The following is a 56,497-nucleotide window of genomic DNA, read 5'->3' as shown; positions in this document are numbered from 1 at the left end:
CGCAGTTGCCACCACGCCAAAGCACTCCTCGCGGCGTGCCCTCATCGTCGCCGTCGCTTCGCTGCTGGGAGCGACTCTGTTCTGGGCCGGCAACTACGTTGTCGGGGCCGGCGCGGTCGCGAGCATCGATCCCCTCAGCCTGGTCCTGCTGCGCTGGTCGCTGGCCCTGGTTCCGCTGCTGGCCATCGCGCAGCTGGTGGAGCGCCCGCAGTGGCGCCAGGTGCTGGCCGCGTGGCCGTGGCTGATCGCACTGAGTGTGTCCGGGCTGCTGGGCTACAACCTGCTTCTGTACACGGCCCTCGAGCACACAGATGCGTTCAACGCGTCCCTCATCAATGCGTTCAACCCTGCACTGATCACCCTGGCCGCTGCCGCCTTCCTGCGCGAACGCCTGACCCGCCGGGCAGCGGGCGGCGTCCTGATCGCGCTCGTCGGGGTGCTGCTTGTCCTCAGCAACGGCGACCTGGGCAAGCTGCTGCAGGCCGGGTTCGGGACCGGTGAGCTCTTCATGCTCGGAGCCATTGCAGCATGGTCCGCGTATACGATCACCGGGCGCCTGGCTCCGCCGCTGCCCCCGATAACCACCACGGCCGTCCAGGCCGCGATCACCGTTGCCGTCCTCACGCCACTCAGCCTCGCTGCCGGCGGTCCCGTGCTGCCGTCCACGCAGGGTGCCATCGTTTCCCTGGCCTTCATCGCGCTCTTCCCGTCAGTGCTGTCCTACCTGCTCTGGAACCGCGCACTGACAGTCATCCCCGCCGGCAACGCCGGAGTGTTCCTTAACCTCATCACCGTCTTCACAGCCCTGTTCACAATCCTCTCCGGCCGTCCCTACACCTTCGCGCAAATAGCCGGCGGTGTGATTGTGGTCGCCGGCATCCTCCTCACCAGCACCCGCAGCCGGCGAGGCAGATCCACAGCGTTTTTCTGGCGCCACCGGCGGACGGGTAACCTTGAACCATGAATGAAACCCTTGCAGAAACAGCCCGGCCCGCCGCCACCACACTGAGCGGACTGCGGTTCTCCAAGGGCCACGGAACAGGCAACGACTTTGTCCTGGTCGCTGATCCCGAGGGCGTGCACGCGATCTCCGCGGAGCAGGTCGCCCAGCTGTGCGACCGCCACCGCGGCATCGGCGGCGATGGACTCATCCGCGCCGTCCCGTCCCGTCTCCTTGACGAGGGCCGCCAGATTCTTGCTGAGAACCCCGACGCCGAGTGGTTCATGGATTACCACAACGGTGACGGTTCCCTGTCAGAGATGTGCGGCAACGGCGTGCGCGTGTTTGTCCACTTCCTCCTGGCCGAAGGCCTGGCTCAGCTGCCGGCCGGCGGCTCACTGACCATCGGCACCCGCGGCGGCGTCAAGACCATCGTCCGCACAGGTGACGGCTACGCCGTCGACATGGGCCCCTGGGAGTTCATCTTCCCGGACGAGGCAGCGGCCCGTGCCATGGATTCACTGGTCAGCGCCGAGGGACTCGAGGTGCCGCGGCCGGCGCTGTCCGTCAGCATGGGTAACCCCCACACGGTCGTTGCCCTGGCCGAGCTGTCCGAACTCCGGGAGACCCGGCTCTTTGCCGCCCCGCACGTCGACCCGGCGCCCGCCAATGGCACGAACGTTGAGTTCGTTGTCCCGGCCGAGCCGCTGGTGCACGAGGGTGTGGGCACCGTGACCATGCGGGTCCACGAGCGTGGCGTCGGCGAAACGCAGTCCTGCGGCACCGGTGCGTGCGCCGCGGCGGTGGCCATCCGGCACTGGGCCGGGCAGGGCGCCCCGGACGCCTGGCAGGTGAAGGTGCCGGGCGGCGTCGTGGGCGTGAAGTTCTTCACCGTCGCCGGCGGCCGCGAGCACGTTGAGCTCAGCGGCCCGGCCACGATCGTTGCTACTGGGACGCTTTCCTGACCCGCAGGATCCTGAAGGATTTGGACGTGCTTTCCCGCGTCACCGTGAAGGAGCTATCCAAAACCTCCGCCAGCCAGCGCTGAAGCGTATCCGAGCCCAGGTTCTTCTGCACCACCAGCCACGCCGAACCGCCCGGTGCCAGCCTCGGCAGCCAGAGCAGCAGGAGTGAGTGCAGCTCATCCTTGCCGATCCGGATCGGCGGATTGGACCAGATGGTGTCGAAGCGGATTTCGGGATCCACGTTCTCGGGCGTGCTGGCCGTGACATTGTTCAGCCCCAGCAGTCCGGCGTTCCCGTTGGTGAGCGCGATGCATCGTTCATTGACGTCCACGGCGTAGACCTGAGCGTGCGGTGCCCGGAGCGCCATGGTGAGGGCGATGGGTCCCCACCCGCAGCCGATGTCGAGCAGGTTTCCCTGCGGCGAAGGCGCCGGAACCTCGGCCAGCAGGATGGCTGTGCCCTTGTCGATCCCGTCCGGACTGAAGATGCCGGACGAGGTCTGCAGCTTCCGCGTTTCACCGGCCAGTTCCACTGTGAGGGGCTTGCGGGTAAACGGCCCCGCCGGTGATGCGCTGAAATAGTGGGCAGACTCCATAACTGGCCAGATTAGTGGGCTGCCCGCCCGATGGGAAACCGGCTGACGGGAAGGCCGCCTGCCCGTTCTGGTAACATTGAAGGCATGTTCCTGATTTTTGAGTAGCCGGTACTTCTTTTTGCCCGCGGCCTTTAGCCGCCGGCACCGGCCAATGGCTCCCCTCCAATGCGACGCAGGTATTGCCCTTTGCAGGCACAGACCTTCCGCAGGATCGCAGCCCGAACAGCACTCAATCAGACCGCTTCCCGCCGGCCATGCCCGACGTCTGCCGGCATTTCAGGAGACCCTCCATGACCCCTCGTAGTCAGCCCAGCGCGAATACCGCTGCCAAGGGCGGCAATCAGCACTATTCTGAAGATGCAGAACCTTCAAAGGAGACCATGACCAATCAGCAAAATCCCGGATCCGAGCCGGCAGCCCAGGACATGAGTCCTGAGGAGATCCAGGCTGTTATCGACCGGATCCTCGCCAAGGACGTCCCAGCCAAGAACGCCGCACCTGCCAACGGCAGCCGCGCTGACAGCCAGGGTGTTTTGGGCAAGGCGCAGGCCATCTCGCAGCTTGCGGAAGAGCACAGCACATACGACGGCGACCAGCAGGACCTCGAGGAACGCCGGGCACTGCGACGCACGGCCGGGCTGTCCACCGAACTCGAAGACGTCACCGAAGTCGAATACCGGCAGTTGCGTCTGGAACGCGTCGTACTCACCGGCCTCTGGACCGAAGGCACGCTAGCCGACGCCGAGAATTCCCTGCGTGAACTCGCCGCCCTGGCGGAAACTGCGGGCTCGGAAGTCCTCGACGGACTGGTCCAGCGGCGGGCCAAGCCGGACCCCGGCACTTTCCTCGGTTCCGGCAAGGCCCTGGAACTCAAGGACGTGGTGATGTCCACCGGCGCCGATACCGTCGTTGTGGACGCCGAACTCGCGCCCTCCCAGAGGCGCGGCCTTGAAGACATCGTCAAGGTGAAGGTCATCGACCGCACGGCCCTCATCCTTGACATCTTCGCCCAGCACGCCAAGAGCCGCGAAGGTAAGGCCCAGGTGGAGCTGGCGCAGCTCGAGTACCTCCTTCCGCGCCTCCGCGGCTGGGGTGAATCCATGTCCCGCCAGGCCGGTGGCCAGGTGGGCGGCGCCGGCGCCGGCATGGGCTCCCGTGGGCCCGGTGAAACCAAGATCGAACTGGACCGGCGAAGGATCCGCACCCGGATGGCCAAGCTGCGTCGGGAGATCGCCGCGATGAAGCCTGCACGGGAGACCAAACGGGCCAACCGCCGTCGTAATGCAGTCCCGTCCGTGGCCATCGCCGGATACACCAACGCCGGCAAGTCCTCGCTGCTGAACCGCCTCACCGATGCCGGAGTCCTGGTCGAGAACGCCCTGTTCGCCACCCTGGATCCCACCGTCCGCAAGGCAGAGACCGCCGACGGAATGGGGTACACGCTGGCCGACACCGTGGGGTTCGTCCGGTCCCTTCCCACCCAGTTGGTGGAGGCCTTCCGTTCCACCCTCGAGGAAGTGGCGGATGCAGACCTGATCCTGCACGTCGTGGACGTGTCGCACCCGGACCCAGAGGGCCAGATCGCCGCCGTCCGGTCGGTGTTCGCCGAGGTGGACGCCCGCAAGGTGCCCGAGATCATCGTTCTGAACAAGGCCGACGCCGCCGACCCGTTTGTGGTGGAGCGGCTGAAGCAGCGCGAACCGCGGCACGTGGTGGTTTCGGCACGTACGGGGGAGGGCATTGCCGAGCTGCTCGAGGCGATCAGCGAGGCCATCCCGCGGCCCAGCGTCAAGATGCAGCTCCTCGTGCCTTACCACCGCGGGGATCTCATCAGCAAGCTGCACGACTCCGATGCGGAGATCCTGAGCCTGGAGCACGAAGAGGCCGGCACCCGCGCCGTTGTCATGGTCCGGGAAGGCCTCGCGGCTGAACTGGAATCCTTCAGCACCGATGACTGACGGGGCGGCAGCCGCCGGCGCCGCGGCCACGGCCCGAGAGCAGCTCGTACTTGACCTGCTCGACCGCGCCGTGGCCGGCATGGGCGGCCAAAGCCGCAGCGGCCAGCACGAGATGGCCCGGCAGGTGGCGCGGGCAATCGAAACCGGCGACCACCTGCTGGTGCAGGCCGGCACGGGAACCGGCAAGTCGCTGGCCTACCTGGTCCCGCTCATCGCGCACTCGCTGGAGAGCAATAAGCCGACCCTCGTCTCCACCGCCACCCTCGCGCTGCAGACCCAGATCGTGGGCCGTGACCTCCCGCGGCTGCTGGAGAGCCTCAAACCGGCACTCGACCGGCCCGTGAAGGTGGCACTGGTCAAGGGCCGCGCGAACTACGTCTGCAGGCACAAGCTGGAGGGCGGCTTTCCCTCCGAGGAACCCTCGGAGGGCCAGCTCTTCTCGCTGGGCGAGGACACCAGCGTTCCGCACTTCGCCGCGGCGATGGGCGGTCCCTCGTCGCAGCTCGGCAAGGAGGTGGTCAGACTCCGGGAATGGGCGGAGCAGACCACCACGGGCGACCGTGACGAGCTCCTTCCCGGCGTCACGGACCGGGCCTGGCGGCAGGTGTCCGTCACGTCCATGGAATGCCTCGGCGCGCAGAAATGCCCCCTCGCCGAAGAATGCTTCAGCGAGCTTGCCCGGCACAACGCCACGGAAGCCGACGTCGTGGTGACCAACCACGCCATGCTGGCCGTCAGCGCCTTCGAGGGCCTGGCGGTGCTGCCTGAGTACGACGTCGTGGTGGTGGATGAGGCCCACGAGCTCCAGGACCGGGTGACCGGCGCGGTTTCGGGGCAGCTGTCGGTGGCCATGGTCCATGCCGCGGCCTCCGGCGCCCGCAAGCACACCGGGATCACTGTTGACGCGCTCAACACAGCGGCAGCAAACCTGGAGGTCGCCCTCGCCGGCGTTCCCAGCGGCTTGCTGCCGAACGGCCTGAACGACGAGCAGCTGGATTGTGTGGACCAGCTTCGTGAGGCCTGCCGGGCGGCGCTGTCGGACTCCAAGGGGGACAGCAACACAACGGCCGACGGCGGGCGGCAGCTTGCGCGCTCCCGTCTGCTGGTGATTTTGGAGCTTTGCGAACGTTTGATTGCGGCGCGCGAAAACCGTGAGGTGGTCTGGTTCTCCCGGAACAGCACGTTTGATCCCCAACAGGGATACTCGGCGCCGGACGAGACTGCCCCGGCTCTGGTCAACATCGCCCCACTGAGCGTCGCAGGCAGGCTGCGTGAAGGCCTGTTCGCCGGCCATACAGTGGTGCTGACGTCGGCCACGCTGGCCATCGGCTCTGCCTTCGAACCCGCCGCAGGCGGACTGGGGCTGGTCGGCGACGGTGCGCCGAGCTGGACCGGCGTCGACGTGGGTTCGCCCTTCGACTACCCCCGGCAGGGCATCCTCTATGTGGCACGGCACCTGCCGAAACCGGGCCGCGGCACTTCGCCGGAGGCGCTGGACGAACTCGAGTCCCTCATCCGCGCCTCCGGCGGGGGAGCGCTCTGCCTGTTCTCCTCACGACGGGCGGCCGAGGAAGCGGCGGACGCCCTGCGCACGCGGCTGGATGTCAGCATTCTCTGCCAGGGCGAATCCACTATGACGGCACTGGTGAAGCAGTTCGCCGACGAGCCTGATACGTGCCTGTTCGGCACGATGTCCCTGTGGCAGGGCGTCGACGTGCCGGGCGGATCGTGCCGCCTGGTGGTCATTGACAGGATCCCCTTCCCGCGCCCGGACGACCCCCTGATGACCGCGCGGTCCCGGGCCGTTGCCCAGGCCGGCGGCAACGGGTTCATGTCCGTGTCCGCCACGCACGCGGCCATCAGGCTGGCCCAGGGGGCAGGACGGCTCATTCGGTCCGCGAACGACAAGGGAGTGGTGGCAGTGCTGGATTCCCGGCTGTCCACGGAACGCTATGGCGGGTTCCTGCGGGCTGCCCTGCCGCCGTTCTGGCCGACGACCGACAAGAAGACCGCCGTCGCAGCGCTCGAACGGCTCGCCGGCGCACAGGCGTGAAAAGCCCCGGGCTATAACAGCCCGGGGCTAACGTTGCAGCGGCTACAGCGAGCGGAGTACGGACACCACCTTGCCCATGACGACGGCGTGGTCGCCCAGGATGGGTTCGTACTGCGTGTTCTGCGGAAGCAGCCACGTGTGCCCGTCCCGCTGCCGGAAGGTCTTGACCGTCGCCTCGTCGTCGAGCAGCGCAGCGACGATGTCGCCGTTGACCGCGTCGCTTTGCCGCCGGACCACCACCCAGTCGCCGTCGCAGATGGCGGCGTCCACCATGGAGTCCCCTGCGACCTTGAGCATGAACAGTTCGCCGTGGCCCACCAACTGGCGTGGCAGCGGCATCAGGTCCTCCACCATCTGGTCCGCAAGGACGGGGCCGCCGGCGGCGATGCGGCCGACCAGCGGCACCATTGCGGTGTCCATCGCGCTGGGCAGTTCGGATACGGACGCGCCTGCGGCGCTCAGGGCCGGGGCCTTGTCAGCGCCGCCGGTTTTTGCCGTCCCTGCATCCAGGGTGAGCGGCATCAGGACCTCCATGGCGCGCGGCCGCTTCGGGTCGCGCCGGAGGTAGCCAAGCTTTTCCAGCTGCGAGAGCTGGTGGGTCACGCTGGATAGGCTGGCCAGGCCGACGGTGTCGCCGATTTCCCTCATCGACGGCGGGTAGCCGTTGTCGTTGACCGAGCGCTGGATGGTTTCCAGGATCTTTTTCTGCCGGACGGTGAGTCCCTTGGGGGTCCGCTGAGACCGCGGGCTGCGCTGGGGAGCCTTGCCGTCAGAGGCCTGTGCTGCCATGTTCGCCAACGCCTTTCCGTTCCTCCCGGCCGCGGTAGCTGCAGTGGCCGGGAACTTCCGGCCTGAAAATGTCAGACCCTGCTGATCAACTGCAGATGTGGTTGTTCTGTGATTTCCAACGTAGGCCAGCCATAGTGCTTTTTCAAACATTTGTTCTAGCGAGTCTCGACTTAATTCGTCGATAGGTGCTAAAACTAGGAAAAGCAAAGTTCGAACATGTGTTCTAGTGAGGGCCGCTTGGCAGCCCGGTGTTCGAACTGTTTGTTCGAACACGAGGCAGCACAACTTGGTCCAGGAGGGCTCACGCCATGTCAGCTTCAACAGCAGCATCAACTTCAACGGCAATGTCCCGTTCGGCCGCAATGCCTTCAAAGGCAATGTCCAGTTCAATGGCGGCGTCCCGGACGGGGAAGCCGCCGCGGCTTCGTCTGACCCGCCGTGGCCGCATTGTCCTGATCGGTCTGCCGCTTGTTCTGCTGGCTGCCGCTATCCTGTCCCTGACCGGGCTCCTGAACTCCCCGGCCAAGGCTGCAGACAATGCCGGTGGCCTGACGGTTACGCCCACGGTTTCGGTCACGGTGCAGCCCGGTGAATCACTCTGGGCCATCGCCGGGCAGGTCGACCCGGACCGCGATCCCCGGGACGTGATCGCGGACATCGTCCAGCTCAATAACCTCCAGGCCGGCAAAGTCATGCCCGGTCAGCAGCTGTTTGTGCCCAACAAGTAGGGGTGATTGGGCGCGGTTTCGGCTGGCCGGAACCGTCACAGTTTCCGGCCAGCCCTCCGGGTTACTTAAACTGTCCTAGTGACTGACCAGCTTGAGCGACTGAACCGACTGCCCCTGCGGACCAACCTGAGGGGGTTGTCCCCCTATGGCGCCCCCCAGCTTGATGTTCCGATCCTGCTCAACGTCAACGAGAACACGCATGGCGTGCCCGCCGACGTGCGGGCGGCCATCACGTCGGCCGTATCCGAGGCCGCCGCCGGGCTCAACCGGTACCCCGATCGCGAATTTACTGAACTCCGGGAAGCCCTGGCTGAATACCTCGGCCACGGGCTGGGCGCGGACAACCTCTGGGCGGCCAACGGCTCCAACGAGGTCCTGCAGCAGATCCTCCAGGCGTTTGGCGGCCCGGGCCGGTCACTCCTGAGCTTCCCGCCGACGTACTCCATGTACCCGCTGCTCGCCAGCGGCACGGACACCGCCTACATCGCCGGCAGGCGTGCCGACGACTACGGCCTCAGCGCAGAGTCCGCGGCGAACCAGGTGCGGGAACTCCAGCCAAACATCGTCTTCCTGTGCTCACCCAACAACCCCACCGGCACCGGCCTGGGCCTGGACGTGGTGGAAGCCGTCTATGAGGCTGGCGAGGCCAGTCAGGCGGTCGTCGTCGTGGACGAGGCCTACCACGAGTTTGCACACGACGGCACGCCCAGCGCCCTCACCCTGCTGCCCGGCCGGGAGCGGCTCATCGTCTCCCGGACCATGAGCAAGGCGTTCGCTCTTGCCGGCGCCCGCCTCGGCTACATGGCTGCCGCCCCGGAGGTGACCGACGCCCTCCGGTTGGTGCGCCTTCCCTACCACCTGTCGGCCGTCACGCAGGCAACCGCCCTCGCGGCGCTGCAGCACCGCGAGGCGCTCATGGCCGATGTCCAAGACATCAAACGGCAGCGTGACCGGATTGTCGCGGAACTGACGCGGATGGGGCTGCGGCCCGCGGCGTCCGATTCCAACTACGTCTTCTTCGGTGGGCTGGAGAACCCCCATGAGGTCTGGCAGGGACTGCTGGATGCAGGGGTGCTCGTCCGCGACGTCGGCATCGCCGGCCACCTGAGGGTCACGGCCGGTACTGAGACGGAAACCACAGCCTTCCTGGAAGCGCTGGAAAGCATCCTGGCCCGGCAGGCCGTACTTCCGGCCTAAACTTGAATATGGACCAGGTCAGGTCTGCCCCCATCCTTCGTCAAAGGACATCTATCACCATGAGCGACACCGGTATCAAGGCTGCCGAGGCCCGGACTGCACGCATGGAGCGTGCCACCAGCGAATCTTCCGTGCTGGTGGAGATCAACCTCGACGGCACCGGAGTGTCGGATATCAGCACGTCGGTCCCGTTCTACGACCACATGCTGACGGCCCTGTGCAAGCACTCACTCATCGACATGACCGTCAAGGCCACCGGCGACACCCACATTGACGTCCACCACACCGTCGAGGATGTTGCCATTACGTTCGGCGAGGTCCTGCGCACCGCGCTGGGCAACAAGGCGGGCATCCGCCGCTTCGGTGAGGCCACCGTGCCCCTGGACGAGGCCCTCGCGCACGCCGTCGTCGACGTGTCCGGCCGGCCCTACCTGGTGCACGGCGGCGAGCCTGCCGGGCAGGAGTACCACCTGATCGGCGGCCACTTCACGGGCTCGCTGACCCGGCACGTGTTCGAGGCCATCACGCTGCACGCCGGCATCTGCCTGCACATGAACGTCATCGCGGGCCGCGACCCGCACCACATCGTGGAAGCCCAGTTCAAGGCCTTCGCCAGGGCCCTCCGCGCAGCCGTCGAGCCGGATCCCCGCGTCGAGGGCATTCCGTCCACCAAAGGAGCACTGTGACCGGCAAAGTACTGCACGAGGGCGCGATCCTCGACCCGTCCGCCACAATGAAGCCGGCATCCCCGGAGGGCAAACCCACCGTCACCGTCCTGGACTACGGCTCCGGCAACGTCCGTTCGGCCGTTCGCGCCCTTGAGCGTGCCGGTGCGGAGGTTATCCTGAGCTCCAAGCCCGAGGACGTGCTGAACGCCGACGGGCTGGTCGTTCCCGGCGTCGGCGCCTTCGAAACGGTCATGCGCGAGCTCAAAGCTGTTGACGGCATCCGGATGATCGGCCGCCGCGTTGCCGGCGGACGCCCGGTCCTCGGGATCTGCGTCGGCCTGCAGGTGCTCTTCGAAGCCGGCGTCGAACACGGAACCGAAGCCGAAGGCATGGGGGAGTGGCCCGGCAAGGTGGAGCTCCTCCCGGCGGAAGTGGTGCCGCACATGGGGTGGAACACCGTCAAGGTCCCGGAAGGCTCCAGGCTTTTCGCCGGCGTCGAGGGCGAGCGGTTCTACTTTGTGCACTCCTACGGCGTCCAGAACTGGGACTTCGACGTGATCCAGCCGCGGATGGCGCCGCCCCTGGTCACGTGGTCCGAGCACGGTGGCCCCTTCGTCGCCGCCGTGGAAAACGGCCCCCTCTGCGCCACCCAGTTCCACCCGGAAAAGTCCGGTGACGCCGGCGCGCGTCTCCTGAAAAACTGGGTCGACGGGCTCCGCGCGCCGCACTCCCGGCAGGCGGCGGACGCCTAGATGTGGTCAATCCTCCTGATGGGACTCGCCGGTCTCCTGGTGGGCGGCGGCCTGTCCTTCAGGCAGCAGCGCAAACCGCTCTGGATCCAGATCGGTTTCTACGTGTTGGCCGCCATGTCTCTGCTGGCCGCCTACCTGCTGACCCTTCCCGGCACATAACCCACTAACCCGCCGTGCGCGCCGCAGAAGTGGCCGCCCACGGGAACCCGCGTCTACAAGAACTGAGGACCCCTGATGACCAGCCAAAACGAGCTGCCGGTACTTGAACTGCTTCCCGCCGTCGACGTCGTGAACGGCCAGGCCGTCCGCCTGGTCCAGGGCGAGGCGGGCAGCGAAACAAGCTACGGCACGCCCCTGGAGGCGGCGCTCAACTGGCAGCAGCAGGGCGCGGAATGGGTTCACCTGGTGGACCTCGACGCTGCCTTCGGACGCGGCTCGAACGCGGACCTGCTGCGCGAAGTGGTGGGCCGGCTGGACATCAAGGTCGAGCTCTCCGGCGGCCTTCGGGACGACGAATCGCTGGAGAAGGCACTGGACCTGGGCGTCGCCCGGGTGAACCTCGGCACCGCCGCTCTGGAGAATCCGGAATGGACCGCGCGGGCCATCGACCGCTTCGGTGACCGGATCGCCGTCGGCCTGGACGTCCGGGGAACCACCCTCGCCGGACGCGGCTGGACCAAGGAAGGCGGGGACCTGTGGGACGTTTTGGGCCGCCTCGAGGAGGCTGGCTGCGCCCGCTACGTCGTCACCGACGTAACCAAGGACGGGACGCTGCAGGGACCGAACGTTGAACTTCTGCGGCAGATGGTGGAAAAGACCGGCAAGCCCGTGGTGGCCTCCGGCGGCATTTCCAGCCTCGACGATTTGAAGGTCCTGCGCTCCCTGGTGCCGCTCGGCGTCGAAGGTGCCATCGTGGGCAAGGCCCTGTACGCCGGCGCCTTCACCCTCCCCGAGGCCCTCGACGTCGCCGGCCGCCGCTAGGACATCGCCGTGACCGAGCACCAGCGCAACTCCGCGGACGGCGGCGGACCGGCGGCGGACCTGCCCCCGGTTCGCAGGCTGCCCGGTCACATCGAGGCTGCCCTGGCCGGGGCGGGTGGCGCCGCCGATTCGGCCGGTCAGCCCTGGGCCGGGCGCAGCCTCGCCGGTGATGACGCCAAGATCCACAACTTCGAGGACGACGACGGCGCGGCCGACGCCGGCTACCTCACCGCAGTCTCCGCTCTTGTTGCCGGGGACGGCGGCGAGGCCGCGGTGGTTGCCTCACTGGCCAGTGCCCGGGTTTTCGTCCCCGTGGTGGCACAACTGGCGGAAGAAGCCGAGGGCGCGCACGGCGTGCACGCAGACAAGCAGGCGGACATGGCGCTGGTGACGCTCAAGGCGCCCGACGGCCGCCTCGCCATGCCGGTGTTCAGCACGGCAGCAGCCCTGGCGGCGTGGCACCCGGAGGCCCGTCCGGTGGCCGTGTACGCCGCGCGGGCCGCCTTGTCCGCCGTCGCCGAGGGGGCCGAGCTGCTGGTGGTGGACCCCGGGGCGGAAGTGACCTTCGTGGTCCGGCGCCCCGGCGTCTGGGCCCTCGCGCAGCAGCGGCAGTGGGTGCCGGCCTACCTGGACGCCGAGCTGGCCGCCGTGCTGCGTGCCGGAGCGGAAGGTAAGCCCGCAGTCCGCGGACTCGATGTCCTTCCCGGCGGGGGAGTAGCCACAACCACGGCTTCGGGGAGCAGCGTCGATGGCGGCGGCGCCGGACCGGAACTGCGGGTGGTGCTCTACCTGGAGGACGGACTCGATGCGGCCGCAGTCCAGGCCCTCGTTGCCGGCCTCCAGAGCGAGTGGAGCCGGAATGTATTGTTTGGTGAGCGCGTTGATTCGATCGAAGTAAAGCTAAGGCGCGCCGCGCAGTAGCCGCTGGCCCGGTGGGGTCCGTTCCGGCGCTGTCCGGCGGCGGAATGAGGACCCACCTGTGAATTTCAGCCTGTACCGGGAGCTGCTGGCCGTCCGGCCCATCCGGCGGCTCCTGGCGGTCGGCATGATCGCCCGCATTCCCCACTCGGCGGCGGGCGTCCTGCTGACCCTGCACATCGTCCTTACCCTCGGTGAGGGCTACGCGGCCGCGGGAACGGCAGCGGCCGTGATGACCATCGGCATCGCGCTCGGCGCCCCTTGGCGCGGCCGCCGGGTGGATACGGCGGGCCTGCGGAGAGCGCTGATACCCTCCGTGATTTCGGAAACAGTCATCTGGTCCATCGTGCCGCACGTCTCCTATCAGTGGCTGCTGCCGCTCGTGTTCGTGGGCGGCCTTCTGACGCTGCCCATTTTCAGTGTGGTGCGGCAGTCCCTGGGGGTCCTTGCGGACGGCGACCAGCGCAGGACCGCCTTCGCGCTGGACGCTGTCAGCACGGAGATGGTGTTCATGATCGGCCCGGCCGCAGGTGCCGTGGTGGCCACAAGCGGCCATTCCGTGCTGGGGCTGACCGCCGTCGGCGTCTCGACATCGCTGGCCGGGCTCTTCCTCATGTGGTTCAACCCGCCCACCCGCAGTGCTGTCCGCAGCGAATCGTGTGAGGCGGACGAACAGGTTGCCGCAGAGGTGGCCGTGGTGGCCGCGGCCCCCGCACACCTGCAGGAGGCTGCCGCTGAACTCGGCCCGGCGGCCGCGGGCATTAGTCGGCGGGCAGTCCTGAAGCGCAGGGTGGCCCACAGCTTCGGCTGGTTCACCGCCGCGGTAGCCGCGGTGTTCGCTGTTGCCGGTGGCGCCGGCATGGTGCTCAGCGGCACCGATGTGGGAATCGTGGCTGCCCTGGAGACCGGCGGCCGCCAGGGCGAGATCGGTGTGGTGTTCCTCTTCTGGTGCGCCGCCTCGGTGGTCGGCGGCCTCGTCTACGGGGCCATGCACCGGCCTGTCTCACCGATACTCCTGCTTCTGGGCATGGCTGCACTGACCATTCCCATGGGCTTCGCCACCGACACACTGACCCTCAGCCTGTTGTCGCTGCTGCCGGGGCTCCTCTGTGCTCCGGTGCTTTCGGCAGCCTCCGAGAAGGTGGCCGAACTGGTTGACGAGGCCAGGCGGGGCGAGGCCATGGGCTGGTACGGGTCCGCGCTGACCGCCGGCGTGGCACTGGGGGCTCCGCTGGCCGGACTTTTCATCGACAGCATTGGCGCGGCCGGGGGCTTTGTGTCCGTCGGGGTGGCTGGGGTGCTGCTTTGCGCTGTGGGACTTGTCCTCCAGCAGCGGCGCCGCCGCGCCGCCGCATCCTGACACTCTCCGGTTTCGCGGAAGCAGGGTGGCTGGAGAGCGCTACCGGAGCTAGTGCCCCCCGAAGACAAAAACGGCGGCGGGCCGGCCCCGAAGAGCCGGCCCGCCGCCGTCGTAATTCAATCTCTAGTTCACTGCACCGGTGAACTTCTCACCGGGACCCTTGCCCGGAGGATCCGGAATGATCGACTCTTCGCGGAAGGCGAGCTGCAGTGACCGCAGGCCATCACGCAACGGCCCGGCATGCTGCGAACCGATTTCCGGGGCGGCCGCCGTCACCAGGCCGGCGAGGGCGGTGATGAGCTTGCGGGCCTCATCCAGGTCCTTCAGCTCAGCGGCGTTCTCCTCAGCGGCCAGGCCGAGCTTCACGGCCGAGGCGCTCATGAGGTGCACGGCGGCCGTGGTGATGACCTCGATCGCAGGAACCTCGGAGATGTCGCGGATTTGCTGCGTGACGTCGTCCCCGGCGCCAGGCGCCTGGTAGACGTGTGAATTGCTGTCTGGAGTGCTCATACTGGTAAGCTTGTCACAGACCGACTGGATGTCGTTATTTTGCCGTGGATGAGACCCACTGCCGCCAATGTGCGGTAAGCGGGCTTCTTTATGTAGAATTGATATTCAGTTTGCAAGCGGAGTTCTCTCCCACCCGCGTCAGCCGTTTTCCCTGGGGTTTTAGGGAAGCAAGGTTGCCGGGTAACGGTCGGGCGGTTCACCGGGCAGGAGCCTGGGGAAGTGCGTGCAGTCCCTCGCGGGATGTGCACATCCGATCCTTTGAGGCCTTCGATTGCTCCGGCAATTGGGGGCCTTCTCTATTTTGCCGGTGGTACACCCATCACGAACACAGGAGCTTTAACATTAGCGAGCCAAGAATCAATGAGCGTATCCGCGTCCCTGAGGTGCGGCTGGTCGGCCCTGCCGGCGAACAGGTAGGAATCGTCCGTATTGAGGATGCCCTGCGTCTGGCTGCCGAGTCCGACCTGGATCTCGTTGAAGTTGCACCGCAGGCCAAGCCTCCGGTGTGCAAGCTGATGGACTTCGGCAAGTACAAGTACGAAGCCGCGGTCAAGGCCCGTGAGGCCCGGAAGAACCAGACCAACACGGTTCTGAAGGAAATCCGGTTCCGCCTGAAGATCGACACCCATGACTACGAGACCAAGCGCGGCCACGCCCTCCGCTTCCTCGGAGCCGGGGACAAGGTCAAGGCCATGATCCAGTTCCGCGGCCGTGAGCAGCAGCGTCCCGAAATGGGCCTGCGCCTGCTCCAGCGGTTCGCGGAAGATGTCGGTGAGGTCGGCGTGGTTGAGTCCAGCCCCCGCATTGACGGCCGCAACATGGTCATGGTCATCGGCCCGCTGAAGAACAAGGCGGAGGCTAAGGCCGAAGCGCGCCGCGCAACGCAGCGTGCAGAAGCCAAGGCCCAGAATGAAGCCAAGGCCGCAGGCCGCGTGGACACGTCCGGTGACGATCAGGCACCCCTGACGCAGTCGCTTGCGGACCTTCTGCCGGAAGGCTTCCAGGTTTCCACGGAGGCCCCTGCGCAAGACGCCCCGGCAGAAGCTGAGGCAGCCGCTCCGGAAGCCGCCGTCGAAGCGCCCTCGGTTCCGGCCGAAGCAGCTCCGGCCGCGGAAGCCCCCAAGGTTGCCGAAGCACCCAAGGTTGCGGCAGCACCCAAGGAGGCCGAGTCGAAGCGCGAAGCACCCAAGGCCGCAGCACCCAAGGCAGCCCCCGCTGCTCCCCGAGCGGCAGCCCCCGCAGCACCGAAGGCGGCAGCGCCTGCTGAGCCGAAGGCTCCCGTAGCTGAGTCGCCTGCTCCGGCAGCGCCGAAGCCTGCGGCTGCCCCGGCCACGCCCAAGCCGGTGGCCCGGCCGGCAGCGCCGAAGCCTGTTGCACGACCCGCAGCGCCCCGGCCCACGCCGAAGCCGGCGGGCAAGAAGACCACCTAGTTCGAAACTGCGGAAGGCATCGCCTTCAGGCAGTCAGCAACCAGCATGCCGCCCGCAGGGGCGGCTGCACGATAGAACTGCGGACATTGTCCGCGGATACGTAAGGAGATCGGTTCCCATGCCGAAGATGAAGACCCACAGCGGTGCTAAGAAGCGCTTCAAGCTGACCGGTAGCGGCAAGCTGCGCCGCCAGCAGGCCAACCGCCGCCACTACCTCGAGCACAAGTCCTCCAGGCTGACCCGCCGCCTTGCCGGCGACAAGATCGTCTTCAAGGGCGACGCCAAGGTCATCCGGAAGATGCTCGGCATCTAATTTCCAAGCATTCTGACTGACTGCCACCTGGCAGCAGTCAACTATTAATTAGCCTTCTCAGGCCAGCCGGTCACCGGCAGTAGTCGCTTGGGATCAGATTTTTAAAGGAGTACGCACGTGGCACGTGTGAAGCGGGCGGTAAACGCCCACAAGAAGCGCCGGGTTATCCTCGAACGCGCCAAAGGTTACCGTGGACAGCGCTCACGCCTGTACCGCAAGGCCAAAGAGCAGCTGCTGCACTCGTTTGTGTACAGCTACGGCGACCGCAAGAAGAAGAAGGGCGACTTCCGCCGCCTGTGGATCCAGCGCATCAACGCTGCGTCCCGCGCCAACGGCCTGACCTACAACCGTCTGATCCAGGGCCTGAAGGCCGCTGAGGTTGAGGTTGACCGCCGCATGCTGGCCGAGCTCGCCGTTTCCGACGCCAACGCTTTCGCTGCGCTGGTCCAGGTTGCCAAGGACTCCCTGCCTGCAGACACCTCCGCTCCGGCCGCCAAGGCTGAGGCTGCACCGAAGGCCAAGGCTACCCGCGCACGCGCTGCGAAGAAGCCGGTTGCTGCAGCTGCTGAGTAAGCAGGCAACTCCCAGTTCAAGGACCGGTGGCAACAGCCACTAAGGTTTCTTATATGAACGAAACCGGGCGCCCGCAAGACTTTCCACTCTCCAATCCCCGAGCAGATCGGGTCAGGGACGTGGCAAAGCTTGCAGGGCGCCCGGCACGTTTAAAGCGCCGGCAGTTTCTGGCCGAGGGCCCGCAGGCAGTACGTGAGGCCCTGGTGCTTCACGGCAAGCGGATCGCTGCGGGCCAGCCGGGCATCGTCCGCGAGGTGTACGCCAGCGAGGCCTGCCTGGACCGGTACCCCGAGTTTGAAGAGCTGGCCTTGGAAACCAGTGCCCGCCTCGCCACGGACGACGTCCTGGCCGCCATGGCGGACACCGTAACCCCGCAGGGGATCGTTGCGGTGTGCGATTTCGTGGATGTCGAGCTGGCGGACGTGCTCGACGCCGGACCGCGGCTGATTGCCGTGCTCTGCCAGGTCCGCGATCCCGGGAATGCCGGGACGGTGCTTCGGGCCGCAGACGCCGCCGGCGCCGATGCCGTGGTCCTCACCGGTTCCAGCGTGGATATCTACAATCCCAAGGCGGTCCGCTCCACCGCCGGCTCCCTCTTCCACCTTCCAGTGGTTCTCGGCGCTGACGTCAACGAGCTGGCTGCGATGTGCCGGGAGCGGGGGATCGGTGTGCTGGCAGCGGATGGCTACGGGCAGCTGAACCTCGACCGCCTGCAGGACGAGAACGCCGCACGCCGGCTTGGCGCTTCGGCCGCCGGCTCTGACTACGCCCTGGAAAACCCCACGGCCTGGCTCTTCGGCAACGAAGCCCAAGGGCTCTCGGAGGACGAGCTTGCGCTTGCCGACCATCGGGTGGCCGTGCCGGTCTATGGCGCCGCTGAGAGCCTCAATCTCGGGACGGCCGCCACCGTTTGCCTCTACGCCAGTGCGAGGTCCCAGCAGCCCGCCTAGCGTGCTGGAGTTGTTGTACAGATATCGGCCGCAAAGGGCACTTTTAGTCGCGACACGTGGACAAAAACTCCGCTCGTGGACAGCGTCGGCAGCAATACACGAAGAAGCGGGGGCCCACCGTCCGGTGGGCCCCCGCTCCTGTCTGATTTGTCTGTTATGGGCCTGGGCCTGTTGCAGCCCAGTGCCTGTGATTCGGGCCTGTTATGGTGCCCGGGTGCTGTGGCTGCGGCCGGTGATTGCGCCGTAGATACCTGCGACTACGAGGCCGCCGATGATGGCGAGGATCCAGGTGCCAAGGTCGAAGAACGCCAGGTCACCCTTGCCGAAGAGAAGGCTGCCGATCCAGCCGCCAACGATGGCGCCAACGACGCCCAGAACCAAGCTGGTGACCCAGCCGCCGCCGACCCTGCCGGGCATGACGGCTTTAACGATTGCGCCTACGATCAGGCCGAGAATAATCCAAGCAAGAAATCCCATTGTCTGCTCCTTCATATTCGTCGGGATCGATTCTTATCAGTCCCGATATGGCTTCAAGCTAACACAGCGCGTGATTATTTGTCAGCAGGCTTACTTTTGGCTCTTTTCGTGGCGTCTGAAGCCCTGTCCGGTGCCCGTCCGGGGCCTGTCAAGTGCCGGAGCGGTACGGTATTTCCTATACGGCGGTTCCATGCCGCTCTGTCCCATCCGTTTGAAATTTCCACGTGAAGAGGTGAGGCTCCCTTGTCTGCAAATGGCGGTACCAAGGCGATTGTGGCGGCGCTGGCCGCCAACCTGACCATCGCTGTCCTGAAGTTCGTCGCGTTCCTGTTGACGCGTTCCTCGTCGATGCTGGCTGAGGCCATCCACTCAGTCGCGGACTCCGGCAACCAGATCCTGCTGCTGGTCGGCGGAAAACGCGCACAGCGGGCCGCCAGCCCGGAACACCCCTTTGGCTACGGACGCGAGCGGTACATTTATGCGTTCATCGTTTCCATCGTGCTCTTCAGCGTCGGCGGCCTGTTCGCCCTGTATGAGGGATGGGAAAAAATCCAGCACCCGCACGCCATAGAAGGCGACTTCTGGTGGGTGCCCCTGGCCGTGCTGGTGGGAGCCATCATCGCCGAGTCGTTCTCGTTCCGGACGGCCATCAGCGAAGCCAACCACATCCGCGGCAGCCAGGGCTGGATCAGCTTCGTGCGGACCGCCAAGCAGCCCGAGCTTCCGGTGATCCTGCTCGAAGACTTCGGTGCGCTGCTGGGCCTCGTCTTCGCCCTGTTCGGCGTGGGACTGACCCTGCTGACCGGCGACGGCATCTGGGACGGAATCGGAACCGGGATGATCGGTCTGCTGCTCGTGGCGATTGCCGTCATCCTGGCGATGGAAACCAAATCCCTGCTGCTGGGGGAGTCGGCAACCAAGGACGACGTCGGCCGGATCCGGCGCGCCATCGAGGCGGACGGCACAGCCATTATTCACCTCAAGACCCTGCACCTGGGCCCGGAGGAGCTGCTCGTGGCGGCCAAGATCAGCGTGGATGCAGGTGATTCCGGGCTGGACATTGCCAAGGCCATTGACGACGCCGAGGCCCGGATCCGCTCGGCCGTTCCCATCGCGCGGGTCATCTACCTGGAGCCAGACATCCGCCGCGCCCAGGTGGCCAGCGGGCCCGCCCTTGCGGGCGACCCAGGCGCCTAGCTGCTGACGCCAGGCCGCCCCCTGCAATTCTGGGCCGCTGGCTCCGTGACTGCTGTTACGGAGCCAGCGGCTTTTTGGGTTCCAGCAGGCCGCTGAACAGGGCCACGATCAGGCCGAGAATGGCGAGAACGGCGCCAACCAGGGCGGGGGCAACGTAGCCCCAGCCCCAGGCGATCACCAAACCGCCCAGGAAGGCGCCCAGGGCGTTGGCGACATTCAGGGCGGCATGGTTGAGCGAGGACGCCAGCGACGGCGCATCGGGAGACGCATCCAGCAGGCGGGTCTGCAGGGCGGGTACGAGCATGGACCCGGCGGCACCCACGACGAACACCATGACGAAGGCCGACCACGGCCAGTGCACAGCCATGGCGTACACCACCAGTGCGACGGCGATTCCCGGCAGGACGCGGTAGATGGTCCCCATCACGGACTTGTCCGCAATCCGGCCACCGACGATGTTGCCGGCCACCATTCCCAGGCCGTACAGGGCCACCACGAACGGCAGCAGGGCGGCGGGGATCCCGGCCACGGAGGTCATGGTGTGGGAGATGTAGGTGTACGTGGCGAAGAACCCGCCAAATCCGACGATGCCGATGAGGATGGCCAGCCAGACCTGCGCTCTTTTGAGCGCGCCCAGCTCCCTGCGGATGCTGGCGTCCGCGTGCGCCTTCTGGAACGGAACGAATTTCCAGATGAGTGCCAGGGTTACCAGTCCCAGCAGTCCCACCAGGACAAAGAGCAGGCGCCAGCCAAAGGCCTGGCCGAGCCAGGTGGCGAAGGGGACGCCGACCACGTTGGCAACCGTGAGCCCCGCCATCACCATGGAGATGGCCCAGCCCCGCTTGGTCGGCGCCACCAAGGAAGCGGCGATGACCGCGGCCACGCCAAAAAACGCGCCGTGCGGCAGGCCGGCGGCGAACCGGGAGACCAGCATGCTCGCGTAATCGGGCGCGATGAACGAGGAGAGGTTGGCAACGCTGAAGAACAGCATGAGCCCCAGCGCAAGGAACTTGCGCGGCAATTTCGCTCCGACAGCGGCAAGTACGGGAGCTCCGACGACGACGCCCAGGGCGTAGGCCGAGATCAGGTGCCCGGCCTCGGGGGTGCTGATCCGGAGTCCGACTTCGACCTCCTTGAGCAGTCCCATCATGGCGAACTCGGTGACACCGATGCCGAAGCCGCCCATGGCCAGCGCAAGAATGGCGGGTCCGATGTTCGTGGCGGCTTTGGGCGTGGGGGGAGCCTGGACAGTGGAAATCATGTGCCTGCTTTTCGAAGGGGAGTTGCGGAGTAGGCCTCGTTGCCACTGTTATGTCTGATTTTAACAAGCTTCCGGCGGGATGAATATTCCGGGCCGGGCGGGCCCGCCTCATGAAAAACCTGCGCCCTCCTAAACTGGACCGGTGACTGAACTGATTAACGTCGTCGGCGGGGCCGTGGTGGACTCGTTGTCCGCTCCCGTCCGGCTTCTCGTGGCGCGCCGTACGGCGCCTCCGCAGTTTGCCGGCATGTGGGAATTCCCGGGCGGCAAAGTGGAACCGGGCGAGGTCCCCGAGAGTGCACTGCACCGGGAGCTGCGCGAGGAACTCGGCATCGCCGTCGTTCTTGGGGCGGAGCTGGTGGCGCCCGGGCCAGCCGGCTGGCCCCTGAACGAGAAGGCCGCGATGCGGGTGTGGTTCGCGGAAGTGGCAGACGGCGAACCGCGGCCGCTCGAAGATCACGATGAACTCCGCTGGGTCAGCATCAGCGAAGGTGACGAAGCTCTCAGCCTGCCCTGGATTCCGGCCGACCTCCCGATTGTCCGGGCGCTGCTCGCCAGCGTCGCCGCAGCGAGCCGCGCAAACTCTCTCCGCGGAAATTAACACCACCCTTCACGGCTCTCCTCGAGCTGATTGTTCGGATTTGTTGCCGTGCGGAGCTGCTGGGCAGAATTACATGCTGGGCACCCCCGCGGTGTCTCACTCCTTGAACAGTTCCGGGAGATTTCCGCGCCCAGCCCTGAAGGAACCGCATGATATCCGTGAGCCGTGTCGTCAAGAGCTACGGCTCCGGGGCCGCGAAGGTCCGCGCCCTCGACGACGTCACAATGTCCGTGAAAAAGGGCGAAATCTTTGGCGTCGTGGGGCAGAGCGGCGCAGGCAAAAGCACCCTGATCCGCACCATCAACTCCCTGGAACAGCCGGATTCCGGAACCGTCCACGTCGGCGGCCGGGACATGACAAAGCTGGCCGGCATGGAGCTGCGGCAGGCCCGCCACGAGATCGGCATGATTTTCCAGCACTTCAACCTCCTTAGCGGGCGCACCGTGCGGGCGAATGTTGAGCTCTCGCTGGAGATTACCGGTGCGGGCCGGGCTCAGCGGCGGACCCGCGCGCTGGAAATCCTTGAACTCGTGGATCTGCACGGCAAGGCGGATGCGTATCCCGCCCAGCTGTCGGGCGGGCAGAAGCAGCGCGTCGGCATCGCCCGCGCGCTGGCGTCCAACCCGTCCGTGCTGCTCAGCGATGAAGCCACCTCGGCGCTGGACCCGGACACCACACGCCAGATCCTCGACCTGATCCGGCAGCTGAGCAAGGATCTGGGCCTGACCGTACTCCTCATCACGCACGAGATGGACGTGGTTAAGCGCATCTGCGATTCGGCCGCCGTCATGAGCCAGGGGCGGATCCTGGAGCAGGGTTCCGTCGAGAAACTGCTCACCACGGAGAAGTCCCTGCTTGGCCAGGCACTTTTCCCCCTGGGCGACATCCCGCCTACCTCCAACGCGGTCGTGGAGATCACCTTCACCGGAGTGGCCACGGACCGGCCGGTCATAGCTCAGCTGGCACGCCAGCACGGCATCGACGTGGGAATCCTGGGCGCTGCCGTGGAGACCATCCACGGCCGCCAGGCAGGGCGGACCCGGCTGGAACTGCCGGGCGATGCAAGGACCGTGTCCGGCGCCGTCGCCGACCTGCGGTCCCAAGGACTTTATGTGGAGGTAATCAAGTGATCGACCGTAACGATCCGTACTTTTGGGCCGACCTGCTGGACACCATCCTCAAGGGCGCCGGGGAGACCTTCTACACGGTAGGCGTGAGCCTGCTCCTCACGGTTCTCTTCGGGCTCGCGGCCGGCGTGCTGCTGGTTACCACCGAGGCTCACGGACTGCTGGCCAGGCCGTTCGGAAGCCGTGCCCTGGGGGTCGCCGTGAACCGGGTGCTGGACGTCGTGGTGAACATCGGCCGGTCCATCCCGTTCATCATCCTGATGATCCTTTTGATTCCCTTCACCCGCCTGCTGGTCGGCTCCTTTATCGGTCCGACGGCGGCGATCGTACCGCTGGCGATCGCCGGCATTCCGTTCTTCGCCCGGCTCGTGGAAATCGGCATCCGCGAAGTGCCCAAGGGCCTCGTTGAAGCAGCCCAGTCGCTCGGCGCCACCCGTTGGACGATTCTCACCAAGGTACTGGTTGCCGAGGCGGTCCCCGCACTGGCGCTGGGGCTGTCCACCACCGTTGTGGGCCTCATCGGATACTCAGCCATGGTGGGTGCGGTTGGCGGCGGCGGGCTCGGCGATGTGGCTTTCCGTTACGGTTACCAGCGCTACAGCCCCGAGTACATGTTCGCCGTCGTCATCCTGCTGATCCTCCTGGTCCAGCTGTTCCAGTCGCTGGGCAACTTTGCCGCCCGCAGGCTGTCCCACCGCTGACACCAGATCTCAGCCACGCGTTTTCACCCCCATCCGCTCCATCCTGAAAGAGTCCAGCATGATCCGATCCACCATCCTCAAGGCCGCTGCTGCCGGAGCCCTCGCCGTCCTGGCCCTCTCTGCCTGTGGCAGCCCAAGCTCCTCCAGCGCCTCGGAGACCATCAAGGTAGGTGCCCTCGCGGTGCCCGCCGGCGACATGCTCAAGCACGTCCAGCGGGAGCTCGCATCCAAGGAAGGCCTCACGGTCGAATACAAGGAGTTCAGCGACTACAACACGCCGAACCCTGCCGTGAGCGACGGCGATATTGACGCCAACCTCTTCCAGAACACGACGTTCATGGAGACGTACAACAAGGCTTCGGGGAAGAACCTGGTCAGCGTCGGAAAGGTATACCTGCCGCCGATGGCCCTGTACTCCAACGAGGTGAAGAGCGTGGACGCCCTACCTGAGGGCGCGTCGGTGGCCATCCCCAATGACCCCACCAATGAGGCCCGCGCCCTGAAGTTGCTCGCGTCCAAGGGGCTCATCGAGGTGACGGAAAACCCCATCACGCTCAAGGACGTGACGGCCAACCCGAAGAACCTGAAGTTCACGGAGATCGAGAACGCCAGCCTCCCGCAGGCGCTGAACGACAAGGACGCCGCCATTGTCACCCTGGCGTTCGCCCTGCCGGCCGGCCTGAGCACTGACAAGCAGATCCTGGTCGAGGGCAAGGACAGCGCCTACTACAACGTCCTCGCCGTGAATGCGGACAAGAAGGACGACGCCCGGGTGCAGAAGCTTTACAAGATCCTGACGTCGCAGGAGATGAAGGACTTCATCCAGACGGAGTTCAAGGGCCTGGTGATTCCGGCCAGCTAAGGCTGACCGATCAGCTCAGGCTGACCGGCTAGGGCTAACGGGCGTACTGCGGAGCGTGTCGCAGAAACCCGAGGAGGGCAGGACGGTGACCGTCCTGCCCTCCTCTTATTTGGTTGGAGCGCTCTTGGTGGAGGCGCTTTTGGCTGGGCGCGGCAGGGCTCAGAACAGTGTGGGCTGGGACGTCCGGGCGCTGCCGTGGCCATGCTGCCCGGACCCGTGCTGCCCCGGCCCGTGCTGCGCCGACCTAGCCTGCCCTGAGCGATCCTGCGGAATGCTTCCCTCCGGGTAGGCAGCTTCCTCGCCCCGGGGATCGTCGACGGGGGAATCCTCGACGTCCCGGTGGCTGAACCCGTGCGAGCCGGTGAAGCCGTGCCGGGCTTTGAAGAAGCGGACCCTGCCGGCAAGCCAGGTGCGGTATTCCTTGGACGCGTACGAGCCTGTGCCATACAGCCTGCGGTAGCGGCCCGCCAGTTCCGGATGCCGGGCGGCGATCCACTGCATGAACCATTCCCGGGTGCCGGGCTTCAGATACAGCGCCCCGGCCGTGACACCGGTGGCACCCGCGGCCGCCAGTGAGGCGAACAGGGAGTCCAGGGCCTCGTCGCTGTCCGAAAGCCACGGCAGGATGGGCATGGCCATGACCCCGCAGGGCAGCCCGGCTTCCCGGAGCCTGGACACGAGCTTAAGCCGGGCCCTGGGGCCGGGCGTGCCTGGTTCGATGGCCTCGGAGAGCTGCTCGTCCGTCATGGCGAGGGAGATCCCGATGCCCACAGGCACCTGCGCCGCGGCATGCTTCAGGAGCGGAATGTCACGCGCCAGCAAGGTCCCCTTGGTCAGGATGGACAACGGAGTCCCGGAATCGGCCAGCGCGCCGATGATACCGGGCATCAGCCGGTACCGGCCTTCCGCCCGCTGGTAGGGGTCCGTGTTGGTGCCCAGCGCCACGTGCTGCCGGTTCCAGGAGCGCTTGGCCAGCTCCTTTTGCAGCACCTCGGCCGCGTTGATCTTGACCACCACCTGGCTGTCGAAATCAAGCCCGGCGTCGAAGTCCAGGTAGGTGTGGCTCTTGCGGGCGAAGCAGTAGACGCACGCGTGGCTGCAGCCCCGGTAGGGGTTCACGGTCCACTCGAACGGCATCCGTGAGCCGGCGGGCACCTTGTTGAGCACCGATTTGGCGGTGACCTCATGAAAGGTGACGCCGGCGAACTCGGGTGTGGACACAGACCGCACCAGGCCGGCCAAGGGCAGCAGCGGTGCAGTCCCGGGCACCTCTTCCTGTGCGGGTTTGAGTGCCTGTGCGTCCCATCTCATGCCCTCCATTCGAATGTATGTTCGAAGTTAAGTCAAGGCCGGCCGTCGGCGTTTCCTGCGGAGGGGCGGCTACGCTGGGTCCATGATTCTGCTCACCGGCTTTGAATCTTTCGGCGGCCAGCCGATGAATCCGTCGTGGGCGGCCGCCCTGTCCGCGCGGGATCTGCTCCGGGCCGAAGGCTTCGCCGTGGAGGCCACGGAACTGCCCTGCGTGTTCGGCGCCGCCGGGAGTGTGCTGCGCAATGCCCTCGGTGACCTGGAGCCGGAACTGGTGGTCTGCATCAGGCAAGCCGGAGGCCGCGGGCGCGTGTCACTGGAACGGGTTGCAACCAACTGCGATGACGCGCCCATCCCGGACAATGCAGGGAACCGGCCCGTGGACCGGGAGGTGGTGCCCGCGGGCCCGGCAGCCTACTTCACTTCTTTGCCGATCAAGGCGGCCCTTCTTGCCGTGGAAAGTGCAGGTGTTCCCGCCGAGGTCTCACAGACGGCGGGAACGTACGTCTGCAACCACACTTTCTATACACTCATGCACGAGCTCGCGACCCGGCCGGGTGTCCGCGGCGGGTTCGTCCACGTGCCGTTCGCGCCTGACCAGGTAGAGCAGGGGAGCGCTGTCCCGTCACTGCCTGTCGCTGCAATGGCGGCGGCGATTGCTGCCGTCGTCCGGACCTCGGTTAACCAGCCGTCCCAGCCATCCGGCGTAAGCCAGCCAGCCGACGTCGCGCTCGCGGCCGGCAGTCTTCACTAGGGCGGCACCGGGGGCATCCCTGACCGGGGGCGCAGCTCCCACGCAACCGTGACGCTGGCACTGACGGCGGATTCACCGGCTTCCACCGTCAAGGCGTCCGTGGCGAAGGCCCGCTGCATCCCGCCCACCGGGATGGGCGCCGACGGTAGCGGTTGCTGCCGCACGGAGGCCACCTCACCCAGCTCAGCGCCCGCAAGCGCGGCCAGCTGTGAGGCTGCTGCCCGCGCGTCGGCCCAGGCGGCCTCGCGGGCCAGTGCCGTCACGGCTGCCGCATCGGCAAAGCCGAGCTGCATGCCATCCAGGCGGACGTCGTTGCCGCCGGCCTCCACGGCAGCAGTGATGACACCCGAGCCGGAGGTAAGATCCCGCAACCGGACGCTCAGCATGCTGGATGCCGCGTACCCGGTGACTTGCTGGCCCCGGCCCTCCTGCCAGACGACGTCGGCCCGGACGTTCAGCCCCGACGTCCTGATGTCCCGGTTCTCCACGCCCCTGCTGCGCAGCGCAGCCGTCACGGCAGCGGAGGCCTCGCCGGCGGCGGCATAGGCATCGCCCGCGCTGTCGCGCCGGCATTCCACGCCAATGGAAAGGGTCAGGAGGTCCGGCGCCGCCTCCGCGGTTCCGGTCCCGGTGACTTCGACAGTCCGGGCTTCCGCCCGGCCCGCGGGTTCACTCATGCCTGTTCCTCCCGTCGTGCCTGTTCCTCTGGTCGTGCCTGTGCCTCCGGTCCACGTAGCCGCCGGCCTCCAGGCCGGCGTGCCGCTCGAAGGGATTTCCCGACGCCGGATCGCCGTACCGCGCGGCCGACCAGGCCGCGGCCGCGAAATAGAACAGCAGGAAGGGCAGCCCGAGGCACCAGGCGTACTGGGTGCTGTGCCGCTCCTCATGGCCCAGCAGTAGGCGGCTCGTCAAGGCGGCGTCAGGATCGGTGCGGAAGATGACCACGTTGCCCACCGTGAAGGCGCCAGCCACCGGCAGCCGCCAGCGGTAACCGGTGGCGACAATCAGGCCGCGGGGACCCCGGAACGTCCGGGTGCGGGCCAGCCCGGCAAGCGTCAGCCCCAGCGGCGTGGAGGCGTTCAGCAGGTTTGCGAGCTGCCTCAGGCGCTGTCCTCGTGTCAGCTGTCCTCGTGTAAGCGGGCCCGGGGTCAGCGGGCCCCGGGTTAGGGGGCCTTGAGTCATGAGGCCATGCTAGCCGCGGGCCGCGGTGCAATACAGGCGTCCACAGGCACCCGCTGTCAATTAGACCGGCGCTGTCAATTAGACTGGAAACAGCGCCCGCCGGCCATCCGCCGGTGAGCCTGCCCTTGTCTATGGATGGCGTCTTTGGATGACGTCCTTGGACGACTTTCTGCAAAGACGTGCCAGCGACGGACGCGCTGCCGGGGAAACCGGCGCGGCTGCACCGGCCGCTGGCATCACCCGACTCGTAGCTAAGAACAGTAGATGACTGAAACTTTGCCGGGCGCCGCCGTCCCGAACCCTCTGGATGAAACCGCCATCAACGCCGCCGTGGACCAGGCCGTCGCCGCCATTGCCGGCGCGTCCACGCTCGATGAACTCAAGGCAGTCCGCCTGGCCCACACCGGCGAGAAGTCGCCGCTCAGCCTCGCCAACCGTGAGATCGGAAGCCTGCCCAAGGATCAGAAAGCCGCCGCCGGCAAGCTGATGGGAACATCCCGCGGACGTGTTAACAAGGCGCTCGCGGACCGCACCGTCCAGCTCGAGGCGGAGAACGACGCCCGCATCCTCGTCGAGGAGACCGTGGATGTCACAGCAGCCCCGCGCCGCCGCCGGGCCGGAGCCCGCCATCCGCTGTCCACGCTGCAGGACCGCGTCGCGGACATCTTCGTGGGCATGGGCTGGGAAATCGCCGAAGGCCCCGAGGTGGAATCCGAGTGGTTCAACTTCGACGCATTGAACTTCAAGCCGGACCACCCGGCCCGCGAAATGCAGGACACGTTCTTCGTGGAGCCGCCGGAAGCGCATCTGCTGATGCGCACGCACACCTCGCCGGTGCAGGTCCGGTCCATGCTGGAGCGGGAGCTGCCGATCTACGTGCTGTGCCCGGGCAAGGTGTTCCGCACCGATGAGCTCGACGCCACCCACACCCCGGTGTTCCACCAGTTCGAGGGCCTGGCCATCGACAAGAAGCTCAGCATGGCTGACCTCCGCGGAACCCTGGAGCACTTCGCGCGCCAGATGTTCGGCGACGAAGCCCAGATCCGGCTGCGCCCCAACTACTTCCCGTTCACCGAGCCGTCCGCCGAGCTGGACATCTTCCACCCCGGCGCCAAGGGCGGGCCCCGCTGGATCGAATGGGGCGGCTGCGGCATGGTCAACCCCAATGTCCTGCGGGCTGCCGGCATCGATCCGGACGTCTATTCAGGCTTTGCCTTCGGCATGGGCATCGAGCGGACGCTCATGTTCCGCAACGAGGTCGGCGACATGCGCGACATGATCGAGGGCGATGTACGTTTCAGCGAGCACTTCGGGATGGAGATCTAACAGTGCGTATCCCACTTTCCTGGCTGCGTGAATTTGCGCAGGTACCGGCCGGAGCCACGGCCGAAGACGTCATGGCAGAGCTGGTCAAGGTCGGCTTTGAAGAGGAAGCGGTCCACCGCCCCACGGACGCCCTGCGCGGACCCGTCGTGGTGGGCCAGGTCCTGAGCCTGGTCAAGGAACCGCAGTCCAACGGCAAGACCATCAATTGGTGCCAGGTCCGCGTCGTCCCCGAGGGGCAGGAGCAGACCCTGACCGGCAAGGGCATCGATCCGTCCGGTGTGCAGGGCATCGTCTGCGGTGCCCACAACTTCGTCGAAGGCGACAAGGTGGTGGTCACCCTGCCGGGCGCCGTCCTTCCCGGCGACTTCCACATCTCGGCGCGGAAGACCTACGGCCACATGTCCGCGGGCATGATCGCCTCCGTCCGCGAACTGGGCATCGGCGAGGACCACGACGGCATCCTGGTGCTGTCCCGGATCGGTCTGGACCCCGAGATCGGGACCGACGCCATGGAGCTGTTGGGCCTCTACGACGAGGCCGCGGAAATCAACGTGACGCCGGACCGCGGCTACGCCTTCTCGATCCGCGGCGCGGCGCGCGAATACGCCCACGCCACCGGCACGGTATTCACCGATCCCGCGTCGAAGGTCAACGCGCCGGCTGTCCTCTCCGGCGGCTACGGCGTCAAGATCAACGACGACGCGCCCATCTACGGCAAGCCCGGCTGCGACCGCTTCGTGGCGCGCACCGTCCGCGGTGTGGATGCCACCAGGCCCACGCCGCCGTGGATGTCTTCCCGCCTGCGCCTGGCCGGGATCCGGTCCATCTCGCTGCCGGTGGATATCTCGAATTACGTGATGCTCGAGCTCGGCCAGCCGCTGCACTTCTACGACCAGGACAAGCTGTCCGGCGACATCGTGGTGCGGCGTGCGGTGGCGGGGGAGAAGCTGACCACCCTCGACGGCAAGGAACGTGCGCTTGACGCCGAGGACCTGCTGATCACCGACGCCTCCGGCCCCATCGGCGTCGCCGGCGTCATGGGCGGTGCGTCCACCGAGGTCACCGACGCCACCACGGCTGTCCTGATCGAGGCTGCCCACTTCGAGGAAGTGTCCATCGCCCGCTCGCGCCGGCGCCACAAGCTCCCGTCCGAAGCCTCCAAGCGCTTCGAACGCGGCGTGGACTGGCAGGTCGCCAACATCGCTGCCCAGCGCGCCGTCGACCTTCTGGTGGAACTGGCCGGCGGGACCGCCGAAGAGGCGGGCACCGACGTCGGAACCGCCCCGGATCCGGTGACCATCGCGCTGCCGGGAGAATATCCCGCGGCCCGGATTGGCATCGACTTCACCGAAGAGCAGATCGTCACGTCCCTCGAGGATCTGGGCGCCGTTCTCGAAAAGTCCGACGCCGGCTGGACCGTTACCGCGCCGAGCTGGCGGACCGACCTGGAAACCAAGGAGGACCTCTCCGAGGAGGTGGCCCGCCTGGTGGGCTACGACCAGATCCCCGCGACCCTGCCGGTGGCGCCTCCAGGCCGTGGCCTGACCCGCGTGCAGCAGCAGCGCCGCCGCCTGCTCCAGGCCCTGGCGGACGCCGGCCTGACCGAGGTCCTGGCCTACCCCTTCGTGTCGAAGGCCGCCAATGAGACGTTTGGCGTGGCCGAGGAGGGCGCACCCCGGACCGCGGTCAAGCTTGCCAACCCGATCAGCGAGGAGCAGGGCTACCTGCGCACATCGGTGCTGCCGGGCCTGCTGGAGGTGGCTAAGCGCAACCACTCCCGCGGCTTCCGCGACCTCGCCGTCTTCGAAGCCGGCATGGTATTCCTGCCCGGTGACACGCTGGGCACGCCGTCCATCCCACCGCTGGGCGTCAAGCCAACCGATGAGGTGCTGGACGCGCTGTACGACGGCGTTCCGGACCAGCCGCTGCACGTCGCCGCCGTCCTGACCGGCCATGATTCGCCCGCCGCCGCAGGTCACGCGCCGAGGCTGTGGGACTGGGCGGATGCCCTGGACATCGCACGCCTGGCAGGCGACGTCCTTGGTGTGGAGCTTGTGGTCACCCAAGGCCGGCACCAGGCGTTCCACCCTGGACGCGCCGCGCAGCTTTCGCTGCGCTCTGGCGAGCTGGTGGGATACGCCGGCGAGCTGCACCCCAAGCTCCTGGCCGCGCATGACCTGCCGGCACGGACCGTCGCGCTGGAACTGAACGCGGATGCCCTGTTCGAGGCAGCGGCCGACGTCGTGGTGGCCCGGCACATCTCCACCTTCCCGGTGGCCACGCAGGACGTGGCACTCGTGGTGCCGCAGGACGTCCCCGCCGACGACGTGCTGGCAGCGCTGCGTGAAGGCGCCGGCGAGCTGCTTGAGGACGTGGCCCTGTTCGACGTCTATGCGGGCAAGGGGATCGAGGACGGCAAGAAGTCCCTCGCCTTCGGCTTGCGGTTCCGCGCCACCGACCGGACCCTCACGGCCGACGAGGCATCGGAGGCGCGGGAGCACGCCGTCGCCACCGCAGCCGAGCGGTTTGGTGCCGTCCAGCGCTAGCTGAATATAAAGGCAGACCACGCCTTTTGAACTGCTCCTCGGAAGTTGGACTGAAAAACCAGTTCTGACTTACGGGGAGCAGTTTCGTGTTTGCGGGGCAGTTCGTGGTCTGCGGAGCAGCGCGAGGCCGCGGTGGTGCTGTTTGCGGCGGCAGATCCGGTCAGGCCTGCAGCCAGCGCCACCAGCGTGGCTGCTCCGGTTCCGGTGTCGGTTCCGGCTCCGGCTCCGGCTGCTCGCCCAAGGCCAGCGCGGCCTCGGTGATGTCGTCCGCGGTGAGCGTCATGACGGCCTCACGGTCCAGCGCGTCGAGGCTTTGTTCCTTGTCGAGCGAGAGCCGCAGCGCCTGGCGGTTGAGCGCCTGCTCGAACAGCGTGCGGGCGAACCGTGCGTTGCCGGAGTCCTCGCCCGCGTGGAGCCCGGTGAGGATGCGGCGCAGCATCTGGTCCGCACCCGGCTCCAGCGTGTACTCGTGCTGGGCCAGCATCTGGTGGAAGATCGTCTGGAGTGCGTCGACGGAGTAGTCGGGAAACGTGATCTCGCGGGCGAACCGGGAGCGCAGTCCGGGGTTCGAGAGCAAGAAGGACTCCATCAGCCGCGGGTACCCGGCCACGATCACGACCAGGCGGTGGCGGTGGTCCTCCATCCGCTTGAGCAGGACCTCGATCGCCTCGGGGCCGAAGTCCGTCCGGCCGTCCTCCGGGGCCAGCGCGTAGGCCTCGTCGATGAACAGGACACCGTCCAGCGCACGCCGGATCACCCGGTCCGTCTTGATGGCGGTCGCGCCGACGTACTGCCCCACCAGGCCCGAACGGTCGACCTCGACCAGGTGGCCTTTCTGCAGCAGACCGACCGCGCGGTACATCTCGGCCAGGAGCCGCGCCACGGTGGTCTTGCCCGTGCCCGGGTTTCCGAGGAACACCAGATGCTGTGAAGTGGCCACCTCCGGCAGGCCGTGCGCCTTACGGCGGGCCTGGACCTGGAGTAGTGCGACGAGGGCCCGCACCTGTTCCTTCACGGTCTCCAGTCCGACCAGCGCGTCGAGCTCGGCCTGCACCTCGGACAGCGGCCGGGCGGGCCCGGGCCTCGCACCGATGAGATCGCCGACCAAGTCGTCGACGCGCTCCGAACCGTGCAGCTTGAGCTGATCGGTCAGATGGCCGATGGTTTCGCGCAGGTCGTCGAGCGGATTGCGGCTGGAAGCCATGCATCCACTGTAGTACTCGATAGCCGGAAGCAACTCACGGCAACGGCGGCAAGGCCTCTTCGTACAGCCAGGGATGCAGCAGCGATTCCGAGTCCAGCCCCGTGACACGGTCGGCCGTGAGGATGAACTCGGGCGTCGACACGGAACTGTGGGCATGTACTCGGGTCCATTCCTGCAGCAGCGCGAAGAAGGCGAGGTCGCCGCAGCGGCGGCGCAGGGCGTGCAGAGCCAGTGCTCCGCGCTTGTAGACCCTGTCGTCGAACATGAGCTCGGGTCCGGGATCGCCCACCGCAAGGTCCTGGGCGCCGGCGTTGAGCCGCCGCCAGGCGGCCAGCGCCCGCTCGTGGGCGGACATCACGCCGGCTTCCTCGGACCAGATCCACTCGGCGTAGCAGGCGAAACCCTCGTGCAGCCAGATGTCGCTCCACGTGCCGAGCGTCAGCGAGTTGCCGAACCACTGGTGGGCCAGTTCATGGGCGATCAGGCGCTGTGAATCCCACCCGGCATCCAGATGGTTGGCGCCGAGGATGGACAGCGACTGGGCCTCGAGCGGGATTTCCAGCTCATCGGCGGTGACCACCACCGTGTACTCGGGGAAAGGATAGGGGCCGAAGCGGCTCACAAAGGTGCTCATCATGGCCTCCTGCCGGGCCAGCGCTGTCTCCGCCCGGCCCACCAGCTGCGCCGGTGCCGCAACGAACTGGGGCACGCCGGCCGAGTCCGGCAGTCTCACCAGCCCATACCGGCCGATCTGGATGGTCGCCAGATACGTCGCCATCGGTTCACGGTGCTCGTACACCCACGTCTGGCGGCTTGACCTCACGGTCTGCCCCACGAGGAGTCCATTGCAGACGGCCCTGTAGCCGGCGTCAGTGGTGACGGCGATGCGGTAGCTGGCCTTGTTCCGGGGGTGGTCGTTGCACGGGAACCACGACGGCGCCCCGTTGGGCTGCCCGGCGACGAGGACGCCGTCGGTGAGCTCCTCCCAGCCCACCTCGCCCCAGAGCCCCCTCCGGGGCCGCGGGTTTCCGTCGTACCGGATGTCGAGGCTGAATTCGGAGCCCGCCTCGAGGGGCTGTTCGCAGTGCACCACGAGCTGTTCCGCCCGCTGCGTGAACTTCCGGACGCGGACCCCGTTCAGCTGGATCTTCAGGGCGCGGAGGCCGGTCATGTCGAGCACGACGGCGGAGGTGCGGCGGGCTGCCACAGCTGCCAGGACTGCGCGGCCGGTCAGCCGGTTGCTGGCGAGCTTGTAGTCCAGCTCCAGATCGTAGTGCAGGACGCGGTAGGCATCTGTTCCGTGGCCCGGGACGTAGGGGTCGCCGGTGGCCGCGGCGCCGGCAGAGAGGACGGCGGCCGGGCCGGGCGATTCTCCGGAGCTCATTCTGCGTGTGACTTCCTTAGCTGTTATTTGAGGCGCGGAGCGGGAACGGCGGGCCCGGCCCAGGGGCTGACCGGGTTGCCCATCCAGTAGGTCCCGGCCGGAACAGTCTCGCCCCGCATCACCAGGGACGCCGGACCAACGGTCCCGCCCTTGCCAATCCTCGCCTGCGGCAGAATCACGCCGTGCGGGCCCATCGTCGCCCCGTCTTCGAGACTAACAGTGTCGATGCTCATGATGCGGTCGTGGAAGAGGTGGGTCTGGACGACGCAACCACGGTTGACCGTGGAGCTGGCACCGAGCGTCACCAGGTCCGCTTCAGGAAGCCAATAACTTTCACACCACGTGCCGCGGCCGATCCTGGCGCCGAGGGCGCGCAGCCACCAGACGAGGGCCGGGGTGCCGCTGGCCGACCGGGCAAACCACGGGGCGCTCACCATCTCGATGAAGGTGTCCACCACCTCGTTGCGCCAGATGAAGGAGCTCCACAACGGGTGCTCGCCGGTCTTGATCCTGCCCACGAGCAGCCACTTGGCCGCCACGGAGCAGCCTGCCGCCACCCCGCCCGCGAACAGCAGGACCACGCCTCCCAGTGCCGCTGCCGCACCGTAGCCGAGGGCGGTGGCGAGCCAGTCGAAAACGAGCAGCACGCCAAGGGCCAGACCCACTGTCAGGGCCACCGGCACGAACCGGCACAGTTCCCAGAGCGTCCTGGCCACCTTGAGCCGGGCCGGCGGCTGGAAGGTGCGCGTGCTGTCGGACGCCACCGCGGTGCGCCGCAGCCTGACCGGAGGGCTGCCCAGCCAGGACGTGCCTGACTTGGCCTTGCCCGGCGTCGCCGAGAGGACTGCCACCAGCGAGTTCTTTGGCACGCTCCGTCCGGCCGCGGTCATGCCGGAGTTGCCAAGGAAGGAGCGCTTTCCGATTTTCGCGGGCGCAATCCGCATCCATCCTCCGCCGAGCTCATAGGAGGCCACCATCGTGTCGTCGGCGAGGAAGGCACCCTCGCCCACCGTGGTCATAGGCGGCAGCAGCAGGACAGTGGAGGCCTCAACGTTCTTTCCGACCTTCGCCCCCAGCAGCCTCAGCCAGACTGGCGTAAACAGGCTGGCGTAAATCGGGAACAGCAGGTCCCGAGCCATGTCCAGCACCCGCTCCGTGGCCCACACCTGCCAGCCGACACGGCTGCGCACGCGGTAGTAGCCCTCCTTCAGGCCCACGCCCAGGCCCCTGGTGGTGACCAGGATGAGCAGCATGTTGGTGAGGAACCAGGTCAAAGCGGCGAGCGGTAGCGACGCGAGCACCTGCGGCCAGGCAGCAAGCAGGGACTCGCTGCCCCGAATGAACAGGTAGACCACCAGGGCCGCGGCTCCGGCTGAAGCGTAGGGGATCAGTGCGAGGACGGCGGACGCGGCGGCGAAGGCCGTGAACCAGAGGCGCCCCAGGAGGGAACTGACCGGCTGCGACGCGGGCCAGTCCTGCTTCGCCTTGCCGCGCCGTCCTGCCGGGGAGCCTGCCACCACCTGGCCGGCCTTGACCTTGCCCAGCACCGCGGAACCCGGTTCCACCTGGCCGCCGGCGCCGATGCTGGCCCCGGGCATCAGGGTGCTGCGGGCTCCCACGGTGGCGTCCGCGCCCACGTGGATATGGCCGATGCGGACGATGTCGCCGTCGATCCACCACCCGGACAGGTCCACCTCAGGCTCTATGTTGCAGCCGCGGCCCAAGGTGAGCAAACCGGTCACCGGGGGCAGGGAATGCAGATGGACGTCTCTCCCGATCTTGGCGCCGAGGGCCCGGGCGTAGTACGGCACCCAGGGCGCACTGGCAAGGCTCACGGCGCCGGCCAGGTCCTGGATCTGTTCGGCCAGCCAGAGGCGCAGGTGGACTTTGCCGGCCCGCGGGTAGGTCCCGGGCTGCACGTTGCGAAGCAGGAGGCGGGCGGCGGCAACAGAGAGGGCCATCCGTCCCGCCGGGCTGACGAAGAGCAGCCAGGAGGCGGCCACCCACCACCATGACACGGTGGGCGCGGCCGTGAACCCGGCAACCGCGAACAGGATGTTGTTGGCAGCCATCAGATAGGTCAGCCAGCGCATACCCGCCAGAATGTGCAGCGGGATGCCCATCAGGGTTTGGAAGACCTGTGACTTCAGGGCCGTGGGGCGGACCGGCCGGTCGGGGGCAGGGCCGGCGGAGACGCCGTCGGGCATGGACTGGCGGGCCGTCTCGATCAGCGCGCCGATGCGCGGGGTGGCGTAGATGTCCGCCACGGTGATGGTGGGGTAGCGGACCCGGAGCGCGGAGACGAGCTGCGCCGCGGCCAGCGAACCTCCGCCGTGGGCGAAGAAGTCAGCGTCGAGGCCGGCCACGCTGGTGCCCAGGACGGCCTGCCACTGGTCAACGACCCACTGGGCATCCTCCGGCAGGTTCAGGGGTGCGGCATCCGCATCCGCGGCGCCGGCACCCGGAAGGGGCCACGGCAGCGCATGCCGGTCCACCTTCCCGCTGGTCTTGGTGGGCAGTGTGTCGACGACGGTCAGCATGGGGATGAGCGGGGCAGGCAGCGTGGCGGAGAGCAGTTCACGGAGCGCGGCCAGGTCCGGGGCGGAGCCCGTGCCGCCAGCGGGGGCAAGGTAACCCACGAGGACCTGGTTGCCGGCCGCCGTCGTGCGTACCGCCGCGGCGGCGCCCGCAACCCCCGGCAGGGACTGCAGGGCAGCGTCGATCTCACCGAGTTCAATCCGGCGGCCGCCAAGCTTGACCTGCTCGTCGGCGCGTCCCATGAAGATCAGGCCGGCGCGCTCGAAGCGGACCAGGTCGCCGGAGCGGTAGGCGCGTCCCCATCCCAGCGTGGGCATGGGGGCGTATTTCTCCGCATCCTTCTGCGGATCCAGGTAGCTGGCCAGCCCCACGCCGCCGATGATGAGCTCGCCGACCTCACCTTCGGCCACCGGGACGCCGTCGGAGTCCACCACCGCCAGGTCCCAGCCGTCCAGGGGGAGCCCGATCCTGACCGGACCGCTACCGCCCAGCGGAGCGGCGCAGGCCACCACCGTCGCCTCGGTGGGTCCGTAGGTGTTCCACACCTCACGGCCGTCCACCGCCAGGCGCTCGGCCAGCTCCGGCGGGCAGGCCTCGCCGCCGAAAATCAGCAGCCGGACGTTCTCCAGGGCCTCTGCAGGCCACAGCGCCGCGAGAGTGGGAACGGTGGAGACCACCGTGATGCCGTGGTTGATCAGCCACGGTCCGAGGTCCATGCCGGTCCGGACCAGAGCCCGCGGGGCAGGGACCAGGCAGGCGCCATGCCGCCAGGCCAGCCACATCTCCTCACAGGAGGCGTCGAAGGCCACCGACAGTCCCGCGAGCACACGGTCCTGCGGCCCTAGCGGATCGTCCTGCAGAAAAATGCGGGCCTCCGCGTCGACGAACGCGGCCGACGAGCGGTGCTGTACAGCAACGCCCTTGGGCGTCCCCGTGGAACCGGACGTGAAGATGACCCAGGCGTCGTCGTCGGGCGCGGCCGGGCGCGGAGCCGGGAAGGGGCGCGGCCGCTTGTGGTCCGTGACGATCTCGCCCTTGGCCCGCAAAATGCCGGCCACCCGGGCCTCACCGAACACCAGCTTCGCCCGTTCATCCGGATCGTCCGCGTCCACGGGGACGTAGGCGGCGCCGACCAGCAGCACGGCGAGGATTGCGATGTAGAGCTCGTTGGTACCGGAAGGGATCCGCACTCCGATTTTGTCTCCCGCTCCCAGACCGGCCTGGTGCAGCCGCCGGCCCTCGGCCTTGACCCCGGCCAGCAGCTGGGCGTAGCTCAGGGAGCGGCGGCCGTCGTCCAGCGCGGAAGCGTCGGGATACCGGGCGGCCGTCTCGGCCAGGATGTCCACCAGGGTCCGCTCCGGCGGGGCGGCGGCAGCGCGGGGCAGCTGCGCTGCATGGACCTGCGCCGCGTGCACCCCTGCCGCCGGCGCGCCGGCGGCAGGGGGAGCGGTGGTGTCCAGGGTTTTGGGAAGGGGCTCAATCACGGCTGGATTCTCCCCCGGCAAGATGAACGGAAGGTGACATCGTTTCCCCTCCGTTCATCCGGGCTGCTTTGTTACCGGCCGCCGCGTGACGCGCCTGCAGTATCGCAGGCCAAGTCACGGGACCAGCAGTACCTTACCGGTGGTGCGCCGGCCTTCCAGGTCCTCGTGCGCCCGGCCGGCCTCGGCCAGCGGGTAGGTGGCGCCGATGCGGACATTGAGGCTGCCGTCGACCGCTGCGCCGAAGATTTCGGTGGAGCGCCACAGCCGTTCCTGCGGGTTGCCTAGGAAGTGCGCGAGTGACGGGCGGGTCAGGGTCAGCGAGCCGCCGGCATTAAGCCGCTGCGGATCCACCGGCGGGACCGGCCCGGATGCCGCGCCGAAGAGCACCAGCGAGCCGCGGGTGCGCAGGCTGGCCATGGAGCCGTCGAACGTGTCCCTTCCGACGCCGTCGTACACCACGTTCACGCCTGCACCGTGGGTCAGGTCCCGGACGGTGTCGGCGAAGCCGTCGTAGCGCAGCACCTCGTCTGCGCCGGCACCGCGGGCCAGGGATTCCTTCTCATCAGTGGAGACGGTGGTGATGACGCGGGCGCCGCGGGCCTTCAGCAGCTGGATGAGCAGCAGGCCCACCCCGCCGGCGCCGGCATGGACCAGCACGTTGTGTCCGGGCTCAACGCGGAACGAGGAGTTGATCAGGTAATGCGCCGTCATGCCCTGGAGGGGGAGCGCCGCGGCGGTGTGATCGTCCACACCGTCCGGCACCGGCAGCGCCTTCACGGCGTCCAGCACGGTGTACCCGGCGTAGCACGCGGTGCCCTCGGCTGTGGCCACCCGGCTTCCGACTGTGTAGTCCTCAACGCCCTCACCGACTTCCTCGACGACGCCGGCCGCTTCGGATCCCGGGGTAAAGGGGTAGTTCACCTTGTACGTGCCGCTGCGCTGGTAGGTCTCGATGAAATTGACGCCCGTTGCCGCTACCTTCACCAGCAGCTGGCCGGGACCGGGGACGGGGCGTTCGACCTCCGTGAAGTCCAGGACCTCAGGTCCACCCGGCTGCCGGGCAACGATGGCGTGCGTCATGGAGTTTCTCCTTTTCCGGGCCGGGACCTCCGGCACCCTTCCTCACCTCATCCTAGGGACCGGGACGGTGCAGGCGAAGTCGGGCGAACCTTATGGATCCCGGCACAAGCAGACGCGGCTCCTCCATGCATAAATATCGGGACCTATGCATAGTCTTGCTGTATAGTCGTCTTCATGACTATTTCTGTTGCCGTTTCCGGGGCCAGCGGCTACGCCGGCGGCGAAGTCCTCCGCCTCCTGGCCGGCCATCCGGACGTCACCATCGGCGCCATCACGGCCCACAGCAACGCCGGTTCCAGACTAGGCGAACTGCAGCCGCATCTCCATGGCCTGGCCAGCAGGATTCTCGAGGACACCAGCGTGGAGAATCTGTCCGGGCACGACGTCGTGTTCCTGGCCCTCCCGCACGGGGCGTCCGCCGAGATCGCGGCCAAGCTCCCCGAAGGAACGGTGGTGATCGACGCCGGCGCGGACCACCGCCTGGAGTCAGCCACCGCGTGGGAAAAGTTCTACGGCTCCGACCACGCCGGGACGTGGCCGTACGGCCTGCCTGAGCTGCCTGGCCAGCGCGAAAAACTCAAGGGCGCCAACCGGATCGCCGTCCCGGGCTGCTACCCGACGTCGGCGCTGCTCGCCCTCACGCCCGGCTTCGCCGGCGGCCTGCTCGAGGGGAACGACGTCGTCATCGTCGCGGCCTCCGGCACCTCCGGCGCCGGCAAAGCAGCCAAGGTGAACCTCATCGGCGCCGAGGTCATGGGGTCCATGAGCCCCTACGGCGTGGGCGGCGGGCACCGGCACACGCCGGAAATCGAGCAGGGCCTGTCCAACGCCTCCGGCGAGCCGGTGACGGTTTCCTTCACTCCCACATTGGCCCCCATGAGCCGGGGCATCCTCACCACCGCCACCGCACGGGTCAAGCCCGGCGTCGGCGCCGAGGAACTGCGCCGTGCCTGGGCGGAGGCGTACGACGACGAACCGTTCGTCCACCTGCTGCCCGAGGGCCAGTGGCCCACCACCAAGTCCGTGCAGGGCTCAAACCACGCTGCCATGCAGCTGGCATTCGACCCGCACGTCGGCCGCGTCATTGTCACGTGCGCCATCGACAACCTGACCAAAGGCACCGCCGGTGGAGCGGTGCAGTCCATGAACATTGCCCTTGGCCTGCCGGAGACCGCCGGCCTCAACCTGCAGGGAGTTGCCCCGTGACCGTTACCGCACCCAAGGGATTCCGTGCCGCCGGCGTCACTGCCGGACTGAAGGCCTCGGGAAACCCTGACCTGGCCCTCGTGGTCAACGACGGACCGTCCAAGGCAGCAGCCGCCGTCTTCACCTCCAACCGCGTGGCCGCGGCCCCCGTCCACTGGTCCCGCCAGGTGGTCTCGGACGGCCGCGTCGACGCCGTGATCCTGAACTCCGGCGGCGCCAACGCCTGCACCGGCCCGCAGGGGTTCCAGAACACGCACACGACGGCGGAGAAAACCGCCGAAGCCCTGGGCCTGTCCGCCACCGACGTCTTTGTCTGTTCCACCGGCCTGATCGGCGAGCAGCTGCCCATGGACAAGATCGTCCCGGGCATCGACGCCGCGGCGGCCGCCCTCAGCACTAACGGCGGCGCAGACGCGGCCACGGCCATCATGACCACCGATTCGGTGTCCAAGCAGGCGGTGTTCACCGGGGCGGATGCCGACGGAAATGAGTTCACCATCGGAGGGATCGCCAAGGGTGCCGGCATGCTGGCACCCGGACTGGCCACCATGCTCGTTGTGCTCACCACCGATGCCGACGTGCAGCCGGAAATGCTCGACCTCGTCCTCCGGGATGCCACGCGCGTCACCTTCGACCGGGCAGACTCCGATGGCTGCATGTCCACCAACGACACTGTGGTGCTGCTGGCCTCCGGCGCGTCCAAGGCCGTCCCGTCGGCCGAGGCCTTCGGCCAGGGCCTTACCCAGGTGTGCGCCGAGCTGGCCCGCAAGCTGATCGGCGACGCCGAGGGCGCCAGCCACGATATTGCGATCAGGACGTTCAACGCCGCCACCGAGCGTGACGCCGAAACCGTCAGCCGCGCCGTGGCCCGCTCCAACCTCTTCAAGGCGGCCATCTTCGGCAAGGACCCGAACTGGGGCCGCGTGCTCTCCGCCGTGGGCACCACCGACGCCGCGTTCGAAGCGGACCAGCTCAACGTGTCCATGAACGGCATCCAGATCTGCCAGAACGGCGGCATCGGCCAGGACCGCAAGCTCGTGGACCTGGAGCCGCGTGAGGTGCTCGTGGAGATTGACCTGCAGGCCGGTGGCGCGGAAGCCACCATCTGGACCAACGACCTCACGCACGACTACGTCCACGAGAACAGCGCCTACTCGAGCTAGATCCGCCTACTCGAGCTAGATCCGCCTACTCGAGCTAGATCCGCCTACTCAAGCTAGATCCGCCGGCAACCCGGGAGAACCAGCCGCATGAACACCCAGACCCGCGAGTCAACGTCCATGAGTGACGCCCAAGACAAGGCCGGCACGCTCATCGAAGCCCTGCCGTGGATCCAGCGCTTCGCCGGAACCACCATGGTGATCAAATACGGCGGTAACGCCATGGTCAACGACGAGCTGCGCCGTGCCTTCGCCGAGGACGTTGTGTTCCTCCACCACGTGGGCATCCACCCCGTGGTGGTGCACGGCGGCGGCCCGCAGATCAACTCAATGCTGGGCAGGCTCGGCATCGAGTCGGAGTTCAAGGGCGGCCTGCGCGTGACCACGCCCGAGGCCATGGACGTGGTGCGCATGGTCCTGACCGGCCAGGTGGGACGCGAACTGGTGGGCCTGATCAACTCGCACGGGCCCTACGCCGTCGGCATGTCCGGTGAAGACGGCGGCCTGCTGCGCGCCGTCCGCACCGGAACCGTCGTTGACGGCGAGCAGGTGGACCTCGGGCTCGTGGGCGAGGTGGTGGGAGTGGACCCCGCCGGCATCGTGGACATTCTCGACGCCGGCCGGATCCCGGTGATCTCCACGGTCGCCCCGGAGATCACCGACGCCGGCGAGGGCGTGGCGGGCACTGCCCGGTTCCAGCCCACCGGCCAGGTCCTGAACGTCAACGCGGACACCGCGGCGGCGGCCGTTGCCTCCGCGCTGGGCGCCTCCAAGCTGGTCATCCTGACCGACGTCGAAGGCCTCTACGCCAGCTGGCCGGACAAGTCCTCGCTGATTTCATCCCTGACGGCCTCCGAGTTACGGGACATGCTGCCCAGCCTCGAATCAGGCATGATCCCCAAGATGGCCGCCTGCCTCAAGGCGATTGACGAGGGAGTTGAGCGGGCGCATATCGTGGACGGCCGGCTGCCCCATTCAATGCTTCTTGAAACATTTACGACGGCCGGAATAGGCACTCAAGTTGTCCCAGATGAGGAAGTGAATCCATGAGTCGCACCGAACTGAGCCATTCCGCTGAAGGCCGCAGCAGCGATGGGGGCCCGGGTGTGGTCGGGCACCGCGAAGCGGGCGGGGCCCCCATCGCTGCGGAGGCCGCCGCAACCACGCTCGTCGCCAACAGCAGTGGCTCCGAGTGGCTGGCGCGTTACTCCTCGTCGCTCATGGGTGTCTTCGGCACGCCCCAGCGGGTGCTGGTCCGCGGCGCCGGCTGCCTCGTCTGGGACGCCGACGGCAAGGAGTACCTGGACCTCCTGGGCGGCATCGCCGTCAACGCGCTGGGCCACGCCCACCCGTTCGTGACCTCGGTGATCTCCAGCCAGCTGGCCACCCTGGGGCACGTCTCCAACTTCTTCACCAGCCCCACCCAGATCGCGCTGGCCGAAAAGCTGCTGGAACTCAGCGCGGCGCCGGCCGGGTCCAAGGTGTTCTTCACCAACTCCGGCACCGAGGCCAACGAGGCCGCCTTTAAACTTGCCCGCCGGAACTCGGGTACCTCCGCCGGGGAAGCCGGCGGCAAGCCCCGCACCCGGATCATCGCGCTCGAAGGCGCATTCCACGGCCGGACCATGGGAGCACTGGCGCTCACCGCCAAGGAGGCCTACCGTGCGCCCTTCGAGCCGATGCCCGGCGGTGTTGAGCACATCCCGTTCGGGGACATCGAAGCGCTGCGCAACGCCGTCGATGACACCGTGGCTGCGGTTTTCCTGGAGCCGATCCAGGGCGAGGCAGGTGTCCGCCCCCTTCCCGCCGGCTACCTGAAGGCCGCCCGCGAATTCACCGCGGAGGCCGGTGCCCTGCTGATTCTGGACGAGGTGCAGACCGGCATCGCCCGCACGGGCAAGTGGCTGGCCAGCGAGGACGCCGGGATCGTGCCGGACGCCATCACCCTGGCCAAAGGGCTCGGCGGTGGTTTCCCGATCGGTGCGCTCGTCACGTTCGGCGAGCAGACGTCGTCGCTGCTGTCCGCTGGGCAGCACGGCACCACGTTCGGCGGCAACCCGGTGGCCACGGCCGCGGCCCTGGCCACCCTGCATGCCATCGAAAGCCAGCACGTGCTGGACAATGTCCGCGCTGTCGGTGAGCATGTCCGGCAGGCGCTGGCCGCCGTCGACGGTGTCACCGAGGTGCGCGGCGAGGGCCTGCTGATCGGCTTCGACCTGGACGCCGACGTCGCCCCTGCCGCGGTGACCGCGGCCCTGGACGCCGGCTTCATCATCAACAGCCCCGGCCCCCGCACCATCCGCCTGGCCCCGCCGCTCATCCTGACCACCGAGCAGGCAGACCGTTTCCTGGCCGCCCTTCCGGCCATCCTGCAAACCGCAAAGGACGCACAGTGACTTCCACCGGCACCATCCGCCACTTCCTCAAGGACACTGACCTGAGCCCTGCCGAGCAGGCGGAAGTCCTTGAACTCGCGGGACGAATGAAAGCAGCGCCGTACAGCGTCCAGCCGTTCGCCGCCGAAGGCAGCGGCCGCAAGACCGTTGCTGTGATCTTCGACAAGACCTCCACCCGGACCCGGGTCTCCTTTGCCACCGGCGTAGCGGACATGGGCGGCAATGCCCTGATCATCAACCCGGGCGAGGCGCAGATCGGCCACAAGGAATCCGTGGAGGACACCGCCAAGGTCCTCGAGCGCATGGTCTCCACCATCGTGTGGCGGACCGGCGCGCACTCCGGCCTGGTTGCCATGGCGGAAAACTCCAAGGTTCCGGTCATCAACGCGCTGTGCGACGACTACCACCCGTGCCAACTGCTGGCCGACCTCCTGACCGTCAAGGAACACAAGGGCGAACTCAAGGGGCTCACCATGGCCTACCTCGGCGACGCCGCGAACAACATGGCCAACTCCTACCTGCTGGCCGGCGTCACTGCCGGCATGCACGTCCGCATCGCCGGTCCCGAGGGCTACCTGCCTGCGGCAGGCATCGTGGCCGCCGCCCAGGAACGTGCCGCCGAAACCGGTGGATCCGTCCTCATCACCACGGACGCGGCAGAGGCACTTAAGGGAGCCGACGTCGTCGCCACTGACACCTGGGTCTCCATGGGCCAGGAAGCGGAAAAGGAAGCACGGATGAAGCTGTTCCGTGAATACTCCGTGGACGAGGCTGCGCTGGCGCAGGCCGCCGCTGACGCCGTCGTGCTGCACTGCCTTCCCGCCTACCGCGGCTACGAGATCTCGGCCGGCGTGATTGACGGGCCGCAGTCGATCGTGTGGGACGAGGCCGAGAACCGGCTGCACGCGCAGAAGGGGCTCATGGCCTGGCTGATGCACCGGTCCGGGCTGGCGTTCGTCGACGGTCTTTCTCCCGTTGAGGGCACCGGGGAGAGCACGTTCTAGTGTCCACCAACCCGGCGGTCCCGGGCGCCAGCCCGGCCACCAAAACCGCCCGCCAGGCGCGGATCACGGCGATCCTGACGGGCGAATCGGTGCGTTCGCAGGCCGAGCTTGCGGCGCTGCTCGCGGACGACGGCGTGCAGGTCACCCAGGCCACGCTGTCGCGTGACCTCGTGGAGCTGGGTGCCGTCCGCGTCCGCGGCAAGGAGGGCGTACTGGTGTATGCCGTTCCCGGTGAAGGCGGGGAGCGGGCGGCCAGGAGCGGGGTCAGCCAGGAAATCCTTGACGCCAGGCTGGCGCGGCTGTGCGGTGAACTGCTGGTCACCGCGGAGGCCTCGGCCAACATCGCCGTGCTCCGGACGCCGCCGGGAGCGGCGAACTTCCTCGCCCTCGCCATTGACCATTCCGTGATGCCCTCGATCCTGGGCACCATCGCCGGAGACGACACCGTGCTGCTCGTCGCCCGGGACCCGCTGGGGGGACCGGAGCTGGCTGCGCGGTTCCTGCAGCTCGCCGAGGAAGCCGGCCCGGGACAGTAGCATCCAGGCGGTAGCGTCCAGTCCAGTAGCGTCCGGCCGCGTTCTTCCCCGACAAATAAACACAGACGAACAAAAAACAGAAACAACAACTAAGGAGCATATTCCGTGACTGAGCGTATTGTTCTGGCCTACTCAGGTGGCCTGGATACTTCCGTAGCCATCGGCTGGATCGGTGAAGCCACCGGCGCCGAGGTCATCGCCGTGGCGGTCGACGTCGGACAGGGCGGCGAATCGCTGGAAACCATCCGCCAGCGCGCCCTCGGCTGCGGCGCCGTGGAGGCCTACGTGGCTGACGCGTCTGACGAGTTCGCCAACGAATACTGCGTGCCCACGCTGAAGGCCAACGCCCTCTACCAGGGCCACTACCCGCTGGTCTCCGCCATCTCCCGCCCGGTGATCGTCAAGCACCTGGTCAAGGCCGCCCGCGAGTTCGGCGCCACCACCGTGGCCCACGGCTGCACCGGCAAGGGCAACGACCAAGTCCGCTTCGAGGTGGGCATCCAGACCCTCGGCCCGGACCTGAAGTGCATCGCGCCCGTCCGCGACCTCGCCCTCACCCGCGACAAGGCCATCGCCTTCGCCGAGGAGAAGGGCCTGCCGATCGAGACCACCAAGAAGAACCCGTACTCGATCGACCAGAACGTCTGGGGACGCGCCGTCGAAACCGGCTACCTCGAGGACATCTGGAACGCCCCCACCAAGGACATCTACGACTACACCGCCACCCCGGAATTCCCGCCGGCACCGGACGAGGTCACCATCTCCTTCGAAGCCGGCGTTCCCGTAGCGATCGACGGCGTCAAGGTCACACCGCTGCAGGCCATCAAGGAACTGAACCGCCGCGCCGGCGCCCAGGGCGTGGGCCGCATTGACGTCGTCGAGGACCGCCTCGTCGGCATCAAGTCCCGCGAAATCTACGAAGCCCCGGGTGCCATGGCGCTGATCACCGCGCACAAGCACCTCGAGGACATCACCATCGAGCGCGAGCAGGCCCGCTTCAAGGCCACGGTCGGCCAGCGCTGGGCCGAACTGGTCTATGACGGCCAGTGGTTCTCCCCGCTGAAGCGCTCCCTGGATGCCTTCATTGACGACACCCAGAAGTACGTCTCCGGCGATATCCGCATGGTGCTGCACGGCGGCCAGGCGATCGTGAACGGACGCCGCTCCGAGACATCGCTGTACGACTTCGACCTCGCCACCTACGACACCGGCGACACGTTCGACCAGTCCATGGCGCGCGGCTTCATCGAGCTGTGGGGCATGTCCGCCAAGGTTGCGTCCGGCCGCGACATCCGCGTCGCAGGAAAGTAGCCCCGGTGGCTGAGGAGAACTCGACCCTCGGACAGAATCCGGTGGTCGAGCCTGTCGAGACCCAGGGCTCGACAGGCTCAACCAACACGGGTGCGCTCTGGGGCGGCCGGTTCGCCGGCGGCCCCGCCGATGCCCTCGCGGCGCTGAGCAAGTCGACGCACTTCGACTGGCGCCTGGCCCGCTATGACATCGCAGGCTCCAAGGCGCACGCCCGCGTGCTCCACAAGGCCGGGCTGCTGGATGATGCGGAGCTCGAAGGCATGCTGGCCGCCCTGGACCAGCTGGACGCGGACGTCGCCTCGGGTGCCTATGTGCCGGCGGAATCGGATGAGGACGTGCACGGTTCGCTGGAGCGCGGCCTGATCGAGCGCGCCGGAACCCAGCTGGGCGGCAAGCTGCGGGCGGGGCGTTCGCGCAACGACCAGGTGGCCACGCTGGGCCGCATGTTCCTGCGTGACCACGCCCGGATCATCGCCCGCGGCGTGCTGGCCACCATCGATGCGCTGGTGGAGCAGGCCAAGGCCCACCACGGCGTGGCGATGCCCGGCCGCACCCACCTGCAGCACGCCCAGCCGGTCCTGCTCAGCCACCACCTGCTGGCCCATGCCTGGGCGCTGCTGCGCGATGTGCAGCGGCTCCAGGACTGGGACAAGCGCGCCGGCGTTTCGCCGTACGGCTCCGGCGCCCTCGCCGGCTCCTCGCTGGGCCTCGACCCCGAGGCCGTGGCCGCGGACCTGGGCTTCTTCTCCGCCGTCCACAACTCGATCGACGGCACCGCGTCCCGCGATGTCTTTGCCGAGTTCGGCTGGGTGGCCGCGATGATCGGCGTCGACCTGTCCCGGATCTCAGAGGAGGTCATCTTCTGGGCCACCAAAGAGTTCTCCTTCGTCACACTGCACGATTCCTACTCCACGGGATCGTCGATCATGCCGCAGAAGAAGAACCCGGACGTGGCAGAGCTGGCCCGCGGCAAGGCCGGCCGGCTGATCGGCAACCTTACCGGCCTGCTGGCCACGCTGAAGGGCCTGCCGCTCGCGTACAACCGCGACCTGCAGGAGGACAAGGAACCGGTATTCGACGCCGCCGACACGCTGGAGCTGCTGCTGCCGGCCGTTTCTGGCATGATCGCCACGCTGAAGTTCAATGCCGACCGGATGGAGTCGCTGGCTCCGCAGGGCTTCGCGCTGGCCACGGACATCGCCGAGTGGCTGGTCCGCCAGGGCGTGCCGTTCCGCGAGGCGCACGAACTGTCCGGCGCGGCCGTGAAGCAGGCCGAAAGCCGCAATGTGGAGCTGTGGGACCTGACGGACGAGGAGTACGCCGCCATTTCGGAGCACCTCACTCCGGAGGTCCGCAGCGTCCTGAGCACGGAGGGCTCCCTCAGCAGCCGGAACTCGCAGGGCGGTACGGCACCGGCCGCCGTCGAACGCCAACTGGCCGCGCTGGAAGGCGAGCTTAACGGCGTCCGCGAGTACGCGGGGTAGTAGATCGAGTACTGGACTTGGGTCTCGACAAGCTCGACCACCGGTGGTCGAGCTTGTCGAGACCCATTGCGTTTAAGGTGGGTCCATGACCGCGATCACACCTGACACTTTGCTCGCCGAACTCCACAAGGCGGCCGACGCCGTCTCCTCCCTGGCCGGGAAACTCACCGAAGCTGACGTCCCGGCTGCCTCGGCCCTTCCGGACTGGACCCGCGGGCACGTCCTCGCCCACATAGCGGGCATCTCCAACGCGATGGCGCGGCAGCTCGAATACGCCGCGCGCGGCGAAACGGTGGAACTGTACGACGGCGGCTATGACGGCCGCACGAAGGCCATCGAAATGAGCGCCGGGCACTCCTTGGCCCAGCACCGAGAGGACCTGGACGCAGCGCTGGGGCGGGTGCTGCACGCCTTCGACTCGCTCGATACGGATACGGATGCCGGGAACGCTGGTGCGGCCGGTGCCGGCGGCTGGCGCGCACCCATTTCCTACCGCGGGGGAGTGGTGCTGGACGGCGGCCTGGCGCTGTGGCGCGAGCTCGTAATCCACGCCTCCGACCTCAACACCGGCAGCGGCCCGGAAACGTGGAGCCGGCCGTTCTGCGAGCACCTGTTCACCTTCCTGGCCGCACGCGTGCCGGAGGAGCAGAAGCTGGTGCTGCAGCCGCTTGGCATGCAGCCGGTGACGCTCGGGACCGGCGGCCGCTCTACGGTCATCAGCGGCATGGTCACCGACATCGCCGCCTGGCTCGCCGGGCGGGAGCCGTCGCTGGGCAGCCTGCGCGCTTCAGCCGCGGCCGACGGCGTGGACCTGCCGGAACTGCTGCCGTGGCCTTCCGGGGTTCCGGCGAAATAGCGACCGAGTCCGAGGGGCAGCGGCGGGCCGGCCGGCTGGTTCAGCCCGCGGCGAGTCCCTGCTTTTCGCGGGCCAGCAGGCTTTCCTTGATCTTTAGCCCCCAGCGGAACCCGCCCATCGTGCCGTCCGTGCGGACCACGCGGTGGCACGGAACGAACAGCGCCGCCGCGTTGAAGGCACAGGCGCTGGCGGCGGCCCGGACTGCCTTGGCATTGCCTGACAGCACCGCGTATTCGGTGTACGTAACCGGCGCCCCCGGGCTGACGGTGCGGAGCACGTCCCAGGCATGCGCACGGAACGGGCCCGATTTCTGCAGGACGGGCACGTTCATGGCAGGAGCCGGATCGCCCGCGTAGAAGGCCTCCACGGCGGCCGAAATCGGCCCGAGCTGCTCCACTGCCTCGTAGACGTCCGGCAGCAGCTGCGGATGGATCTGGCCCGTCAGGTCCTGGGGGTCGGCCGTCCAGCCTGACGCGAGCACCACGCCGTCGCGGGCGATGATGGTGAACGGCCCGTCCGGCGTTGTCATGGTGAGCAGCTGGGCTTTCATCGCACTGTCATTTTCATTGCGCTGTCGCTTTCGTTGATTGCGCCCCTGCGGGCGGCGGGAGTTCGGGATACAGCAGTTCTGGAGGCAGCCGCAGCCGCGCGCCAGAGGTGCATGGTGGCGTACGAACGCCAGGGGCTCACTTCGCGGAAGTCCGACGACGGCCAGGCACCACTTCCGGGCGTGCCGGTTATCGGGCTGGCACCGGTTATAGGGCTGGCGCCGGCGGACAGCGCCCGGATGCCGTTGCGTACGGCGGCGTCGTTGGCGAGGAAGATGTCCGGCGCGCCGATAACCCTCATGGCCACGTATCCCACGGTCCACGGCCCGACGCCCGGCTGCGGCAGCAGCTTGGCCGAGAGACTCGGCAGGTCGTCCCCGTAGCCGAGGTCCAGCGTGTTTTCGGCCAGGGCCGTGGCAACGGCCAGCAACGACTCTATCCTGCGCCGCGGGCCGCGCAGCAGTTCCGCGCCGGCCTCGGCGATCTGCGCCGGCGACGGGAACAGCCGGGCCAGCCCGTCGCCCGGCGCCGCGCTGGGACTGCCGGCCGCGGCCAGCTGCGTGAGGGCTGTGCGGGCGGCCGCCACCGTGATCTGCTGCCCCACCATCGCCCGGATGAGCAGTTCCTGCGGATCGAGGGCGCCCGGCAGGCGGATCCCCGGCGCTGCCGCCACGGACGCCGAAAGCCGGGGATCGGTACCGAGCGCGCTGTCAATGGCGACGGGATCGGCGTCGAGGTCAAAAAGCCGGCGCACCCTGCTCAGCAGGGCCGGCAGATCCCGGAGGTCCACCGCGCCGATGGTGAGCACCAGCTGCCGCCCATGCGGCCCGCCGTCGTACTTTGCAGTTCCGCCCTCTCTGAACCCGTTCCCTGTACCGGAGTATTCGACGCCCGTGTATTCGACGCTGAACCGCGCGTCACCGTGCGGAAGCCGCAGTGTCCGGGCATAGGACGTGGCGGTTCCGGCCTCTATCCCCGGAATCGCACGGACGGCGAGGAAGCTAAATACGCCCGGGTCGAACGGTTCGCGGTAGGGGAGCGCAAGCGTGAGTGAGGTGCTCGCCGGGGCTGACGTATGGTGCCGGGCGGTGCTGCGCAGCGCGGTCGGCGTCATGTCGAACACCTCGGCCACGGTCTCGTTGAACTGGCGGACGCTGCTGAAACCCGCTGCGAAGGCGACATCGGCGAGCTTCATCGTGGTGGACACCAGCAGCGTGCGCGCGGTCTGGGCCCTGCTGGCCCGGGCCAGGGACAGGGGACCGGCGCCGAGTTCATGGCTGAGGATCCGGTTCAGCTGCCGGGACGAATAGCCCAACCGTGAGGCGAGCCCCTCAACGCCGTCGCGGTTGATCACGCCGTCATTGATCAGCCGCATGGCCCGGCCGGCAATGTCCGAGCGGACGTTCCAGGCCGGTGTGCCCGGCACTGCCTCAGGCAGGCAGCGCTTGCACGCACGGTAGCCGGCGTCGTGGGCGGCGGCGGACGTCTCATAGAAGGTGACGTTCTCCGCCTTGGGCGTCCTCGCCGGGCACGACGGCCGGCAGTAGATGCCCGTGGTCCGCACCGCCGTAAAGAACTGCCCGTCGAAACGGGTGTCCCGCGCATCGATGGCGCGGTAGCGCTGCCAGAAGTCCATGACTCCATCCTGCCAGTCCCCAGAGGGGCCTGCTAGCGGAAATCGGACATGGCCGTGGGAGGCTTCGCAAAGCATCAGGCCGGACAACAGTCGCTTCGGTAAAGTCGGGGCATGACCATCAGCGGCCCTGTGCGGCAGTTCCTGTCCGGCGATGCCCGCGAAATAGCCCCGCTGCTCCTGGGAGCCGTCCTGACGCACCACAGCGACGAAGGTTCCGTCGCCGTACGGATCACGGAACTCGAGGCCTACATGGGTCCTGTGGATTCCCTGCACCCTGATCCCGGCTCCCACACCTACCGCGGCCCCACTCGCAGGAACGCCCCCATGTTCGGCCCGGCCGGGCACCTCTACGTCTACTTCACGTACGGCATGCACTACTGCGCCAACATCGTTTGCGGCCCGGCCGGCCACGCCTCCGCCGTCCTCCTGCGCGCGGGTGAGATCGTGGAGGGCCGGGAACTGGCCCTCGCCCGGCGCCCGACGTCGAAAGCCGCCAAGGACCTGGCCAGCGGACCCGCCCGGCTGGCCACAGCACTCGGGCTGACCACCGAGGACAGCGGCAGGGACGCCCTGGGTCCACCGTTTGGCCTGGTGCTGCCGCCCGCACCCGCCGCCCACGTCAGCACTGGCCCGCGGGTCGGCGTCGCCGGTCATGGCGGCACGCACGATTATCCATGGCGGTTCTGGCTCACCGGCGACCCCACCGTGTCCCGTTACAAGGCGGCAAAGGCGCGTCCGCCGCGGGCGTAGGCTGGACGGGTGAACCACAGCGAACAAGCACCCGCCCCCAGGCCCGTCCCCGTGGACGAACTCATTACCAGCCTCTGCGCGACCGTTCCGGACTACCCCAAACCCGGAATCACCTTCAAGGACCTGACCCCCGTCTTCGCCGACGGTCCCGCGTTCCGGGCCGTAGTCGACGCGCTCGTGGAACCGTTCAAGGGGCAGTTCGATGCTGTGGCCGGCGTCGAGGCACGGGGCTTCCTGCTCGCCGCCGCCGCGGCCTACGCCACCGGCACCGGCGTGGTGACAGTGCGCAAGGCCGGGAAGCTGCCGCGCGAGGTTTACTCCGAGGACTACGCCCTGGAATACGGCAACGCCACGCTGGAACTCCACACCACTGACCTGGCCCGCGGCAGTCGGGTGCTGATCCTCGACGACGTCCTCGCCACGGGCGGCACCCTCGGGGCAGCCGCCCGCCTGTTTGAGCGCTGCGGGGTCCACGTCTCGGGCGTGGGCGTGGTGATGGAACTCGGCGAGCTGCGTGGCCGCGCCGCCCTGTCCGGGCACCGCGTGCGGTCGCTGCTGCGCCTCTGACCAGCCGTCTTGCCGGCGAGCGGCGGAGCCGCGCCGTCAGATAACCTGCTGTTTGCAGCTCAACAGCCGCCACGCACGCCGAAAAGGTTATAGAATGGACGGTCTGTCTTTTGCGATAGGGGAACGATGCACGACGCCGATTTGGCCCACGAACGGGACTATGTAGCCGGCCTGTACACACGGCTTGATGAACTGCGTGCGGAAAAGCGCGCCCAGCTGGCCCAGGTGCGCCGCGCGGGAGCAATCGGCACCATGCAGAACGTCTCCGAACGCGATGCCTTCGCGGCCCTGTACGAGGACCGCCTCGCCCAGCTCGACGCCGTCGACGACCGTCTGGTGTTCGGCCGGCTGGACCTGGACTCCGGCGAGGCACAGTACATCGGCCGCATCGGGCTCACCACCGAGGACCTCGTCCGGCTCATGGTCGACTGGCGCGCGCCGGAGGCCGGCCACTTCTACCAGGCCACAGCATTTGACCGGCAGGGAGTGCGCCGGCGCCGGCATCTGATCCTGCAGGGCCGTGAGGTCAAGGCCATCGAGGACGACGTCCTGGACGCCGACATGCTCTCGGACGCCGACTCGCTGCAGGGCGAGGGCGCCTTGCTGGCAGCCCTGAACTCCAAGCGCACCGGCCGGATGTCGGACATCGTGGGCACCATCCAGTCCGAGCAGGACCGCATCATTCGGTCCTCCATCTCCGGCGCGCTCGTGGTGCAGGGCGGCCCGGGCACCGGAAAAACCGCCGTGGCCCTGCACCGCGCCGCCTATCTGCTCTACACCCACCGCGACAGGCTCAAGTCCGCCGGCGTGCTGCTGGTGGGCCCGTCGTCGTCGTTCATGAAATACATCGAACGCGTGCTGCCGTCGCTGGGTGAAACCGGCGTGGTCATGGCCAGCCTCGGCAGGCTCATGCCCGGCATCAACGCCGTGCCGGAGCAGGAGGCCGATGTTGCCGCCATCAAGGGCCGGCTGGAGATGGCCGAGGTCATCGCCAATGCCGTGGCCAACCGGCAGCGCATTCCGGCGGAAAACCGGATCCTGGAAGTGGACGGCCGCAAGCTGACCCTCACGCCCCGGCAGGTCCGCCGTGCCCGCGAACGCGCACGCTCCACCGGCAAGCCGCACAACGAGGCCCGCGTTACGTTCGTCAAGATCCTGCTCCGCGAGCTGACCGAGCAGATGACCGAGCTCGTCGAAGCGGGCAACATCGGCAACAACGCCGACCGTTCCTACCTTGCCGAGGACGTCCGGACATCGCGCGATGTGCGCGTCGCACTGAACCTGTGCTGGATGCCGATGACGCCCGAAAAGCTCGTAGGCGAACTTCTCAGCAAGCCCGCGGTCCTTGAAGCCTGCACCCCCGGGCTGACCGCCAGGGAACGCGAGCTCCTGCTGCGGGCTCCGGATGCGCCCTGGACCGAGGCGGACGTCCCCCTGCTCGACGAAGCAGCTGAACTGCTCGGTGAACTGGATCCTGCTGCAGGCCGCGGCCTCGCCCAGCAGGAGCAGGACCGTGCCCGCGCCCTGGCCAACGCCCGGCAGACCCTGGTCAACATGGAGTCCGCCGGCGTCGATGTCCTGATGTCGGCCGAGGAACTCGTTGAGCAAAACGAGGAGCGCGAGGCCCGCCTGACGGCCGCCGAGCGCGCCACCAGCGACCGCACCTGGGCCTTCGGCCACATCGTCGTCGACGAGGCGCAGGAACTGTCACCGATGCAGTGGCGGCTCCTGGTCCGCCGCTGCCCGCTCAAGTCCTTCACGATCGTGGGGGATATTGCGCAGACCAGTTCCGTGGCCGGCGCGAAGTCCTGGCAGGGGGCCCTCGCACCGATGTTCGGCGACCGCTGGCAGCTGGAGGAGCTCACGGTCAACTACCGGACGCCGTCGCAGATCGCCGAAGCTGCGGCACGCATGGCCAACGCCGCCGGCCTGGTGGTCTCCGCCCCGAAGGCCGTTCGGGAAGGCCGCTGGTCGCCAATTATCGACCGCGTGGACAAGCCGGGCCTCGTGAACCGGCTGGTGGAGGTCCTTCCCGAGGAGCTCCAAGCGCTCGACGGCGGACTGCTCGCCGTGATTGCCGACGGCGACCTGCTGCGGGAGGCCACCGCCGCGCTGCGCGCGAAGTATGGCTCCCGGCTCGGCACGGGCGCCGGCAGTTACGAACAGGACGTGGTGGTCATCAGCCCGCGCGAAGCCAAGGGACTTGAGTTTGACGGCGTCGTGGTCCTTGAACCCAGTGCCATGCTGAACCACGAGCACGGCAGGGTCGGCGATTTGTACGTCGCCATGACCCGCCCCACGCAGCGGCTTCGGCTCATCGCAGCCGCGGACGTTCCGGCGGGCATCGAGCGTTAATGTTCCCGGGCAGGCCGGCCGTTCGCGGCCAGGCCTGTCTCCAGCCCTTCACGAGGGTCCGGGGGCCGCTGATCCTGCTAACTTAGAAGGCGTGTCACAACTAAACGACCTCGAATCCCAGCAGAACGACCCCAGCTTTGCCAATATCTGGCAGGAGCTCAAATGGCGCGGCCTCGTCCACGTATCCACCGACGAGGTGGAACTGGAGAAGCTCCTCGCCGGGGAACCGGTCACTTATTACTGCGGATTCGATCCCACGGCGCCGAGCCTGCACCTGGGCAACCTGGTCCAGCTCCTCCTCATGCGGCGGCTTCAGCTGGCCGGCCACAAGCCGCTGGGCCTCGTGGGCGGCTCCACCGGGCTGATCGGCGATCCGCGTCCTACGGCGGAGCGAACCTTGAACACCAAGGACACCGTTTCCGAGTGGGTCGGCTACCTCCAAGCCCAGGTCCGCCGTTTCCTCAGCTTCGATGGCGCCAACGCTGCCCGGATGGTCAACAACCTCGACTGGACCGCGCCGCTGAGCGCGATCGACTTCCTCCGCGAGGTCGGCAAGCACTTCCGCGTGGGCACCATGTTGCGCAAGGACGCCGTGGCTTCACGCCTCAGCTCCGAGGAAGGCATCAGCTACACGGAGTTCAGCTACCAAATCCTTCAGGGTATGGATTACCTCGAGCTCTACCGCGACTACGGCTGCGTGCTGCAGACCGGCGGATCGGACCAGTGGGGCAACCTCACCAGCGGCACCGAACTGATCCGCAAAGTTGAGGGCAAGACGGTTCATGCTCTGGGCACTCCGCTCATCACCAACTCGGACGGCACCAAGTTCGGCAAGAGCGAGGGCAACGCCATCTGGCTGGACTCTGCCATGGTTAGCCCCTACACCTTCTACCAGTTCTGGCTGAACACCGCTGATGCGGACGTGGTGGACCGGCTGAAGGTGTTTACTTTCCTGACCCGGGCCGAGATCGAGGAAGTGGCGGTGTCTGTCGCCGAGCGTCCCTTCGCCCGCGAAGGCCAGCGGAAGCTCGCTTACGAAGTGACGGCCCTCGTTCACGGAGCCGAAGCCACGGAAAAGGTCATTGCCGCTTCTGCCGCTGTGTTCGGAAACGGCGATCTGTCGGTGCTCGATGAGCAGACGCTGGCCGCGGCGACGGCCGAACTGCCGTCAGCTTCCGTGGACGGATCGGGCCTGGGCATCATCGACCTGCTGGTGGCTTCGGGGCTGTCGGACAGCAAGTCCGCGGCGCGCCGGGTCGTCGGCGAGGGCGGCGCATATGTGAACAACGCCAAGGTCACGGACCCGGACGCGGTGATCTCCCCGTCCCAGCTGCTGCACGGCAAGTACCTGCTGCTCCGCCGCGGCAAGAAAAACCTGGCCACGGTTCAGGTGGCCGGCGCCTAGCACCGGAACCGACCAAATGCACGCTCCTCCGCAGCCGATTTGCACGGCCGCGGGGGAGCGTGTAATGTCTTCTGAGTCGCCGCCGCTGAGCGGTGACAAACCCCCTTCACTGAGAAGCAATTCTTCAACTCCAAAGCATGAATGAAGAAAAGCTTCCTTTAGTGCTGGGCGGATTCATTCCACTGGGTGAATGCCGGGTGAATGACCCGGATTTGCAAAGTGAAATTGAATGAAATAAGCTCTAAACATCGCAGCGAAGAAATGCGAAACACAAATTCCCGAGAATTTTCCGGATTGTTTCGTAAGTATTCGAATGTGTCTGTTGTTTGAGAACTCAATAGTGTGCCAAGTTTGTTGATACCGATTTTTTATGAATTGGTTGATTGTGCCGGACTGCCCACCCCCGTGGTGTGGTCTGGTGTTTTTAGCTGGTTTCAAATTTTGTGCAGCCTGGTTCCGCGTTATTTCCGTGGTTCCTGGTTGTGTCTGTTTTTCTTCAACGGAGAGTTTGATCCTGGCTCAGGATGAACGCTGGCGGCGTGCTTAACACATGCAAGTCGAACGATGATCC

51 protein-coding genes and 1 rRNA gene (1 of these 52 cut by a window edge) are annotated in these 56,497 nt (G+C 67.4%); 38 read left to right on the top strand and 14 right to left on the bottom strand.

Annotation, left to right across the window (positions count from 1 at the left end):
- A protein-coding gene (locus ACTHQX_RS02440; protein WP_440158617.1) for a DMT family transporter crosses the window boundary here: on the top strand, window positions 1-964 show its 3' portion. 8 nt of this gene lie to the left of the window's left edge; 964 of the gene's 972 nt are visible here — the last part of the coding sequence; the start codon falls outside the window, past its left edge; its stop codon occupies window positions 962-964.
- Window positions 961-1,905: a diaminopimelate epimerase gene (gene dapF / locus ACTHQX_RS02435; protein ID WP_440158618.1), complete on the top strand. Its 945-nt coding sequence runs from the start codon at window positions 961-963 to the stop codon at window positions 1,903-1,905. Before ACTHQX_RS02440 ends, dapF begins: the two co-directional genes overlap by 4 nt.
- Here dapF and ACTHQX_RS02430 read toward each other — a convergent pair.
- Window positions 1,886-2,500 (bottom strand): class I SAM-dependent methyltransferase, encoded by a 615-nt coding sequence (locus ACTHQX_RS02430; protein WP_236807890.1) that lies wholly within the window; start codon window positions 2,498-2,500, stop codon window positions 1,886-1,888. The genes dapF and ACTHQX_RS02430 overlap by 20 nt on opposite strands.
- 380 nt (window positions 2,501-2,880) lie before the next feature.
- Here ACTHQX_RS02430 and hflX point away from each other — a divergent pair, with 380 nt between their 5' ends.
- Both hflX and ACTHQX_RS02420 read left to right on the top strand, forming a co-directional pair.
- A complete protein-coding gene (hflX, locus tag ACTHQX_RS02425; protein ID WP_236807891.1) occupies window positions 2,881-4,458 on the top strand; it encodes a GTPase HflX in 1,578 nt (525 codons plus the stop codon).
- Window positions 4,451-6,511, top strand: a complete 2,061-nt coding sequence (locus tag ACTHQX_RS02420) for an ATP-dependent DNA helicase (protein WP_236807892.1) — start codon at window positions 4,451-4,453, stop codon at window positions 6,509-6,511. Before hflX ends, ACTHQX_RS02420 begins: the two co-directional genes overlap by 8 nt.
- Before the next feature lie 42 nt (window positions 6,512-6,553).
- Here the strand turns inward: ACTHQX_RS02420 and lexA are convergent, their stop codons facing one another.
- Entirely contained in the window at window positions 6,554-7,300 is a 747-nt protein-coding gene (lexA, locus tag ACTHQX_RS02415) for a transcriptional repressor LexA (RefSeq protein WP_236807893.1), read from the bottom strand.
- Window positions 7,301-7,677: 377 nt separating this feature from the next.
- Here lexA and ACTHQX_RS02410 point away from each other — a divergent pair, with 377 nt between their 5' ends.
- From ACTHQX_RS02410 to ACTHQX_RS02375, 8 genes are all read left to right on the top strand, one after another.
- Window positions 7,678-8,028, top strand: a complete 351-nt coding sequence (locus ACTHQX_RS02410; RefSeq protein ID WP_236807894.1) for a LysM peptidoglycan-binding domain-containing protein — start codon at window positions 7,678-7,680, stop codon at window positions 8,026-8,028.
- A 78-nt stretch (window positions 8,029-8,106) separates the two neighbouring features.
- Window positions 8,107-9,225: a histidinol-phosphate transaminase gene (locus ACTHQX_RS02405; protein ID WP_236807895.1), complete on the top strand. Its 1,119-nt coding sequence runs from the start codon at window positions 8,107-8,109 to the stop codon at window positions 9,223-9,225.
- Window positions 9,226-9,284: 59 nt separating this feature from the next.
- Window positions 9,285-9,911: an imidazoleglycerol-phosphate dehydratase HisB gene (gene hisB, locus ACTHQX_RS02400; RefSeq protein WP_003798736.1), complete on the top strand. Its 627-nt coding sequence runs from the start codon at window positions 9,285-9,287 to the stop codon at window positions 9,909-9,911.
- Window positions 9,908-10,645, top strand: coding sequence for an imidazole glycerol phosphate synthase subunit HisH (hisH, locus tag ACTHQX_RS02395; protein WP_236807896.1), 738 nt, complete (start codon window positions 9,908-9,910; stop codon window positions 10,643-10,645). The genes hisB and hisH overlap by 4 nt, the downstream gene beginning before the upstream one ends.
- Window positions 10,646-10,804, top strand: coding sequence for a hypothetical protein (locus ACTHQX_RS02390; protein WP_180987215.1), 159 nt, complete (start codon window positions 10,646-10,648; stop codon window positions 10,802-10,804).
- 75 nt (window positions 10,805-10,879) lie between these two features.
- Window positions 10,880-11,626 (top strand): bifunctional 1-(5-phosphoribosyl)-5-((5-phosphoribosylamino)methylideneamino)imidazole-4-carboxamide isomerase/phosphoribosylanthranilate isomerase PriA, encoded by a 747-nt coding sequence (gene priA / locus ACTHQX_RS02385; RefSeq protein WP_087873510.1) that lies wholly within the window; start codon window positions 10,880-10,882, stop codon window positions 11,624-11,626.
- Window positions 11,627-11,635: 9 nt separating this feature from the next.
- Window positions 11,636-12,547, top strand: a complete 912-nt coding sequence (locus ACTHQX_RS02380) for an SseB family protein (RefSeq protein ID WP_440158619.1) — start codon at window positions 11,636-11,638, stop codon at window positions 12,545-12,547.
- A gap of 58 nt (window positions 12,548-12,605) precedes the next feature.
- Window positions 12,606-13,904 (top strand): MFS transporter, encoded by a 1,299-nt coding sequence (locus ACTHQX_RS02375; RefSeq protein WP_236807897.1) that lies wholly within the window; start codon window positions 12,606-12,608, stop codon window positions 13,902-13,904.
- Window positions 13,905-14,027: 123 nt separating this feature from the next.
- On the opposite strand, the gene ACTHQX_RS02370 is transcribed toward ACTHQX_RS02375, so the two are convergent.
- Window positions 14,028-14,414 carry a DUF1844 domain-containing protein gene (locus tag ACTHQX_RS02370; RefSeq protein ID WP_003798723.1) on the bottom strand — a complete coding sequence of 129 codons (387 nt, stop codon included), beginning with the start codon at window positions 14,412-14,414 and terminating at the stop codon, window positions 14,028-14,030.
- Between the two features lie 383 nt (window positions 14,415-14,797).
- On the opposite strand from ACTHQX_RS02370, the gene infC reads away from it, so the two are divergent.
- The 4 genes from infC (at window position 14,798) to ACTHQX_RS02350 (ending at window position 17,680) form a co-directional block, all read left to right on the top strand.
- The gene (gene infC / locus ACTHQX_RS02365; protein WP_236807898.1) at window positions 14,798-15,844 is read left to right on the top strand and encodes a translation initiation factor IF-3; all 1,047 of its coding nucleotides are present in this window, start codon (window positions 14,798-14,800) and stop codon (window positions 15,842-15,844) included.
- 118 nt (window positions 15,845-15,962) lie between these two features.
- Window positions 15,963-16,157 carry a 50S ribosomal protein L35 gene (gene rpmI / locus ACTHQX_RS02360; protein ID WP_009358635.1) on the top strand — a complete coding sequence of 65 codons (195 nt, stop codon included), beginning with the start codon at window positions 15,963-15,965 and terminating at the stop codon, window positions 16,155-16,157.
- Window positions 16,158-16,274: 117 nt separating this feature from the next.
- Window positions 16,275-16,730, top strand: coding sequence for a 50S ribosomal protein L20 (gene rplT, locus ACTHQX_RS02355; RefSeq protein WP_111904720.1), 456 nt, complete (start codon window positions 16,275-16,277; stop codon window positions 16,728-16,730).
- A 53-nt stretch (window positions 16,731-16,783) separates the two neighbouring features.
- Window positions 16,784-17,680, top strand: coding sequence for a TrmH family RNA methyltransferase (locus tag ACTHQX_RS02350; protein ID WP_440158620.1), 897 nt, complete (start codon window positions 16,784-16,786; stop codon window positions 17,678-17,680).
- A gap of 201 nt (window positions 17,681-17,881) precedes the next feature.
- Here ACTHQX_RS02350 and ACTHQX_RS02345 read toward each other — a convergent pair whose 3' ends face one another.
- Window positions 17,882-18,157, bottom strand: coding sequence for a GlsB/YeaQ/YmgE family stress response membrane protein (locus tag ACTHQX_RS02345; protein ID WP_003798714.1), 276 nt, complete (start codon window positions 18,155-18,157; stop codon window positions 17,882-17,884).
- A 243-nt stretch (window positions 18,158-18,400) separates the two neighbouring features.
- Here ACTHQX_RS02345 and ACTHQX_RS02340 point away from each other — a divergent pair, with 243 nt between their 5' ends.
- Window positions 18,401-19,354: a cation diffusion facilitator family transporter gene (locus tag ACTHQX_RS02340; RefSeq protein ID WP_440158621.1), complete on the top strand. Its 954-nt coding sequence runs from the start codon at window positions 18,401-18,403 to the stop codon at window positions 19,352-19,354.
- 55 nt (window positions 19,355-19,409) lie between these two features.
- Here the strand turns inward: ACTHQX_RS02340 and ACTHQX_RS02335 are convergent, their stop codons facing one another.
- Window positions 19,410-20,615: an MFS transporter gene (locus tag ACTHQX_RS02335; RefSeq protein ID WP_440158622.1), complete on the bottom strand. Its 1,206-nt coding sequence runs from the start codon at window positions 20,613-20,615 to the stop codon at window positions 19,410-19,412.
- A 142-nt stretch (window positions 20,616-20,757) separates the two neighbouring features.
- Here ACTHQX_RS02335 and ACTHQX_RS02330 point away from each other — a divergent pair, with 142 nt between their 5' ends.
- The 4 genes from ACTHQX_RS02330 to ACTHQX_RS02315 all read left to right on the top strand — a co-directional run bounded on the left by ACTHQX_RS02330 (window position 20,758) and on the right by ACTHQX_RS02315 (window position 23,906).
- The gene (locus ACTHQX_RS02330; RefSeq protein ID WP_440158623.1) at window positions 20,758-21,216 is read left to right on the top strand and encodes a (deoxy)nucleoside triphosphate pyrophosphohydrolase; all 459 of its coding nucleotides are present in this window, start codon (window positions 20,758-20,760) and stop codon (window positions 21,214-21,216) included.
- 149 nt (window positions 21,217-21,365) lie between these two features.
- Entirely contained in the window at window positions 21,366-22,346 is a 981-nt protein-coding gene (locus tag ACTHQX_RS02325) for a methionine ABC transporter ATP-binding protein (RefSeq protein ID WP_440158624.1), read from the top strand.
- Window positions 22,343-23,044, top strand: coding sequence for a methionine ABC transporter permease (locus ACTHQX_RS02320; RefSeq protein WP_236807904.1), 702 nt, complete (start codon window positions 22,343-22,345; stop codon window positions 23,042-23,044). The genes ACTHQX_RS02325 and ACTHQX_RS02320 overlap by 4 nt, the downstream gene beginning before the upstream one ends.
- Before the next feature lie 58 nt (window positions 23,045-23,102).
- Window positions 23,103-23,906, top strand: a complete 804-nt coding sequence (locus ACTHQX_RS02315) for a MetQ/NlpA family ABC transporter substrate-binding protein (RefSeq protein WP_236807905.1) — start codon at window positions 23,103-23,105, stop codon at window positions 23,904-23,906.
- A gap of 159 nt (window positions 23,907-24,065) precedes the next feature.
- On the opposite strand, the gene ACTHQX_RS02310 is transcribed toward ACTHQX_RS02315, so the two are convergent.
- A complete protein-coding gene (locus ACTHQX_RS02310) occupies window positions 24,066-25,217 on the bottom strand; it encodes an Rv2578c family radical SAM protein (protein ID WP_440158625.1) in 1,152 nt (383 codons plus the stop codon).
- An 82-nt stretch (window positions 25,218-25,299) separates the two neighbouring features.
- On the opposite strand from ACTHQX_RS02310, the gene pcp reads away from it, so the two are divergent.
- Window positions 25,300-25,968, top strand: a complete 669-nt coding sequence (pcp, locus tag ACTHQX_RS02305) for a pyroglutamyl-peptidase I (protein WP_440158626.1) — start codon at window positions 25,300-25,302, stop codon at window positions 25,966-25,968.
- Here the strand turns inward: pcp and ACTHQX_RS02300 are convergent.
- Both ACTHQX_RS02300 and ACTHQX_RS02295 read right to left on the bottom strand, forming a co-directional pair.
- A complete protein-coding gene (locus ACTHQX_RS02300; RefSeq protein WP_440158627.1) occupies window positions 25,965-26,645 on the bottom strand; it encodes an SIMPL domain-containing protein in 681 nt (226 codons plus the stop codon). The genes pcp and ACTHQX_RS02300 overlap by 4 nt on opposite strands.
- Window positions 26,638-27,150, bottom strand: coding sequence for a hypothetical protein (locus tag ACTHQX_RS02295; RefSeq protein ID WP_440158628.1), 513 nt, complete (start codon window positions 27,148-27,150; stop codon window positions 26,638-26,640). The genes ACTHQX_RS02300 and ACTHQX_RS02295 overlap by 8 nt, the downstream gene beginning before the upstream one ends.
- Window positions 27,151-27,414: 264 nt before the next feature.
- Between ACTHQX_RS02295 and pheS the strand changes: the two genes are divergently transcribed.
- Both pheS and pheT read left to right on the top strand, forming a co-directional pair.
- Window positions 27,415-28,476, top strand: coding sequence for a phenylalanine--tRNA ligase subunit alpha (gene pheS / locus ACTHQX_RS02290; protein WP_440158629.1), 1,062 nt, complete (start codon window positions 27,415-27,417; stop codon window positions 28,474-28,476).
- A gap of 2 nt (window positions 28,477-28,478) precedes the next feature.
- Window positions 28,479-31,022: a phenylalanine--tRNA ligase subunit beta gene (gene pheT / locus ACTHQX_RS02285; RefSeq protein ID WP_440158630.1), complete on the top strand. Its 2,544-nt coding sequence runs from the start codon at window positions 28,479-28,481 to the stop codon at window positions 31,020-31,022.
- Between the two features lie 160 nt (window positions 31,023-31,182).
- On the opposite strand, the gene ACTHQX_RS02280 is transcribed toward pheT, so the two are convergent.
- The 4 genes from ACTHQX_RS02280 to ACTHQX_RS02265 all read right to left on the bottom strand — a co-directional run bounded on the left by ACTHQX_RS02280 (window position 31,183) and on the right by ACTHQX_RS02265 (window position 38,712).
- Window positions 31,183-32,226 carry an AAA family ATPase gene (locus ACTHQX_RS02280; protein WP_440158631.1) on the bottom strand — a complete coding sequence of 348 codons (1,044 nt, stop codon included), beginning with the start codon at window positions 32,224-32,226 and terminating at the stop codon, window positions 31,183-31,185.
- 34 nt (window positions 32,227-32,260) lie between these two features.
- Complete coding sequence (locus ACTHQX_RS02275; RefSeq protein ID WP_440158632.1) at window positions 32,261-33,610, bottom strand: M1 family metallopeptidase; 1,350 nt, start codon at window positions 33,608-33,610, stop codon at window positions 32,261-32,263.
- 23 nt (window positions 33,611-33,633) lie between these two features.
- Window positions 33,634-37,563: a Pls/PosA family non-ribosomal peptide synthetase gene (locus ACTHQX_RS02270; RefSeq protein ID WP_440158643.1), complete on the bottom strand. Its 3,930-nt coding sequence runs from the start codon at window positions 37,561-37,563 to the stop codon at window positions 33,634-33,636.
- A gap of 183 nt (window positions 37,564-37,746) precedes the next feature.
- Window positions 37,747-38,712 carry a quinone oxidoreductase family protein gene (locus ACTHQX_RS02265; protein ID WP_440158633.1) on the bottom strand — a complete coding sequence of 322 codons (966 nt, stop codon included), beginning with the start codon at window positions 38,710-38,712 and terminating at the stop codon, window positions 37,747-37,749.
- A 174-nt stretch (window positions 38,713-38,886) separates the two neighbouring features.
- On the opposite strand from ACTHQX_RS02265, the gene argC reads away from it, so the two are divergent.
- The 9 genes from argC (at window position 38,887) to ACTHQX_RS02220 (ending at window position 48,665) form a co-directional block, all read left to right on the top strand.
- Window positions 38,887-39,918 carry an N-acetyl-gamma-glutamyl-phosphate reductase gene (argC, locus tag ACTHQX_RS02260; RefSeq protein ID WP_214851128.1) on the top strand — a complete coding sequence of 344 codons (1,032 nt, stop codon included), beginning with the start codon at window positions 38,887-38,889 and terminating at the stop codon, window positions 39,916-39,918.
- Complete coding sequence (gene argJ / locus ACTHQX_RS02255; protein WP_440158634.1) at window positions 39,915-41,081, top strand: bifunctional glutamate N-acetyltransferase/amino-acid acetyltransferase ArgJ; 1,167 nt, start codon at window positions 39,915-39,917, stop codon at window positions 41,079-41,081. Before argC ends, argJ begins: the two co-directional genes overlap by 4 nt.
- 87 nt (window positions 41,082-41,168) lie before the next feature.
- The gene (gene argB, locus ACTHQX_RS02250) at window positions 41,169-42,128 is read left to right on the top strand and encodes an acetylglutamate kinase (protein ID WP_236807918.1); all 960 of its coding nucleotides are present in this window, start codon (window positions 41,169-41,171) and stop codon (window positions 42,126-42,128) included.
- Complete coding sequence (locus ACTHQX_RS02245) at window positions 42,125-43,474, top strand: acetylornithine transaminase (protein ID WP_236807919.1); 1,350 nt, start codon at window positions 42,125-42,127, stop codon at window positions 43,472-43,474. Before argB ends, ACTHQX_RS02245 begins: the two co-directional genes overlap by 4 nt.
- The gene (argF, locus tag ACTHQX_RS02240) at window positions 43,471-44,478 is read left to right on the top strand and encodes an ornithine carbamoyltransferase (protein ID WP_236807920.1); all 1,008 of its coding nucleotides are present in this window, start codon (window positions 43,471-43,473) and stop codon (window positions 44,476-44,478) included. The genes ACTHQX_RS02245 and argF overlap by 4 nt, the downstream gene beginning before the upstream one ends.
- Window positions 44,478-45,014, top strand: coding sequence for an arginine repressor (locus ACTHQX_RS02235; protein ID WP_236807921.1), 537 nt, complete (start codon window positions 44,478-44,480; stop codon window positions 45,012-45,014). Before argF ends, ACTHQX_RS02235 begins: the two co-directional genes overlap by 1 nt.
- 105 nt (window positions 45,015-45,119) lie before the next feature.
- A complete protein-coding gene (locus ACTHQX_RS02230) occupies window positions 45,120-46,325 on the top strand; it encodes an argininosuccinate synthase (RefSeq protein WP_190605519.1) in 1,206 nt (401 codons plus the stop codon).
- Between the two features lie 41 nt (window positions 46,326-46,366).
- The gene (gene argH / locus ACTHQX_RS02225; RefSeq protein ID WP_236809197.1) at window positions 46,367-47,809 is read left to right on the top strand and encodes an argininosuccinate lyase; all 1,443 of its coding nucleotides are present in this window, start codon (window positions 46,367-46,369) and stop codon (window positions 47,807-47,809) included.
- Window positions 47,810-47,894: 85 nt separating this feature from the next.
- Window positions 47,895-48,665 carry a maleylpyruvate isomerase family mycothiol-dependent enzyme gene (locus ACTHQX_RS02220; RefSeq protein ID WP_440158635.1) on the top strand — a complete coding sequence of 257 codons (771 nt, stop codon included), beginning with the start codon at window positions 47,895-47,897 and terminating at the stop codon, window positions 48,663-48,665.
- Window positions 48,666-48,705: 40 nt separating this feature from the next.
- Here the strand turns inward: ACTHQX_RS02220 and ACTHQX_RS02215 are convergent, their stop codons facing one another.
- Together ACTHQX_RS02215 and ACTHQX_RS02210 are read right to left on the bottom strand one after the other, a co-directional pair.
- Window positions 48,706-49,215 carry a methylated-DNA--[protein]-cysteine S-methyltransferase gene (locus tag ACTHQX_RS02215; RefSeq protein ID WP_440158636.1) on the bottom strand — a complete coding sequence of 170 codons (510 nt, stop codon included), beginning with the start codon at window positions 49,213-49,215 and terminating at the stop codon, window positions 48,706-48,708.
- Window positions 49,212-50,849 carry a DNA-3-methyladenine glycosylase 2 family protein gene (locus ACTHQX_RS02210; RefSeq protein WP_440158637.1) on the bottom strand — a complete coding sequence of 546 codons (1,638 nt, stop codon included), beginning with the start codon at window positions 50,847-50,849 and terminating at the stop codon, window positions 49,212-49,214. The genes ACTHQX_RS02215 and ACTHQX_RS02210 overlap by 4 nt, the downstream gene beginning before the upstream one ends.
- 111 nt (window positions 50,850-50,960) lie before the next feature.
- Between ACTHQX_RS02210 and ACTHQX_RS02205 the strand changes: the two genes are divergently transcribed.
- The 5 genes from ACTHQX_RS02205 to ACTHQX_RS02185 form a co-directional block, all read left to right on the top strand.
- A complete protein-coding gene (locus ACTHQX_RS02205; RefSeq protein WP_440158638.1) occupies window positions 50,961-51,599 on the top strand; it encodes a DNA-3-methyladenine glycosylase in 639 nt (212 codons plus the stop codon).
- Between the two features lie 9 nt (window positions 51,600-51,608).
- A complete protein-coding gene (locus ACTHQX_RS02200; RefSeq protein ID WP_236807927.1) occupies window positions 51,609-52,166 on the top strand; it encodes an adenine phosphoribosyltransferase in 558 nt (185 codons plus the stop codon).
- Between the two features lie 126 nt (window positions 52,167-52,292).
- Window positions 52,293-54,521: a HelD family protein gene (locus ACTHQX_RS02195; RefSeq protein WP_236807928.1), complete on the top strand. Its 2,229-nt coding sequence runs from the start codon at window positions 52,293-52,295 to the stop codon at window positions 54,519-54,521.
- Between the two features lie 91 nt (window positions 54,522-54,612).
- Entirely contained in the window at window positions 54,613-55,926 is a 1,314-nt protein-coding gene (gene tyrS, locus ACTHQX_RS02190; RefSeq protein WP_236807929.1) for a tyrosine--tRNA ligase, read from the top strand.
- Between the two features lie 496 nt (window positions 55,927-56,422).
- Window positions 56,423-56,497 (top strand): 16S ribosomal RNA (locus ACTHQX_RS02185); the annotation flags it as partial.

Source organism: Arthrobacter sp. SAFR-023, assembly GCF_051965295.1.
Taxonomy (GTDB): domain Bacteria; phylum Actinomycetota; class Actinomycetes; order Actinomycetales; family Micrococcaceae; genus Arthrobacter.
This window is presented reverse-complemented; position numbering and strand designations above follow the sequence as displayed.

Excerpts from the sequence above, each read along its gene's own strand:
- dapF (WP_440158618.1), top strand. The coding sequence starts at position 961 with ATGAATGAAACCCTTGCAGAAACAGCCCGGCCCGCCGCCACCACACTG.
- ACTHQX_RS02430 (WP_236807890.1), bottom strand. The coding sequence starts at position 2,500 with ATGGAGTCTGCCCACTATTTCAGCGCATCACCGGCGGGGCCGTTTACC.
- hflX (WP_236807891.1), top strand. The coding sequence starts at position 2,881 with ATGACCAATCAGCAAAATCCCGGATCCGAGCCGGCAGCCCAGGACATG.
- ACTHQX_RS02420 (WP_236807892.1), top strand. The coding sequence starts at position 4,451 with ATGACTGACGGGGCGGCAGCCGCCGGCGCCGCGGCCACGGCCCGAGAG.
- lexA (WP_236807893.1), bottom strand. The coding sequence starts at position 7,300 with ATGGCAGCACAGGCCTCTGACGGCAAGGCTCCCCAGCGCAGCCCGCGG.
- ACTHQX_RS02410 (WP_236807894.1), top strand. The coding sequence starts at position 7,678 with ATGTCCAGTTCAATGGCGGCGTCCCGGACGGGGAAGCCGCCGCGGCTT.
- hisB (WP_003798736.1), top strand. The coding sequence starts at position 9,285 with ATGAGCGACACCGGTATCAAGGCTGCCGAGGCCCGGACTGCACGCATG.
- ACTHQX_RS02390 (WP_180987215.1), top strand. The coding sequence starts at position 10,646 with ATGTGGTCAATCCTCCTGATGGGACTCGCCGGTCTCCTGGTGGGCGGC.
- priA (WP_087873510.1), top strand. The coding sequence starts at position 10,880 with ATGACCAGCCAAAACGAGCTGCCGGTACTTGAACTGCTTCCCGCCGTC.
- ACTHQX_RS02370 (WP_003798723.1), bottom strand. The coding sequence starts at position 14,414 with ATGAGCACTCCAGACAGCAATTCACACGTCTACCAGGCGCCTGGCGCC.
- rpmI (WP_009358635.1), top strand. The coding sequence starts at position 15,963 with ATGCCGAAGATGAAGACCCACAGCGGTGCTAAGAAGCGCTTCAAGCTG.
- ACTHQX_RS02350 (WP_440158620.1), top strand. The coding sequence starts at position 16,784 with ATGAACGAAACCGGGCGCCCGCAAGACTTTCCACTCTCCAATCCCCGA.
- ACTHQX_RS02345 (WP_003798714.1), bottom strand. The coding sequence starts at position 18,157 with ATGGGATTTCTTGCTTGGATTATTCTCGGCCTGATCGTAGGCGCAATC.
- ACTHQX_RS02335 (WP_440158622.1), bottom strand. The coding sequence starts at position 20,615 with ATGATTTCCACTGTCCAGGCTCCCCCCACGCCCAAAGCCGCCACGAAC.
- ACTHQX_RS02325 (WP_440158624.1), top strand. The coding sequence starts at position 21,366 with ATGATATCCGTGAGCCGTGTCGTCAAGAGCTACGGCTCCGGGGCCGCG.
- ACTHQX_RS02315 (WP_236807905.1), top strand. The coding sequence starts at position 23,103 with ATGATCCGATCCACCATCCTCAAGGCCGCTGCTGCCGGAGCCCTCGCC.
- ACTHQX_RS02310 (WP_440158625.1), bottom strand. The coding sequence starts at position 25,217 with ATGAGATGGGACGCACAGGCACTCAAACCCGCACAGGAAGAGGTGCCC.
- pcp (WP_440158626.1), top strand. The coding sequence starts at position 25,300 with ATGATTCTGCTCACCGGCTTTGAATCTTTCGGCGGCCAGCCGATGAAT.
- ACTHQX_RS02300 (WP_440158627.1), bottom strand. The coding sequence starts at position 26,645 with ATGAGTGAACCCGCGGGCCGGGCGGAAGCCCGGACTGTCGAAGTCACC.
- ACTHQX_RS02295 (WP_440158628.1), bottom strand. The coding sequence starts at position 27,150 with ATGACTCAAGGCCCCCTAACCCGGGGCCCGCTGACCCCGGGCCCGCTT.
- pheS (WP_440158629.1), top strand. The coding sequence starts at position 27,415 with ATGACTGAAACTTTGCCGGGCGCCGCCGTCCCGAACCCTCTGGATGAA.
- ACTHQX_RS02280 (WP_440158631.1), bottom strand. The coding sequence starts at position 32,226 with ATGGCTTCCAGCCGCAATCCGCTCGACGACCTGCGCGAAACCATCGGC.
- ACTHQX_RS02275 (WP_440158632.1), bottom strand. The coding sequence starts at position 33,610 with ATGAGCTCCGGAGAATCGCCCGGCCCGGCCGCCGTCCTCTCTGCCGGC.
- ACTHQX_RS02265 (WP_440158633.1), bottom strand. The coding sequence starts at position 38,712 with ATGACGCACGCCATCGTTGCCCGGCAGCCGGGTGGACCTGAGGTCCTG.
- argC (WP_214851128.1), top strand. The coding sequence starts at position 38,887 with ATGACTATTTCTGTTGCCGTTTCCGGGGCCAGCGGCTACGCCGGCGGC.
- argB (WP_236807918.1), top strand. The coding sequence starts at position 41,169 with ATGAACACCCAGACCCGCGAGTCAACGTCCATGAGTGACGCCCAAGAC.
- ACTHQX_RS02245 (WP_236807919.1), top strand. The coding sequence starts at position 42,125 with ATGAGTCGCACCGAACTGAGCCATTCCGCTGAAGGCCGCAGCAGCGAT.
- ACTHQX_RS02220 (WP_440158635.1), top strand. The coding sequence starts at position 47,895 with ATGACCGCGATCACACCTGACACTTTGCTCGCCGAACTCCACAAGGCG.
- ACTHQX_RS02215 (WP_440158636.1), bottom strand. The coding sequence starts at position 49,215 with ATGAAAGCCCAGCTGCTCACCATGACAACGCCGGACGGGCCGTTCACC.
- ACTHQX_RS02210 (WP_440158637.1), bottom strand. The coding sequence starts at position 50,849 with ATGGACTTCTGGCAGCGCTACCGCGCCATCGATGCGCGGGACACCCGT.
- ACTHQX_RS02205 (WP_440158638.1), top strand. The coding sequence starts at position 50,961 with ATGACCATCAGCGGCCCTGTGCGGCAGTTCCTGTCCGGCGATGCCCGC.
- ACTHQX_RS02195 (WP_236807928.1), top strand. The coding sequence starts at position 52,293 with ATGCACGACGCCGATTTGGCCCACGAACGGGACTATGTAGCCGGCCTG.